Annotated in this window: 53 protein-coding genes, 2 tRNA genes and 1 other RNA gene (1 of these 56 running past the window's edge); 33 read left to right on the top strand and 23 right to left on the bottom strand. The window is 53.4% G+C overall.

What is annotated here, in order from left to right; translation table 11 throughout:
- Window positions 1-384 precede the first annotated feature (384 nt).
- Genes carB through DPRO_RS06115 form a run of 7 tightly spaced genes read left to right on the top strand, consistent with a single transcriptional unit; the run spans window position 385 to window position 10171 of the window.
- The gene (gene carB, locus DPRO_RS06145; RefSeq protein WP_097011259.1) at window positions 385-3621 is read left to right on the top strand and encodes a carbamoyl-phosphate synthase large subunit; all 3237 of its coding nucleotides are present in this window, start codon (window positions 385-387) and stop codon (window positions 3619-3621) included.
- A gap of 26 nt (window positions 3622-3647) precedes the next feature.
- Window positions 3648-5063 carry an amidophosphoribosyltransferase gene (gene purF / locus DPRO_RS06140; RefSeq protein WP_097011258.1) on the top strand — a complete coding sequence of 472 codons (1416 nt, stop codon included), beginning with the start codon at window positions 3648-3650 and terminating at the stop codon, window positions 5061-5063.
- 14 nt (window positions 5064-5077) lie between these two features.
- Window positions 5078-6085, top strand: a complete 1008-nt coding sequence (locus DPRO_RS06135) for a KpsF/GutQ family sugar-phosphate isomerase (RefSeq protein WP_097011257.1) — start codon at window positions 5078-5080, stop codon at window positions 6083-6085.
- A 23-nt stretch (window positions 6086-6108) separates the two neighbouring features.
- Window positions 6109-6672, top strand: coding sequence for a YkgJ family cysteine cluster protein (locus tag DPRO_RS06130; RefSeq protein WP_097011256.1), 564 nt, complete (start codon window positions 6109-6111; stop codon window positions 6670-6672).
- 5 nt (window positions 6673-6677) lie between these two features.
- Window positions 6678-9023 (top strand): penicillin-binding protein 1A, encoded by a 2346-nt coding sequence (locus DPRO_RS06125; RefSeq protein WP_173806746.1) that lies wholly within the window; start codon window positions 6678-6680, stop codon window positions 9021-9023.
- A gap of 14 nt (window positions 9024-9037) precedes the next feature.
- Window positions 9038-9820, top strand: coding sequence for a PhzF family phenazine biosynthesis protein (locus tag DPRO_RS06120; RefSeq protein WP_097011255.1), 783 nt, complete (start codon window positions 9038-9040; stop codon window positions 9818-9820).
- Between the two features lie 9 nt (window positions 9821-9829).
- Complete coding sequence (locus DPRO_RS06115) at window positions 9830-10171, top strand: phenylpyruvate tautomerase MIF-related protein (protein ID WP_097011254.1); 342 nt, start codon at window positions 9830-9832, stop codon at window positions 10169-10171.
- A gap of 59 nt (window positions 10172-10230) precedes the next feature.
- Here the strand turns inward: DPRO_RS06115 and DPRO_RS06110 are convergent.
- Both DPRO_RS06110 and DPRO_RS06105 read right to left on the bottom strand, forming a co-directional pair.
- Window positions 10231-11462 (bottom strand): IS3 family transposase gene (locus DPRO_RS06110; RefSeq protein WP_097010824.1). Its coding sequence is split into 2 segments (ribosomal slippage): window positions 10231-11108 and window positions 11108-11462, totalling 1233 coding nucleotides; the frame shifts between segments, so codons are not numbered across the junction.
- A gap of 105 nt (window positions 11463-11567) precedes the next feature.
- A complete protein-coding gene (locus tag DPRO_RS06105; protein ID WP_097011253.1) occupies window positions 11568-13550 on the bottom strand; it encodes a peptidase U32 family protein in 1983 nt (660 codons plus the stop codon).
- Window positions 13551-13562: 12 nt separating this feature from the next.
- Between DPRO_RS06105 and DPRO_RS06100 the strand changes: the two genes are divergently transcribed.
- The 6 genes from DPRO_RS06100 to DPRO_RS06080 all read left to right on the top strand — a co-directional run bounded on the left by DPRO_RS06100 (window position 13563) and on the right by DPRO_RS06080 (window position 18421).
- On the top strand, window positions 13563-14348 hold the full coding sequence (locus DPRO_RS06100) for an iron-sulfur cluster-binding protein (RefSeq protein ID WP_097011252.1): 786 nt from the start codon (window positions 13563-13565) through the stop codon (window positions 14346-14348).
- A 12-nt stretch (window positions 14349-14360) separates the two neighbouring features.
- Window positions 14361-15278 (top strand): dihydroorotate dehydrogenase, encoded by a 918-nt coding sequence (locus tag DPRO_RS06095; protein WP_097011251.1) that lies wholly within the window; start codon window positions 14361-14363, stop codon window positions 15276-15278.
- 73 nt (window positions 15279-15351) lie between these two features.
- Window positions 15352-15443: transfer RNA gene (locus DPRO_RS06090), tRNA-Ser, on the top strand.
- A 210-nt stretch (window positions 15444-15653) separates the two neighbouring features.
- On the top strand, window positions 15654-16061 hold the full coding sequence (locus DPRO_RS06085) for a hypothetical protein (RefSeq protein ID WP_097011250.1): 408 nt from the start codon (window positions 15654-15656) through the stop codon (window positions 16059-16061).
- 80 nt (window positions 16062-16141) lie between these two features.
- On the top strand, window positions 16142-16312 hold the full coding sequence (locus DPRO_RS19955; protein ID WP_157917378.1) for a hypothetical protein: 171 nt from the start codon (window positions 16142-16144) through the stop codon (window positions 16310-16312).
- A 144-nt stretch (window positions 16313-16456) separates the two neighbouring features.
- Entirely contained in the window at window positions 16457-18421 is a 1965-nt protein-coding gene (locus tag DPRO_RS06080) for a cation:proton antiporter domain-containing protein (RefSeq protein WP_097011249.1), read from the top strand.
- 70 nt (window positions 18422-18491) lie between these two features.
- On the opposite strand, the gene ffs is transcribed toward DPRO_RS06080, so the two are convergent.
- An RNA gene (gene ffs, locus DPRO_RS06075) (signal recognition particle sRNA small type) lies at window positions 18492-18585 on the bottom strand.
- A gap of 115 nt (window positions 18586-18700) precedes the next feature.
- On the opposite strand from ffs, the gene DPRO_RS06070 reads away from it, so the two are divergent.
- Window positions 18701-19627 (top strand): bile acid:sodium symporter family protein, encoded by a 927-nt coding sequence (locus tag DPRO_RS06070; protein WP_097011248.1) that lies wholly within the window; start codon window positions 18701-18703, stop codon window positions 19625-19627.
- Between the two features lie 126 nt (window positions 19628-19753).
- The gene (locus DPRO_RS06065; RefSeq protein WP_097011247.1) at window positions 19754-20503 is read left to right on the top strand and encodes a DUF4198 domain-containing protein; all 750 of its coding nucleotides are present in this window, start codon (window positions 19754-19756) and stop codon (window positions 20501-20503) included.
- Window positions 20504-20536: 33 nt separating this feature from the next.
- On the opposite strand, the gene DPRO_RS06060 is transcribed toward DPRO_RS06065, so the two are convergent.
- Complete coding sequence (locus DPRO_RS06060; protein ID WP_097011246.1) at window positions 20537-20980, bottom strand: hypothetical protein; 444 nt, start codon at window positions 20978-20980, stop codon at window positions 20537-20539.
- A 294-nt stretch (window positions 20981-21274) separates the two neighbouring features.
- Here DPRO_RS06060 and DPRO_RS06055 point away from each other — a divergent pair, with 294 nt between their 5' ends.
- From DPRO_RS06055 to DPRO_RS06040, 4 genes are all read left to right on the top strand, one after another.
- Window positions 21275-22507 (top strand): OmpP1/FadL family transporter, encoded by a 1233-nt coding sequence (locus DPRO_RS06055; protein WP_097011245.1) that lies wholly within the window; start codon window positions 21275-21277, stop codon window positions 22505-22507.
- A 153-nt stretch (window positions 22508-22660) separates the two neighbouring features.
- On the top strand, window positions 22661-23398 hold the full coding sequence (locus DPRO_RS06050) for an energy-coupling factor ABC transporter ATP-binding protein (protein WP_097011244.1): 738 nt from the start codon (window positions 22661-22663) through the stop codon (window positions 23396-23398).
- Entirely contained in the window at window positions 23398-24108 is a 711-nt protein-coding gene (locus DPRO_RS06045; RefSeq protein WP_097011243.1) for a CbiQ family ECF transporter T component, read from the top strand. Before DPRO_RS06050 ends, DPRO_RS06045 begins: the two co-directional genes overlap by 1 nt.
- 52 nt (window positions 24109-24160) lie before the next feature.
- Window positions 24161-25021 (top strand): rhodanese-like domain-containing protein, encoded by an 861-nt coding sequence (locus DPRO_RS06040; protein WP_232005719.1) that lies wholly within the window; start codon window positions 24161-24163, stop codon window positions 25019-25021.
- On the opposite strand, the gene DPRO_RS06035 is transcribed toward DPRO_RS06040, so the two are convergent.
- Genes DPRO_RS06035 through thrC form a run of 3 tightly spaced genes read right to left on the bottom strand, consistent with a single transcriptional unit; the run spans window position 25018 to window position 28119 of the window.
- A complete protein-coding gene (locus DPRO_RS06035) occupies window positions 25018-25905 on the bottom strand; it encodes a DMT family transporter (protein ID WP_097011241.1) in 888 nt (295 codons plus the stop codon). The genes DPRO_RS06040 and DPRO_RS06035 overlap by 4 nt on opposite strands.
- Window positions 25906-25908: 3 nt before the next feature.
- Window positions 25909-26658 carry a TlyA family RNA methyltransferase gene (locus tag DPRO_RS06030; protein WP_097011240.1) on the bottom strand — a complete coding sequence of 250 codons (750 nt, stop codon included), beginning with the start codon at window positions 26656-26658 and terminating at the stop codon, window positions 25909-25911.
- 12 nt (window positions 26659-26670) lie between these two features.
- Window positions 26671-28119 carry a threonine synthase gene (thrC, locus tag DPRO_RS06025; protein ID WP_097011239.1) on the bottom strand — a complete coding sequence of 483 codons (1449 nt, stop codon included), beginning with the start codon at window positions 28117-28119 and terminating at the stop codon, window positions 26671-26673.
- 165 nt (window positions 28120-28284) lie between these two features.
- On the opposite strand from thrC, the gene DPRO_RS06020 reads away from it, so the two are divergent.
- Entirely contained in the window at window positions 28285-29178 is an 894-nt protein-coding gene (locus DPRO_RS06020; RefSeq protein WP_097011238.1) for a patatin-like phospholipase family protein, read from the top strand.
- Here the strand turns inward: DPRO_RS06020 and DPRO_RS06015 are convergent.
- Window positions 29175-30026, bottom strand: a complete 852-nt coding sequence (locus tag DPRO_RS06015) for a LysR family transcriptional regulator (RefSeq protein WP_232005718.1) — start codon at window positions 30024-30026, stop codon at window positions 29175-29177. The two genes, DPRO_RS06020 and DPRO_RS06015, sit on opposite strands and share 4 nt — an antisense overlap.
- Before the next feature lie 106 nt (window positions 30027-30132).
- Between DPRO_RS06015 and DPRO_RS06010 the strand changes: the two genes are divergently transcribed.
- Window positions 30133-30474, top strand: a complete 342-nt coding sequence (locus tag DPRO_RS06010) for a carboxymuconolactone decarboxylase family protein (protein WP_097011236.1) — start codon at window positions 30133-30135, stop codon at window positions 30472-30474.
- A gap of 60 nt (window positions 30475-30534) precedes the next feature.
- Here the strand turns inward: DPRO_RS06010 and DPRO_RS06005 are convergent, their stop codons facing one another.
- From DPRO_RS06005 to DPRO_RS05965, 9 genes are all read right to left on the bottom strand, one after another.
- The gene (locus DPRO_RS06005) at window positions 30535-31041 is read right to left on the bottom strand and encodes a DUF456 domain-containing protein (RefSeq protein ID WP_232005717.1); all 507 of its coding nucleotides are present in this window, start codon (window positions 31039-31041) and stop codon (window positions 30535-30537) included.
- Window positions 31042-31043: 2 nt separating this feature from the next.
- Window positions 31044-32330 carry a phenylacetate--CoA ligase family protein gene (locus DPRO_RS06000; protein ID WP_097011235.1) on the bottom strand — a complete coding sequence of 429 codons (1287 nt, stop codon included), beginning with the start codon at window positions 32328-32330 and terminating at the stop codon, window positions 31044-31046.
- A gap of 129 nt (window positions 32331-32459) precedes the next feature.
- Window positions 32460-33890, bottom strand: a complete 1431-nt coding sequence (gene dnaB, locus DPRO_RS05995) for a replicative DNA helicase (RefSeq protein WP_173806841.1) — start codon at window positions 33888-33890, stop codon at window positions 32460-32462.
- The gene (gene rplI / locus DPRO_RS05990; RefSeq protein WP_097011233.1) at window positions 33868-34413 is read right to left on the bottom strand and encodes a 50S ribosomal protein L9; all 546 of its coding nucleotides are present in this window, start codon (window positions 34411-34413) and stop codon (window positions 33868-33870) included. The genes dnaB and rplI overlap by 23 nt, the downstream gene beginning before the upstream one ends.
- Before the next feature lie 13 nt (window positions 34414-34426).
- On the bottom strand, window positions 34427-34690 hold the full coding sequence (gene rpsR, locus DPRO_RS05985) for a 30S ribosomal protein S18 (RefSeq protein WP_097011232.1): 264 nt from the start codon (window positions 34688-34690) through the stop codon (window positions 34427-34429).
- A gap of 11 nt (window positions 34691-34701) precedes the next feature.
- The gene (gene rpsF, locus DPRO_RS05980) at window positions 34702-34992 is read right to left on the bottom strand and encodes a 30S ribosomal protein S6 (protein WP_097011231.1); all 291 of its coding nucleotides are present in this window, start codon (window positions 34990-34992) and stop codon (window positions 34702-34704) included.
- 276 nt (window positions 34993-35268) lie between these two features.
- On the bottom strand, window positions 35269-36165 hold the full coding sequence (locus DPRO_RS05975) for a phosphoribosylaminoimidazolesuccinocarboxamide synthase (protein ID WP_097011230.1): 897 nt from the start codon (window positions 36163-36165) through the stop codon (window positions 35269-35271).
- Window positions 36166-36227: 62 nt separating this feature from the next.
- Window positions 36228-37532: a histidinol dehydrogenase gene (gene hisD / locus DPRO_RS05970; protein ID WP_097011229.1), complete on the bottom strand. Its 1305-nt coding sequence runs from the start codon at window positions 37530-37532 to the stop codon at window positions 36228-36230.
- A 192-nt stretch (window positions 37533-37724) separates the two neighbouring features.
- Window positions 37725-39011 carry an outer membrane homotrimeric porin gene (locus tag DPRO_RS05965; protein WP_097011228.1) on the bottom strand — a complete coding sequence of 429 codons (1287 nt, stop codon included), beginning with the start codon at window positions 39009-39011 and terminating at the stop codon, window positions 37725-37727.
- Between the two features lie 278 nt (window positions 39012-39289).
- Here DPRO_RS05965 and uvrC point away from each other — a divergent pair, with 278 nt between their 5' ends.
- On the top strand, window positions 39290-41092 hold the full coding sequence (uvrC, locus tag DPRO_RS05960) for an excinuclease ABC subunit UvrC (protein WP_097013657.1): 1803 nt from the start codon (window positions 39290-39292) through the stop codon (window positions 41090-41092).
- A gap of 5 nt (window positions 41093-41097) precedes the next feature.
- Here the strand turns inward: uvrC and DPRO_RS05955 are convergent, their stop codons facing one another.
- Both DPRO_RS05955 and DPRO_RS05950 read right to left on the bottom strand, forming a co-directional pair.
- Window positions 41098-41775: a metal-dependent hydrolase gene (locus DPRO_RS05955; protein WP_097011227.1), complete on the bottom strand. Its 678-nt coding sequence runs from the start codon at window positions 41773-41775 to the stop codon at window positions 41098-41100.
- Window positions 41776-41777: 2 nt separating this feature from the next.
- Window positions 41778-42353 (bottom strand): UbiX family flavin prenyltransferase, encoded by a 576-nt coding sequence (locus DPRO_RS05950; protein WP_097011226.1) that lies wholly within the window; start codon window positions 42351-42353, stop codon window positions 41778-41780.
- A gap of 203 nt (window positions 42354-42556) precedes the next feature.
- Here DPRO_RS05950 and DPRO_RS05945 point away from each other — a divergent pair.
- Window positions 42557-42633: transfer RNA gene (locus DPRO_RS05945), tRNA-Arg, on the top strand.
- Window positions 42634-42736: 103 nt separating this feature from the next.
- Here DPRO_RS05945 and DPRO_RS05940 read toward each other — a convergent pair.
- Entirely contained in the window at window positions 42737-43129 is a 393-nt protein-coding gene (locus DPRO_RS05940; RefSeq protein ID WP_097011225.1) for a bacteriohemerythrin, read from the bottom strand.
- 610 nt (window positions 43130-43739) lie between these two features.
- On the opposite strand from DPRO_RS05940, the gene DPRO_RS05930 reads away from it, so the two are divergent.
- Together DPRO_RS05930 and DPRO_RS05925 are read left to right on the top strand one after the other, a co-directional pair.
- On the top strand, window positions 43740-45584 hold the full coding sequence (locus tag DPRO_RS05930; RefSeq protein ID WP_097011223.1) for a UbiD family decarboxylase: 1845 nt from the start codon (window positions 43740-43742) through the stop codon (window positions 45582-45584).
- A 99-nt stretch (window positions 45585-45683) separates the two neighbouring features.
- Window positions 45684-46193 (top strand): hypothetical protein, encoded by a 510-nt coding sequence (locus tag DPRO_RS05925; protein WP_097011222.1) that lies wholly within the window; start codon window positions 45684-45686, stop codon window positions 46191-46193.
- A 67-nt stretch (window positions 46194-46260) separates the two neighbouring features.
- On the opposite strand, the gene DPRO_RS05920 is transcribed toward DPRO_RS05925, so the two are convergent.
- From DPRO_RS05920 to DPRO_RS05910, 3 genes are all read right to left on the bottom strand, one after another.
- Window positions 46261-47492 (bottom strand): IS3 family transposase gene (locus DPRO_RS05920; protein ID WP_097010824.1). Its coding sequence is split into 2 segments (ribosomal slippage): window positions 46261-47138 and window positions 47138-47492, totalling 1233 coding nucleotides; the frame shifts between segments, so codons are not numbered across the junction.
- Between the two features lie 95 nt (window positions 47493-47587).
- Window positions 47588-47989, bottom strand: coding sequence for an Hpt domain-containing protein (locus DPRO_RS05915; protein WP_097011221.1), 402 nt, complete (start codon window positions 47987-47989; stop codon window positions 47588-47590).
- Window positions 47986-48927 carry a chemotaxis protein gene (locus tag DPRO_RS05910; protein WP_097011220.1) on the bottom strand — a complete coding sequence of 314 codons (942 nt, stop codon included), beginning with the start codon at window positions 48925-48927 and terminating at the stop codon, window positions 47986-47988. The genes DPRO_RS05915 and DPRO_RS05910 overlap by 4 nt, the downstream gene beginning before the upstream one ends.
- 214 nt (window positions 48928-49141) lie before the next feature.
- On the opposite strand from DPRO_RS05910, the gene DPRO_RS05905 reads away from it, so the two are divergent.
- The 8 genes from DPRO_RS05905 to ybeY form a co-directional block, all read left to right on the top strand.
- Window positions 49142-52096: an NAD-glutamate dehydrogenase domain-containing protein gene (locus tag DPRO_RS05905; RefSeq protein WP_097011219.1), complete on the top strand. Its 2955-nt coding sequence runs from the start codon at window positions 49142-49144 to the stop codon at window positions 52094-52096.
- Between the two features lie 248 nt (window positions 52097-52344).
- Window positions 52345-52860, top strand: a complete 516-nt coding sequence (gene tpx / locus DPRO_RS05900; RefSeq protein WP_097011218.1) for a thiol peroxidase — start codon at window positions 52345-52347, stop codon at window positions 52858-52860.
- Window positions 52861-52990: 130 nt separating this feature from the next.
- A complete protein-coding gene (locus tag DPRO_RS05895; RefSeq protein ID WP_097011217.1) occupies window positions 52991-53347 on the top strand; it encodes an ArsR/SmtB family transcription factor in 357 nt (118 codons plus the stop codon).
- Between the two features lie 441 nt (window positions 53348-53788).
- Window positions 53789-54715 (top strand): ABC transporter substrate-binding protein, encoded by a 927-nt coding sequence (locus DPRO_RS05890; RefSeq protein ID WP_097013656.1) that lies wholly within the window; start codon window positions 53789-53791, stop codon window positions 54713-54715.
- 3 nt (window positions 54716-54718) lie between these two features.
- Window positions 54719-55453 (top strand): ABC transporter ATP-binding protein, encoded by a 735-nt coding sequence (locus tag DPRO_RS05885; protein WP_097011216.1) that lies wholly within the window; start codon window positions 54719-54721, stop codon window positions 55451-55453.
- Complete coding sequence (locus tag DPRO_RS05880; RefSeq protein WP_097011215.1) at window positions 55447-56211, top strand: ABC transporter permease; 765 nt, start codon at window positions 55447-55449, stop codon at window positions 56209-56211. The genes DPRO_RS05885 and DPRO_RS05880 overlap by 7 nt, the downstream gene beginning before the upstream one ends.
- A gap of 6 nt (window positions 56212-56217) precedes the next feature.
- Window positions 56218-57189 carry a PhoH family protein gene (locus DPRO_RS05875; protein WP_097011214.1) on the top strand — a complete coding sequence of 324 codons (972 nt, stop codon included), beginning with the start codon at window positions 56218-56220 and terminating at the stop codon, window positions 57187-57189.
- 5 nt (window positions 57190-57194) lie between these two features.
- Window positions 57195-57671, top strand: the 5' portion of a protein-coding gene (gene ybeY / locus DPRO_RS05870) for an rRNA maturation RNase YbeY (RefSeq protein ID WP_097011213.1). It continues 27 nt past the right edge of the window; the window shows 477 of its 504 coding nt (coding positions 1-477); its start codon is at window positions 57195-57197; its stop codon lies off the right edge, out of view.

Genomic DNA, 57671 nt, shown 5'->3' with positions numbered 1-57671 from the left:
TTGAGGTTGAGAATAAGTTTCAAGATCGACACTGTCAACGGAAAAGAGGAGATTCGCTAAGTGGGTGTTCGGGAGGGGAGGAGGAGAGGCTAACATGGCTGATTGAATGGCAGAACTGCGGTAAGTCATGGACGCTATCCTCGGTATAATACCGGCATTGTCATGAGGGGCTAACACGTTTTGGCAACTGGTAAAACAAAGTAGGGATGTCGAGGATTCGTCTTGGTTCCGTATGGGAATCGTCATGTTTTTGCATTGCGTTTCGGCGCATAACACTATATGTAATCTGCTTGTCCGGCGGGTGGCGGCGTTGCCTGGCTGGACGGACGAGCTAACTGTTTTTCCCGACCTGAAAAATGCCGTAACTTCAACTTTTCATAAAGAATGCCGAAACGCACAGACATCAAAAAGATCATGTTGATCGGGTCCGGCCCTATTGTTATCGGGCAGGCCTGCGAGTTCGACTATTCGGGCACCCAAGCACTCAAAGCCCTGAAAGAAGAAGGGTACGAGGTTGTTTTGGTCAACTCGAATCCTGCGTCAATCATGACCGACCCCGAGTTGGCGGATGCCACCTACATAGAGCCTATTGAGCCGGAAACCGTAGCCCGAATCATTGAGAAAGAGCGTCCCGACGCTCTTTTGCCGACTTTGGGGGGACAGACCGGACTGAATACGGCATTGGCCGTTGCCGACATGGGCATCCTTGAAAAGTTCAATGTGGAACTGATCGGTGCCAACATCGAGGCCATCAACAAAGCCGAATCGCGTGAAGAATTTCGACAGGCCATGGAGAACATCGGCCTGGGCATGCCGGAATCCGGCATTTGCCGAAACATGGACGACGTGCGTGAGTGGGGGCAGAAGATTCCGTTCCCGATCATTGTTCGACCCGCCTATACGCTGGGCGGTTCCGGTGGTGGCGTTGCTTACAACATGGAGGAGCTGGAAGAAATCTGCTCCAACGGCCTTGCTCTTTCCATGAAAAGCGAAATCATGCTCGAACGTTCCATCCTCGGCTGGAAGGAATACGAGCTTGAGGTCATGCGGGACAAGAAGGACAACTGTGTCATCATTTGTTCCATCGAAAACCTCGACCCCATGGGTGTGCACACCGGTGACTCGATCACGGTCGCTCCGGCACAGACCCTGAGCGACGACGAGTATCAGCGCCTGCGTGACGCATCGCTGGCCGTCATGCGTGAGATCGGCGTTGAGACCGGCGGTTCCAACGTGCAGTTCGCCGTCAACCCGGAAGATGGTGAGATCATCATCATCGAAATGAATCCGCGTGTGTCCCGTTCGTCGGCTCTGGCTTCCAAGGCCACCGGGTTTCCCATCGCCAAGATCGCAGCCAAACTCGCTGTCGGTTACACCCTGGACGAAATACCCAACGACATCACTCGCGAGACCATGGCTTCCTTTGAACCGGCCATTGACTACTGTGTCATCAAGATCCCCCGGTTCACCTTTGAGAAGTTCCCCGGCACCGAGGACTATCTCACCACAGCCATGAAATCCGTTGGTGAGACCATGGCCATCGGCCGAACCTTCAAGGAAGCGCTCCAGAAAGGGCTACGCTCCCTGGAGACCGGTCACATCGGTCTGGGCAAGCGCTTTGATACCTGTGATATCGACAAGTCTGAAGTGCTCAAGCTTCTGCGCCGTCCCAACTCCGAGCGCATTTTTGCCCTGCGCAATGCGCTCCGGTGCGGCATGACCGTCGAAGAGGTGCATGAGGCCTGCAAGGTCGATCCGTGGTTCCTGCATCAGTTCGTCGAAATATTTGAGATGGAACAGCGCCTGATCGCATTCGGCAAGTCCGAAGGCGTCGGTGCAGATGTCGAGGGCATGGAAGACATGCTCCGCGAGGCCAAGGAATACGGCTATTCCGATGCGCAGCTTGCTGCCATGTGGCGGACCAGTGAAGACGCTATCCGAACCATGCGCAAAGAGCTTGGTGTCGAGCCGACCTACTATCTCGTCGATACCTGTGCTGCCGAGTTTGAGGCGTATACCCCGTATTACTACTCGACCTATGAAACCGGTCAGGAGAACAAGCGTGACGACATCAAGAAGATCGTCATTCTTGGTGGTGGTCCCAACCGGATCGGGCAGGGAATCGAATTCGACTACTGCTGCTGTCACTCCTCCTTCACGTTGAAGGAACTGGGAGTTCAGTCGATCATGGTCAATTCGAACCCTGAGACCGTTTCCACCGACTACGATACCTCGGACAAGCTCTACTTCGAGCCGTTGACTTTCGAGGATGTCATGAACATCATCGACTTTGAAAAGCCCGATGGAGTCATCGTCCAGTTTGGTGGCCAGACTCCGCTCAACCTTGCCATCCGGCTGATGAACGCAGGCGTGCCTTTGATCGGTACCAGCCCTGACGCCATTGACCGTGCCGAGGATCGCGAGCGCTTCAAGCAGTTCCTGAACAAGCTCAATCTCAAGCAGCCGCCCAACGGAACGGCCATGTCCATGAGCGGAGCCCGCGAGATCGCCGAAAACCTCGGCTTCCCGCTGGTGCTTCGTCCTTCCTACGTCCTCGGTGGACGTGGAATGGACATCGTCTACTCCATGGACGAATTCGAGCACTACTTCCGTCACTCCGCACGGGTCTCGCCCGAGCATCCCACGCTTATCGATAAATTCCTCGAATACGCGATCGAAGTGGATGTTGATGCGTTGGCTGACGGTGACGATGTGTACATCGGCGGCGTCATGGAGCACATCGAAGAAGCGGGCATTCACTCCGGTGATTCCGCATCGGTTCTTCCTCCGTACTCCCTCAGCCCGGAACTCATCCGCGAGATCGAGCGGCAGACCATTGCCATGGCCAAAGAGCTTGGCGTTGTCGGCCTGATGAACGTGCAGTTCGCCATCAAGGACGGCGAAGTGTACATCATCGAGGTCAACCCGCGCGCTTCCCGTACGGTGCCGTTCGTGTCGAAAGCCACCGGCGTTCCGCTGGCAAAGCTCGCCACACGCGTCATGCTGGGCGAGAAGCTCAAGGATCTCGATCCCAAGAGCATGCGCAAGCGCGGACACGTTTCCGTCAAGGAGTCCGTGTTCCCGTTCAGCCGCTTCCCCAATGTCGACATCCTTCTCGGGCCTGAAATGCGCTCCACCGGTGAAGTCATGGGTATCGATCCGAGCTTCGGCCTTGCCTACATGAAATCGCAGCTGGCTGCAGGACAAAAGCTGCCCACAGGCGGAACCGTCTTCATGTCGGTCAACGATTGGGACAAGTCCAAAATTGTACTGGTGGCAAAAGACTTCCTGGCCATGGGCTTCGAGGTTGTTGCGACCGGAGGCACCGCCGACTTCCTCATCGAAAAGGGTGTGGATGTCCGCAAGGTCTACAAAGTACACGAAGGACAGCGGCCGCATGTGGTTGATCACATCAAAAATGGCGACTTCGATCTGGTCATCAACACGCCTTCCGGAAAGAAGACTGTTGGTGATGCCAAGATGATCCGCCAGAACACCTTGCTGTATGACATTCCCTACACCACCACGGTGGCGGGTGCCCGGGCCATTGCTCAGGCAATTCACGAACTCAAGGAGACAGGCCTCAAGGTCGAGTCCCTCCAAAAATACTACGGCCAATAAGCGCCTTCATTGACGAGAGAGACGGCATGAAAAAAGAGTATTGCGGATTATTCGGTATCTACGGCAGCAAAGAAGCTGCCAGAATGACCTACTTCGGACTGTATGCCCAGCAGCATCGTGGGCAGGAGTCCGCGGGTATTGTTACCTGGGATGGCGAAAAGATTCGTGAGCAGAAGGGAATGGGCCTGGTGGCGGACGTGTTCAGCGAACGCCACCTGAGCAAGGAACTCAAGGGCAATATCGCCATGGGACACATCCGGTATTCCACAACCGGTGCTTCCCTGATCAGAAATGCGCAGCCCTTTATCGTTCGCCACGGCAACCTGCGATTGGCGTTGGCGCATAACGGCAACCTCGTGAACACCTATGAGTTGCGTCGTGAACTGGAGCAGAACGGCTCCATCTTCCAGACCACCATGGATACGGAAGTTATCGCCCACCTCATCATCAAGTTCCTGCATGAAACGGATTCCATTGAAAAGGCCATAGCTGAAGCGTGCAAGCGCATCCGCGGCGCTTTTTCCATGTTGATCCTGGCCAATGACAAGCTCATCGCCATCAAGGACCCCAATAGCGTCCGTCCTCTGGCTTTGGGGCGCGTAGGTGATTCCTACGTCTTTGCTTCGGAGACCTGTGCGTTCGATCTGGTGGAGGCCGAGTACCTCCGTCCGCTCAATCCCGGGGAGATGATTGTCGTCCAGGACGGGAAGATGTCGAGCACGCACTACTGCGATTCCCAGCCGAAACGCCAGTGTATCTTCGAACTCATCTACTTTGCTCGTCCCGACTCCACTGTTTTCGGTGATGTCGTCTATGAACGCCGCAAGGCCATGGGTGCCATGCTCGCCAAGGAAGCCCCGGTCGATGCCGACTTTGTCATGCCGTTCCCTGATTCAGGGAACTACGCTGCTGTTGGGTATTCCCAGGAATCCGGTCTGCCGCTGGAGCTGGCGATGATCCGCAACCACTACGTGGGCAGAACATTCATTCAGCCTTCGCAGGACATGCGCGATTTCTCTGTTCGAGTGAAGCTCAATCCGGTCAAATCCATGGTCCAGGGCAAACGTATCGTCATTGTCGAGGACTCCATCGTTCGCGGCACGACCATCCGTGCCCGTGTGAAAAAGCTTCGCGAACTCGGCGCTCGGGAAATTCACCTGCGTGTCAGTTGCCCGCCCATCAAGCATCCATGTTATTACGGCATCGACTTCTCCTCAAAGGGTGAACTGATTGCCGCAAATCACAGCCCCGAAGATATCGCGCGCTTCCTCGGCATTGAGTCGCTGCACTATCTGACCATCCCCGGTCTGGTGGATTCCGTGACCGCAGACGATGCCTGGTGTCTCGCCTGTTTCGACGGTAATTATCCCATTCCTCTGGCAGACAAGATGGGCAAGGATTGTCTCGAAGCCACTCCCGGGATCATCAAGGAATACTGTTAACGGAGCATCACCTGATGGAATGCACCTCTGCCAATAATGACTGGCTGAAACTGGCTCGTGACGTACTGCAAACTGAAATCGAAGGATTGCAGTCGGTCAGTCAGCAGCTGGGACCTTCGTTTGAAAAGGCCGTGACGGCCATGGCCCAATGTACCGGGCGCGTGGTCGTTACCGGCGTTGGCAAATCCGGCCTTGTCGGTCGAAAGATTGCGGCTACATTGTCGAGCACCGGAACGCCTTCCTTTTTCCTCCATCCGGTGGAAGGGGCGCATGGCGATATGGGCATGCTCAGGGATGAGGACGTCATCCTCGCCCTGTCCAATTCCGGCGGCACGGATGAGGTTAATGCGATCATCCCGACGCTTAAGGCCATCGGGGCGACCGTTATCTGCATGACCGGTAATACGGCCTCGGCCATGGCTGAGCTGTCGGACATCACCATTCAGGTCAGCGTTCCCAAGGAAGCCTGCCTTATCGGGCTGGCTCCCACGGCGTCCACCACTGCACAGTTGGCAGTGGGGGATGCGCTTGCGGTCTGCCTGATGGAGTGGAAGTCCTTTGGCCGTGATGATTTCAAGAAGTTTCATCCGGGTGGTTCACTCGGTCAGCGATTGGCATCCTGCGTGGATCAACTCATGCACCGCGACAACTTGCCGACGGTCAGCGTGGATGCTTCGTTGAAAGATGCGTTGGAAATTTTGAATGCCGGAGGCCTTGGTCTCGTGGGCATTATTGATGAAAACGGTCTGCTTGAGGGCGTGTTTACGGATGGCGATGTGCGCCGCGAGGTGTGCTGTGGTCCCTTTGACCTGAACCGTCCGGTGGCGGAAGTCATGACCCGAGGCCCGAAGCGGGCTACGGTGGGTGAATCCTCGGCTCATGTCCTTGATGTGATGGAGCAGAATGAGATAACAGTTCTGCCAGTGGTCAATGATGATGGCGCACTGGTGGGGATGGTCCACCTGCATGACCTGCTGGGCAAGGGCGCTCTGCGTTTTTCCGGTTCCGGCCCGGCCAAATAAGCCGCCTTGTGGCGGGAGAATTCATGACTCTGACCCAAGTGGGCGATAGCGATGTTTGCAGACGGTGTTCCTTGCAGGGCCCCACGTGCTGCCGCATTGCCACCGGTCAGGAGGAATTCTGCTTCCCGCTCTCACAGATAGAGAAAGAGCGGATTCAGGAGCACGTGCCGCATACCGGCGGTTTTGTCCTGTCACCCAATTCCAAGGCATTTGTGGACTACGTATGCCGGTTGTTCCCCGGTGAGGAAGAATTGGTTCGCGAGCTGTTTCCTGAAGGAAAAGAGCATTTTCGTCTTGCCGTGGACACCATGGGCGCCTGTCGTTTTCTCGGTCCGGAAGGGTGCGAGATTCCCAAGGAAGCCCGCCCGTATTACTGCCGCCTGTTTCCTTTTTGGATGGTCGGTTGTGATGTCATATTTTTTGATTCTCCCATCTGTCTGGCCAGACGGGAGGAACGGACGCTCATTCGGATGCTGCGTTCGTTGGACATGAATAAAGCCGATGTGAAAGACCTGTACGGACGATTGCGTCTGGTATGGGGGCTGCCGCCGACCAAAGGGGCGTGCAAGGTTAACAAAGGTTTCTGATATCTATGAAAATATTGAAAATTCTGCTTGTGGTGTTTCTTGTCTGTGTGGTGCTCGGTGTTGGCGGTGCCATAGGCCTGTATCAATGGGCTTCCAAGGATTTACCCGGATTCAAGAACATTACCGACTATAATCCGTCGCTGGTTACTACTGTTTATGCCAAGGACAATCAGGTCCTCGGGTACTTCTATAAGGAAAAGCGTTTTCTGGTCACCCTCGATCAGATGTCCGAGTGGGCGCCAAAAGCATTTCTCGCAGCGGAAGATGCAAGCTTTTACGAGCACGACGGTGTTGATATCACCGCTATTGCCCGCGCTTTTGTTGCCAACGTCAAGGCTGGACGCACCAAGCAGGGCGGCTCCACCATCACGCAGCAGATCATCAAGCGCCTGCTCCTGACTTCTGAGCGGAGCTACCGACGCAAGCTCAAAGAGGCCATCCTTGCCTTCCGGTTGGAGAATTATCTGACCAAGGATGAAATCCTCACCATCTATCTCAATCAGATTTATCTGGGCGCCCGTTCCTATGGAATTGAGGCTGCTGCCCGTTCCTATTTTGCCAAGCATGCCAAGGACCTGACCATTGCTGAATCCGCCATGCTGGCCGGTTTGCCTCAGGCTCCCAGCCGTTACAATCCCTACCGTAACTGGGAGCAGGCCAAGCTTCGTCAGCGCTACGTATTACAGCAGTTGCGTAATCTGCAATGGATCACCCCGGAGCAGTATGAGGAAGCCATGGCTGAGGAGATTGAGCTCAAGGCCATGCCTGATCCGTCCTGGGGTGTTGGGGCGTACTATCTCGAAGAAGTACGTCGCTGGCTCATCGAAGAGTTTGGCGAAGAGGCCGTGTATCACGCCGGTCTGACTGTCACGACTCCCTGTGATCTCAAGCATCAGGAAGCAGCCGAGAAGTCTGTGCGACGTGGCTTGCTCAATTCCGCCAAGCGCCGTGGTTGGATCGGACCAGAGGCCAATGTCAGTCCGGCCGATGCTGCCATCATATTGGATGAAGGGCCGCAGGATACGGAAAATTTACTGGAAAAGTCCGATCCGTTTAAAGCGTATGTGGACAAGGTCCAGAAAGATACTGTTTATGTCCGGTTTGGTAAATTCAAGGGAATTATTCCCATCAAGAATCTCTGGTGGGTTCGCGAGCCGGATATCAAGAAAAGCCATGAAGATGTGCCCAACCCGACTGATGCCCGCAAGATTCTCAAAAAGGGTGATGTTGTATGGGCCACGGTGGACAAGTCTCCCGAGAAACCCGAAGGCACGTGGGTTCTCGACCTTGAGCGGATGCCCGAAGTCGAAGGAGCGCTGGTTTCTGTAGAGCCGAAAAACGGTGAAGTGGTAGCCCTAGTCGGTGGCTATTCGTTCCATAAAAGTCAGTTCAACCGCGCCACTCAGGCCAAGCGCCAGCCCGGTTCCGCTTTCAAGCCTGTGGTATATTCTACAGCCATAGACAGCGGCTTGACTCCTGCAAGCATGTTGCTCGATGCGCCGATTGTTTACGCCGATGATGAAAAGGGCAAACTGTGGCGTCCCGAGAACTTTGAAGGCACCTATGAAGGGCCGACATTGCTCCGCACGGCCCTTGTCAAATCCAAGAACCTCGTCACCATTCGTGTGGCGCAGAAGATCGGCATCAGGCGGATCATTGACCGAGCCAAGGCGTTGGGTCTGGAAGCTGATTTCCCGGAAGATTTGTCCGTGGCGCTCGGTTCAGGTGTTGTGACACTCTACAATCTCTGTGAAGCCTACACGGCCTTTGCTCGCGACGGTTCCTACATCAAGCCGCGCACCGTGCTGTCCGTCAAGTCAGCGTGGGGCGAAGAAATGTATAAGTCCGAGCCCGAGACTGTCGATGCCATCAGCCCGCAGACCGCATACATCATGGCGACGCTCATGAAACACGTTGTCCAGAATGGCACCGGCTGGCGAGCCAAGGTCCTCGGAAGACCTGTGGCGGGTAAGACCGGCACGTCCAACATGGAACAGGATGCCTGGTATATGGGCTATTCTCCCTACCTCCTCACCGGTGTTTTCGTTGGCTTTGATCAGCTCACACCCATGGGTAAATGGGAGACCGGCTCCCGTGCGGCCAGTCCCATCTGGGTCATGTACCGCAAAGAGGTGGAAGAGGATTATCCGTACGAGGACTTCCCCCAGCCTCCGGGAATTGTTATGGTCCGTGTAGATGGGGACTCCGGCAAGCTGGCATCGCCAAGCTCCAAGCGTGACTACTTCCTTCCCTTCAAGGCAGGAACAGAGCCCACGGAAATGGCGCCGGATACTTCCAGCGGTCAGGATGTTCCCGCATCGGCTGACGACTTGTTCAAGCAGACATTTTAACACAAGGGGGAACCATGGAACTGGAAATCTATCAGGTGGACGCATTCGCCGAAGAGGTTTTCAGCGGTAATCCTGCAGCGGTTATCCCTTTGTATGAGTGGCTGTCCGACGAGTTGATGCAGCATATCGCTGAAGAGAACAATCTGTCCGAGACCGCTTTCTTCGTCCGCAAAGGCGAGTACTTCGAATTGCGCTGGTTCACGCCGGAAACCGAAGTTGACCTGTGTGGTCATGCCACGTTGGCAAGCGCCCATGTCATCTACGAGTTTCTCGATTACACCGATCAGGCCGTTGTCTTTGAGACCAAAAGCGGCCGTCTTTTTGTGGACCGTGACAACGGACGATACTCCATGGATTTCCCGGCATGGGGCGTGCGAGAAATACAGGTGACCGAGCGGGTGTCCGATGCCCTCGGTGTTCGTCCTGATTTACTGTTCATGGGCAAACGCGACATGATGGCCGTGTTTGAGGATGAACAGACTGTTCGGGATCTCAAACCTGATTTTGCCAAGGTTGTTCAGCTCGATGGCGTATGCATGATCTGCACGGCTCCGGGCCTAGATTACGACTTTGTTTCCCGCACCTTTGTGCCTGAAGAGGGCATTCTGGAAGATCCGGTTACCGGTTCTGCCCACTGCACGCTCGTTCCCTACTGGGCTGCCCGCTTGGGTAAAGATTCCCTGATTGCGTATCAGGCATCCCGACGCGGTGGGGTTCTGGAATGTGCCAATCTGGGCGACAGGGTGAAGATCGCCGGACAGGCCGTGACGTACATGAAAGGAACCATCACGCTATAGGGAGGCTGCATGCCGCTGATCAAAGTGGAGACCAACGTTTCGCTGGATGAGCCTGTAAAAACAGCTCAGCATTTTTCTTCTGTTGTGGCGGATATGCTGGGCAAGCCCGAGTCCTATGTCCTGACCATCGTTGAGCATGACAAAACCATGCTGTTCGGCGGTGAGGACAGCCCGGCCGCCTTTGTTACACTTGACTCCATCGGCCTGCCGGAAGATCGTACCGAAGAGTTCTCTGCAGCTTTGGCTGTGGTGATACAGCAGGCTCTCGGTGTAGCGTCCGAACGCGCGTACATCTCTTTCGGTTCCATTGAACGGCACCTGTTTGGGTGGAGTGGCAAGACGTTCAAATAATCGACTGAATTTTAGTGTGAGCCGTCCTGAAATAGGTTGACGGTTTTTGAAGGTTTCAATCAGGCTGTGGGGCTAGCCCCACAGCCTGATTCGTGTACATCGTTTGGCGTTCTCATTCCTAGGCTGAGATGTGGCCGTTGTGAATTGTATATCTCAACGGATTCCCTCACCAGGGTATTGAGCTCTGCAAAGTCGTTGCATTTGGTGACCATGAACTCTTGCTTCAGAATTCCATTCATCCGTTCCGCCAAGGCATTTTGATAGCAGTCATAGCCATCTGTCATGGAAGGAACCATGCCGGATTCCTGGAGTTTTCTCTGGTAGACCGAAGAAGCGTATTGGAGTCCTCGATCTGAATGGTGAATTGTATTCACCCTCCTTCGCTTGTTTTCAACTGCCGCGTCCAGCGCTTTGGTTGTGCTTTCCGCACTGAGATCCCGGCTCACGTTGTATCCCATTATCTTCCGGCTGAATGCATCTGTCACCAGCGACAGATAGCATGTTTGCTCACGTGTATTCACGTAGGTAATGTCGCTTACGAACACCTGCTCAGGACATCTCGGTTGAACATCTTTCAACAAGTTGGGATGCTTTTTTAGCCAATGCTTCGAGTTGGTTGTCTTTGTATAGTTTTTCCGTCGCTTGATGAGCATATGCTCTCGCCGCAGCAGGGAAAACAACCCATCACGTCCGAGCCTGATTCCCTTTGCGGAAAATGCGTCCTTCAACAGGTGGTACAGCTTTCGAGTCCCAAGGCGGGGCATCCTGGTCCGCACGTTCAGGACCATGGCCTTTGCCTCCTGATACATGGCTTCCCGTGCATCATGGCGCTTTTCAGCCTGATACACGGACTGCCGACTGACCCCGAGCTGCCTGCAACAAGCAGACAAGCTTATTTGTCTTTCTCTCTGAAGACTTCGTGCAGCTCGGGGGTAAGCTTTTTTCTTATAGAAGTCCCAAACTCGCGGTCGGAAATCTCAATCATTTTATTGAGAAGCGCGGTCTTGATCTTTTCTTCCTCAAGCTCTTTCTCCAGCCGTTTGATCTTCTGGACCGGTGTTTCTCTGGCTTTTGGGTCTTTTCGGGAATGTACCATGGACTTGCTCCAATCAAGGGTGCCGTGCTTCCTGAGCCACTTCAGCACAGTGCTTCGCCCTTGAATACCATAAAGAGCCTGAGCCTGCTTGTACGTCATCTCGCCCTTTTCCACCTGTGCCACAACCGACAATTTAAAGGCCATCGTGTAATCGCGTTGGGTGCGTCTAACTCGCTGTTTGGATTTGTCTTCCATAAATAGGTCCTCTGGGTGTCAACCTATTTCAGGACGGGACAGTGAATGAAAAAGGGCCACCTGTCAGCAGGTTGCCCTTTTGTTGTTTTGTCGTTAGCTCTCGTTTTACAGGAGCTTCAGCTTCCAGTTGAATGTACTGGTGCGTTTCGGGCGTGGCACGTTTCGCGGCCACTCTTCCTTCATGGTGATGAAGCTTCTGAATCCTACCCGCTCCAGCGTGCGGCGCTCGCCCACAAGATCCAGCTCCCAGCCGGGGTAGAGCCAGTTGTTCTGACCGTGTTTTCGGACAAACAACACTTCGTTCATCGGGGACTTGATGGATTCTTCCATCTTGACGGAATCCGAAAGGAATCGCGCTATGCCGAAGGGCCACAATCCCTTGGTAACAATGCCCAGCGGGATCGGCGGATTCTGGGCCAAGGCCAGGATATCCTCTTCCGGAAGTTCCGGTGCGATGATCGCAGACGAGCATCCCAGGTCCTTGAGGACATTGAGAGCGAGGCGGTTGGACGCGTTGCAGAACGGTCCGGCCACCAGCTTCACGTTTTTTCGATCCTCAAAATACGCAGCCTGCCACGGGGCGTTGATGACAAACTCGCGAGCACCTTTTTTGACGGCCTCACGGATCAGTGAACGATAGCGTTTGTCTTCATCGGGCCAGATAACGGGCGGAAGCCACCACTGGGAGCGTCCCACCTGTGCCTGCGGGGTCTTGCCGATGGTTGGGCGTTCAAGCCAGAAGGCGACCTTGCCGTATGTGCGTCCGCGAGGCGGCGTACGGTACAACGTGACCATTTCGGGTTTGATCTTGGAGCGGGCCGCGGTTTTCGGCCACTTGGGAGTAAATGTCGACTCCTTGCTCTTGGGAGCAGGGAAGAATTCCAACTCACCTTGCAGTTCCTTGATCTGCTTCATCAATTCCGGCTCGCGTCGATCCACAAGAAAGACCTTGGTGCCGGAGGGGATGTGGTTGTTCCCGGGCTTTTTGGAGAACGGGATATCCATGCGTCCGCGCTTTGGTACTCGGCGGCGAATGAAAAGGGTCCGGTGTCCCGGCAGATCTTCATAGCCGATACGTATGGCATCACCCGGATGGAGCGGTTCTCTCGGCTGAAAATACAGCTTTTTCTGATCCCGCTTTATTTCGCCGATCAGGCGTCCCGACCCGGTTTCCTCGCCCGGTGTGATGGGCTGGAAAGGGCGTTGGGGTAGAAATGTCGAGTGGCTTGTCGGACGGCCAAGGGCCTGCTCCAGCAGCTCTACAGCAGTCTTCTTGGCCTGGGCGTCCTTGGGATTGTCCCGAAGCATCTGGTAGGCACGCACCGTGTAGTACACATAGTGGGGGCCCTTTTTTCGTCCTTCGATTTTCCACGCCGCAACCTTGGGGATATCAAGAAGGGGCTTGGTCAGAACATCGAGGGAGAGGTCGGAGCAGGAGAACAGCCGTTGCGCGTGGTTCTTGTCCTGCTTGTACAGACGGCGACAGGGTTGTACACATCGTCCGCGCAGACCGGATTTGCCGCCAAGATAGCTGGACCAGTAGCAGCGGCCGGAAACGCAGTGGCACAACGCACCATGCACGAAAATCTCCAGATCGAGATCCTTGGGGCAGGCGTCGGCCATCATCTTGACTTCATCCAGATTCAGCTCGCGGGGAACAACCACGCAGTTTACGCCCAGCTTGCGGATGGTTTCAAGGCCGCTTGGATGGCTGAGGATGGCAAGGGTGGAAAGATGGACTTCTCCCTTGAAACCGACCTGCCGTGCCAGCTCGACCATGGCCAAATCCTGTACGATGATCGCAAAGGGTTTGACGGTCTGGCCCAGTCGATCGATCAGTCTGCCTGCGGATTCCACATCATTGGGCTTGACCAATGTGTTCATGGCAACATAGGTCTTGGTGCCGCGGTCGCGACCGAGGCTTGCCAGTTGCGCCAGCTCGCTGATAGAGAAGTTGGTGGCCTGCATGCGGGCAGAAAAATGCTTGAGGCCGACATAAACGGCATCCGCGCCCGCAGCCACCGCCGCTAAATAGGATTGCGTGTCCCCCGCAGGGGCCATGATTTCAGGTATGTGTTTTTTGCTCATAAGGGTTTATTTATGTCCTTGAGGAATTGCCGGACTGTAAAAGTATTGGAAGTGTCCCCGGTTGGTCAATTAAAAAGACCAGATGAATTTTTTGAGATTCGGTTGGAGTATCCCGACTGGAGCGGCTGGAAGCCAGGCCAGTTCGTCATGATCCGTCCGACGGGTTGGGAACTTGATATGCTCTGGGCTCGTCCGTTCTCCATCTCGTCCGCCGATGGGGATACCTTGACCCTCTTCATGCAGAAGGTAGGGCGGGGTACATCCCGTCTGGCGACCATGAAGCCCGGTGATAGTGTTACCATTTGGGACCCGCTTGGCAACTCTTTTGCCGTGGAGCCGGATACGCCGACTCTCCTTTTGGCCGGCGGTATCGGAATCGCACCTTTTCGCGGTTATGTCGAGTCCCATCCGAACCCGGAAAACCTGAATCTTTTTCTCGCCCATCGGTTGCCGCTGGAATGTTATCCGTTCGGTCAGCTTTCTGAGCAGGTAAGCGGGCAGTGTATGATTGAGGAAAAGCCCGAAGATCTGGACGGGATTATCGAGACCATGCGCTCCCTGATCAAGGAATACGCTGAAAAAGACGGTTTGATCCTCTCCTGCGGCCCGACCCCCTTTATGCGGACGGTTAAACGTTTCGCCCAGGATTTCGGCGCTCGGGCGCAGGTGTCGCTGGAGAATCGGATGGCCTGTGGTGTCGGTGCCTGTCTTGGCTGCGTAAGCAAGGACGGCAAGGGGCACCATGTGCAGGTGTGTACCAAAGGGCCTGTTTTCTGGACCAGCAACATCGAGCTGTAGGAGCTTTTCCCAATGGATATGAACGTTTCTTTCGGCGGTCTGGATATCAAGAACCCCATCATGACCGCATCCGGTACCTTTGGGTTTGGATTGGAGTTTGCCGCCTACGGCGATCTGAGCAAGCTCGGGGCCATTGTCGCAAAAGGTTTGTCTCTCAAGCCCCGCGAAGGCAACCCCATGCCGCGCATTGCCGAAACGCCCTGCGGCATGCTGAACGCCATTGGCATCCAGAATCCGGGCGTGGAAAATTTCATCACACAGGCGTTGCCCGCTCTCAAGCGAATGGATGTGGCTGTCATCGCCAATCTGTACGCGTGCGATGCGGAGGAGTTCGGTGAGCTGGCAGCAGTGCTTGCCGCTGAAGACGGTGTGGCCGCTCTGGAGGTCAATGTCTCCTGTCCCAACGTCAAGGAAGGGGGCATCGCGTTCGGGCAAGACCCGGCCCAGATCGGCAAGGTCACCGAGGCCGTCAAGAAGCGCGCCGGAGACAAGCATGTCATGGTCAAGCTGTCTCCCAACGTCACGGATATCGTTACCTGCGCCAAAGCTGCCGTGGATGGCGGAGCAGACTCCCTGTCGCTCATCAATACGCTTTCGGGCATGGCAGTGGATATTTACAATCGCAAGCCCCGTATCGCCAATGTCATTGCCGGTCTTTCCGGCCCGGCCATCAAACCGGTGGCTCTTCGCTGTGTGCATCAGGTGGTGCAGGCCGTGGATGTCCCGGTCGTCGGAATTGGGGGCATTGCCTCTGCCGAAGATGCGCTGGAATTCCTGCTGGTCGGCGCGCAGGCTGTGCAGGTCGGTACGGCCAATTTCCTCCGCCCGGACTTCGCGTTCACTCTGGTGGATGAGGTCGAAGCCCTTCTGAAAGAGGTGGGAGCCGGCAGTCTGGATGAGTTCCGGGGTAGTCTGCAACTCCCTCTGTAACAATTAGATAATTTTTCTGTAATTTTTTACTTGCCAAGCTCCGGCAATTTAGTTAGTTACTGCCTCTCAACGCGGAGAGGTGTCCGAGTCCGGCTTAAGGAGCACGCCTGGAAAGCGTGTATCGGGGTAACTCGATCGGAGGTTCAAATCCTCTCCTCTCCGCCACGATAATACAAAGGCTTGCAGCAGATGCTGCAAGCCTTTTTTATTGTGCTGATAGTGGGGCCAGGACTGAGATGGTGAGGGCAAGAGGCATTTCTGCGCGGGCTCGAATATTAGTGTCGTTCTTCCTTGTTGACAAAGCGTGCGGAGTGCGTATCCATTCTTTGATCTGACTGAGCCTGTGCGTTGTACTTCCTTTATTTGGGAAGATGAGTGGCGGTTTCGGTTCTTAACTCGATTTTCAATGAATGGTCGACTCCGGTGAACAAGCATAATTCTACCATATCGCAGCTTTTCGTGCTTCTTTTGTTGGCGGTGTATTTACCGGCAACAATGGTTGGCTGCGGCTATGCGAAGAAGGTGTCTCTGAATGGGGCCGCTTTCTCGGATATTCTTGTTGCCGAATTCGCGGAGTTCACCGAGAGCATTGCCGAGCCGCCGTCGAGAAGCAGTGGCAAACCCGGATTGAGAGATACGGGGGCAGCGCTCAGTCTGGCCGATATTCAGATCAAGGTCATCCGCACGGTTTCTTCCGGTTTCAGTGGTTTTTCCCAGCGTCCTGATATACAATATGAGCCGGGAGCCAAACCCGCTCGTGCTCCTCCTTTGTACACGATATAATAGGAAATTCCTTACTAATGTCACCCGGGCAGTAAGCTGCCGGTGGTGTGCGTAATTCCTTTCGTACAACGGAGGTCAGTATGACCAATCACGATTCTACGGCGGTAAAAGCCGATAATGTGGCTGTGGCTGAAGCGGAAATCGATTACACTCCCAAGAAAATGTCGTTAAAGGACCAATTGCTCTATGGGTCGAAGATGGTAGCTGTCATGGCTGTCTTCTTTGCCATCCTCTGGTTCAACGAACGATAAGACAACTCACCCTCAGTGAGTATATAGGCACGAAAGGCCTTGGTAGAGAGATACTGCCAAGGCCTTTATCAAGTGCTTTGTAGGGAACGCATTTAACGGCAGGGGGCGGGAATGACCCCAGACCTCTGAAACCAAGGGACCATCATGGGTATTGCAACCGATATCATCCTCATAGTCGTCTTCGCTTTTTTTGCCGGCCTGCTTGTGCAGCGGTTGGGACAGCCGCTCATCCTCGGGTATATTCTGGCCGGTGTTCTGCTTGGACCGCATACCGGCGGATATACGGTAGCAGGAGTTCATGAAATTGAACTGTTGGCCGAGATCGGTATCGCCTTGCTGCTCTTTGCCCTGGGCTTGGAGTTTTCGCTCAAGGACTTGAAACCGGTCAAAAAGATTGCGCTGATAGGTACCCCGTTACAGATGTTGCTGACCATACTACTAGGGTATGGGGCCGGACAACTCATGGGGCTGGATTGGAAATCGTCCATCTGGCTCGGGGCGCTCCTCTCCTTTTCAAGCACCATGGTCATCCTCAAAACCCTGATGAATCAGGGGTGGATGGGCACGCTTTCGAGCAAGGTCATGATCGGCATGCTCATCGTTCAGGACCTGGCCGTGGTTCCGCTGATGATTGCGCTGCCGGAATTGAACGACCCGGTTGTCGGACTGCCCAAGCTGGGCTTTGCCGCACTCAAGGCAGTGGGCTTCCTGACTGCCATGATCGTCCTTGGGACGCGACTTCTGCCGTGGATCATGACGCGCATTGCGCGGTTCGGGTCCCGTGAGCTCTTCCTGCTCGCCATTGTCGCCATTGGATTGGGTGTGGGCTATCTGACCTACCTTGTCGGCCTCTCTTTCGCATTTGGTGCGTTTGTGGCCGGTATGGTGCTCAGTGAGTCCGACTACGGCCATCAGGCGCTCAATGATATCATCCCCTTGCGCGATATCTTCGGCCTGCTGTTCTTCTCCTCGGTCGGCATGTTGTTTGATCCGCGATTCCTCGTGGACAACTTCTCCAACGTTCTGTGGCTGCTGCTGATCGTCTGCGTGGGCAAGGGAGTCATCTTTGCCGTGGTCTCCGCTTTCTTCAAGTACCGGAACGTCGTCCCGCTGGCCGTTGGTCTGGGCTTGTTTCAGGTGGGTGAATTCGCCTTTGTTCTGGCCCGAATGGGTGTCTCTACCGGCTCGATTTCCAATGATCTGTATTCGCTGGTCCTGACGGTTGCCATTCTCTCCATGGCATTGACGCCGATCATTTCCGGGCAGACAGCACGACTGTATCGACTCAGACGGCGTCTGTTCGTGCACGAAAAGCTTGAATCGACCAACATCCCCGATGAAGGACTGGGCGAGCATGTCGTCATCCTTGGAGGCGGACAGATAGGGGTACAGGTAGGGCAGATCATGAAGCGACTTGGAAAACCGCATGTGATTGTCGAATATGATCAGCGACGTTTCGAGCAGGCCAAGTCTTCCGGGTTGACTGTTATATATGGTGACGCCGGTCAGGAGATCGTGCTGGAGGCAGCCGGGATTCACTCGGCAGCGCTCGTCGTAGTGGCGATACCCGATTATGTCACGACACGATCCATAATCAAGCTGGTCAGGAAAATGAATGAGAGTCTGAAAATCGTGGCCCGGTCATCGTGTTATGAAGAGTTCAAGACCATGAAGGAACTGGGTGTTTCCGATGCCGTGCTGCCCGAGCTGGAGGGAAGCCTCGAAATAGCGCGCCAGTCACTTATCAACCTGGATATGTCGGCCATGGAAGTGCAGCGTCATATCGAGAATGTGCGCCAGGAGTTGTACTCAGTTCTGTGCGACGAGAATAACGAATGTCGGGAGCTTTCACAGCTTCGTAGTGCCGAGCGTCAGTTCGACTTGCAGTGGGTGACGCTGGCTGCAGATAGCCCGCTGGTTAATCGTTCGATAGGAGAAAGCAATGTCCGTATGATTACGGGTGCTTCCATCGTGGGTGTTGTCCGAAACGGCGAGCTGCGGACCAATCCCGATGCCAATTACAATTTGATGGCAGGGGATTATATCGCGATTATTGGCGGGGATGACGAGCGTGTGTCGTTTTGCCGAATGGCTGAACAGGCAGCGTGAGTGACTGCGAGGCCTTGCTGAGTGTTTGTCTCGAAAGCAATAAAAAAGGCGCGTTCCGTAGAACGCGCCTTTGAGTGGAAACCGGACACCCGATAGCAACCGATACCGCTGCTTCCTCTCGGACCTGACGGGGTTTTCGACGCTACCGCCGCCCGGCTTCCCTCCAAATGAGAAGATTGTTCCTACAGCTTTCGTTCGACTTCGTCAACCTTCCGGTGCAGATAGTTTCAGCCGAGATCATCATTGACATGCACACGGTTTTAATACACCCAATGCGGCATGCAAATTGACGCGATCCCCCGGTTCATCGAAAAACAGTTTCTTTTGATCACGATACTCCTTTGCTCTGTGGCATTGGCGTATCCGCCATCCTTTACATGGATCAAGCCCCACATCCCGCTTGGACTGGGCGTGATCATGTTCGGCATGGGATTGACACTTGAGTTCGGTGATTTCAGGGAGATACTGCGCAAATGGCCCGTCGTGCTGCTCGGTATGGCCGTGCAATACATAGTGATGCCGTTGGCGGCCGTGGCCATATCATTTGTCTTTGGGCTGCCGCCGGCCGTGCTGATCGGCATGGTTGTGGTGGGGGCTTGCCCCGGAGGGACTGCGTCCAATGTTATCGCTTATCTTGCCAAGGCCAATGTTCCGCTTTCGGTCACGCTGACGCTTGCTTCAACCTGTGTCGCCCCGGTCTTGACTCCCGCCATCATATATATGGTGCTCGAAAAACAGATTCACATCGACTTTTGGGGCATGGTTGAGTCCGTATTCTGGATCGTCGTGTTTCCATTGGTGGACGGGCTTATACTTCGTCGTCTGCTGCGGCGTAAACTCGATCCGTTAATCCGCTTCTTCCCCTCGGTATCCATTATTGTGATTGCGCTGCTCATAGCCTGCATCATCGGGTTGAATCAGCAAACCCTGCTGGCTTTCCCGCTGCTCGTGCTGCTTGCCGTCGCTGTACACAATGCTATCGGCCTCGCGTCGGGGTACGGGCTCGCTCGTCTGGCTCGTTGTTCCAAGCAGGATGCACGCACCATTGCCATTGAAGTGGGAATGCAGAACTCCGGTCTTGGTGTGGCCCTTGCCGTCAAGTACTTCGGCGCTGCCTCAGCCCTTCCCGGCGCCTTGTTTTCGCTCTGGCACAATATATCCGGTGTCTCTCTCGCCAGGCGATGGTCCAAGCCGGACAATCAGTAAATCCTATTGCATAGGTGTGCTATAAAATCGTATTCTCTGCTTGACATGTGTTACGATTTTCTTTCTAGTATGCATCAATCGTGTTAGAAAATGAAATTTGTGACTGTTCAAGTGAGTGAGGTACGTATGACTGGCAAGCGGATTCTGATGGCTTTGATCATGGTTCTGACACTGGGTGCAGGTACAGCCTGGGCGCATTTTGGCATGTTGATTCCCGACACGGATGGCATGGATCAGGACAAGCGTTCTGTTAACATGACTCTTTCTTTTTCTCATCCTTTCGAGATGGTCGGAATGGAGTTGGAGAAGCCGGCCGAATTTTTTGTGGTCGCCAACAATGAAGATAAAACCGACCTTCTGGGCACGCTCAAGCAGACCAAAGTCATGGGACACACCGCATGGGAAACCTCTTTCACACCTCGCAGTCCCGGCCTTTACACATTCGTGTTTGATCCGGTTCCGTACAAGGAAGATGCCGAAAATAATTACATTCGTCACATCACCAAAGTCGTGATCGATGGTTTCGGTGAAGGCGAAAACTGGAATCAGCCCCTTGGCCTCAAGACGGAAATCGTCCCTCTGACGCGTCCTTTTGGCAACTATGCGGGCAACGTCTTTCAGGGGATCGTCATGCTGGATGGCAAGCCTGCCCCGTATACTCGTGTGGAAGTCGAATACTATAATGAGAAAGGTGATAAGCAGGCCCCGGCCGATCGCATGATCACACAGGAAGTGATTGCTGACGGTAACGGCGTATTCACTTTTGTCTGTCCCTGGAAAGGGTGGTGGGGATTTGCCGGTCTTAATGCCGACAGTGAGCCTTATAATGGCCGTGAACTGGAACTCGGCGCGGTTATTTGGGTGAAAATGCAGTAACCATTTAGGTAGAATGACTTATGAAGCCCCATGTTAGCGCGGGGCTTTTTTTGTGGGCTTTTTTCGATTGGCCTGCATCATTTCGAGTATGGGGGTGATGAATTCATCGGGGAATGCGCCGGCCATGGCGCCGATGAATGCGCCCGTCATGGACCCGATGACAAGGTTGGCCCCGTCCGCGCTGTTTGCTGTCTGGATGATTGTCCCCAGAAGCGTGCCGAGGAAAGCGCCCATCATCCATCCATCATTGTTAATGCCCCGGTAGGGTGGCTTGCCGGACCATGTGCGAAATAAATCCTTTAAAAAGAATCCGGTAAAAGCACCCAAAAAGGCACTGACAAGTGTGAGCATCATGCCCGGAAACGCGGTGTGCAGGGTGAACCCGTAGCGGATGCTTCCCTCAATGATACCGGCAATTCCCCCTACAGCGAGTATTCCGTGGAAATTCTTTTCTTTTATGTCGAGTCGCGGCAGCATTTGTCCCCCTTGGATACAAGGAAAAATATTCCCATGGCGTAATGATTTGCCAGAAGTGTGCCGTTCAAACGCCGGATTCAAACAAGTGGTTTAAACCGCTGTTTTAACATTCTTTTTGTATGTTACCATATTTACACAATGTCATCTTTTGGTTATAGGTTCGGCGTTTGTGCAATTTTAACGTTAAACCTCGGTGCCGCCAGGACGGATGCATGTCTGTCGACTATCTGGGAGTGTCGGCGTCACTGAACAGACCATTGTCGCATTACGAGCGGCAATCGCCAAGGGGGAAGGATGAAACGTGCATCCGTTCTAGTTTACTGTAGTCTTTTTATTTGCCTGCTGGCTTCTACGGCCCATGCAGGCGGCTTCGCTCTCTATGAGTGGGGTTCTCGCGCCATTGGTATGGGTACAGCGAATATCGCCACCGGTACCGATGCTTCGGTTGTTGCATACAACCCGGCCCTTATGACCCAGTTCGATAGCGCACAGGTCATGACTGGTGTGGCGGCTATTACTCCGCAGATCGATGTCAACATCACCGATAATGGTGGTGGTCTTGGCGCTGTAGGTAACAATACCACAGAAAGCCAGACATTCATGGTTCCTCATGCCTACTATGTGCAGCCCCTCACCGATCGTGTCACCGCCGGTGTCGGCGTGTTCACCCGTTATGGTCTGGGCATGCGTTACGATGATGATTGGGGCGGACGTTATCTTTTGCAGGAAGTGCTTCTTGAGTCCTACTCCATGAACCCGAGCCTCGCGTTCAAAGTAAATGACAACTTTTCTTTCGCTTTCGGCGTTGAAGTCATGCAGGGCTCCATGAAATTGGACCGTGCTATTCCAGTACCTTTTCCCGCATACTCGACAGCTTCTATTGAAGTTGAAGGTACTTCTGTCGGTGGTAACATCGCCCTTGATTACAAGTTCAATGATCAGTGGAATGTCGGTTTCCAGTATCGCACTCCCACCGACTTTGCCGGGTATGGCGATGTGAACAATGACTATATTGGAAGTGACCACGTAAAAGTTTCCGCTACCTTCCCGTCCAGCTACAATCTTGGTCTTGGCTACCGTCCGACCGAAGATCTGACTTTTGAGTTTTCTGTGATCCACACCCGTTGGGAATACTTCGACAAAATGAAGTATAACTATGGTGGTGACAATCCGAATTACGAAGATAGCGAGACCGATTTCTACTACAAGAATACCTGGCGTTTTCAGCTTGGTGCCGAGTACTGGCTGACCGACATGTTTGCTCTTCGCGGTGGTTACGTCTACGACCAGACCCCGACCCGTCACGAGCATGCTTCCGTCATGCTGCCAGCCAACGACAGAAATCTGTTCTCCCTTGGCCTTGGCTTCAAGGGTGATCACTGGTTTGTTGATGCGGCCGGTATGTACATCGTCACTAAAGAGCGTCACGGAATTACCTACGAAGCTTCTGACACAGCCACATACAGCTATGATTTCAAGAACGGCTCCACCACCATCTTCAGTCTTTCCGGCGGATACCAGTTCTAGTTTGTTGCACATATGATGACAAAGCCCCTGCTTCGGCAGGGGCTTTTTTTATGGCGAACTCTTTGTGGGAGACTATCATTGCCTGGTCTGGTGTGTTGACAGTTAGTCGGCCTGTGATGGAAAGTGGTGGAGTTGCCAACATAAGGAATACTCATGATAAGGCTTACAAACGTCGATTACACATACCCCAGCGGTGGAACGGTTCTGTCCGACATTTCGATGCACGTGGAACGTGGCAAACTTATCGGGCTGGTCGGAGCTAACGGTAGCGGCAAATCTACGCTGCTCTCGCTCGTGTCTGGATTGTTCTCTCCGGAGAGCGGGACGATTCAAGTTGGTGGCGTAATGAGCCCGGGATACGAGAAGCGTATTCGCTCGATCTGTCGCATGGTCATGCAGGATGCCGACTTGCAGATACTTGGAGCAACTGTCGAAGAGGATCTGCTGCTTGGTCGGACACGGAATGCGGATGCAGAGAGTCTGGCCCGCTCGATGGCTACACGATTTGACTTGATCGAGGCATGGGAACGCCCTGTCCAGACTTTGTCATGGGGAATGAAGCGAAAAGTTTGCCTTGCCGCGGCATTGCTTGACGATCCCGAAGTCCTTTTGCTTGATGAACCGTTCAGCGGGCTGGATTATTCGGGCATGCGGGAAATGCGGGCCATGATAGTCGAAAACAAAAAGGCTGGCCTGACGCAAATGATTTCATCGCACGATTTGGAATGTCTGGTCGATCTCGTCGATGAACTCGCTGTACTGGATCACGGACGCCTAGTCGCTTCCGGGCCACCTGAGCAGGTCCTTGATCGTGTCCGTGAGCATGGTGTGCGCCCGCCCAGCTCTTGGAGCGCCGGGCTGGGGATCGTACCATGGGATGGCGGTAAGTGATGCTACAGCGTGTGGCAGCTTCAGCACGAGCGCTTGATCCCCGTTTGAAAATGGGAGCGGCTTTGGTGCTTGGTCCACTCCTGTGGGCAATGCACCCGCTGGCTGTGGGCAGTTGGGGAGCTGTCTTGCTGCCGGTGGTGTGGGCGCTTTCTCTGGCTCAGCCTCTTGGCAGGAAAATGATATTTAGTTTGTTCGGTTTTGTTGTTTTCTGGTGCGGCATGAAGTTCCTGCTCGATGCCATGACCGGATTACCAATTGGAACTGTGGTCGCTGACTCTCTATTGCTTGGTGTACGCCTTTCGGCGCTGTTGTTATTGGGACTCTCACTCGCCTTATCCACATCGGCTCGTTCATTGGGGCTTGCTGTCTCATGGGCTCTTCGCCCCTTTCTGGGCAGGGAGCGGGCATGGAAAGTTGCCCTTTCTCTTGCTCTCATGGTTCATTTCCTTCCGCTTTGTCTTTCCACTATGAATCAGGTCAAACAGACGCTGTCGGTTCGTTGTCCTGATTGTGGGTTTTTCCGGAAAATGGTGCTGATCCCCCAGGCGGTGCTCCGTGCACTGGGGCAGAAAACATGGAATCAGACCCTTGCAGTCGCTTGTCGTGGTTTGGAAAATGGTGATGCTTGGCAGCCTGATTTCGCATGGAATAGGCAGGACACTGTCGCGGTAGTAGTCGTTTCTTTCGCTTTGGTTTTGTCTTCGCTCTAATAATACTCCAAGATATTGACGCAGAATTGTCTCCTGTCGTAGGATACATCTTTTGAAACCAGTAATTCTTGAGGTGTGCATGTCCAGTTCGGTGCAGATGATGAACAGTGACGAGGCTCGTCAGTTTGTAAATGACAACAAGCCCGATTCATTCACTTTGCTTGATGTCCGGCAGGACTGGGAATATGAGGAGTTCCATCTCCCCGGTGCGCGGCACATACCTCTGCCTGAATTGCCGGATCGGATGAATGAGATTGAATCGGACAAGCCTGTCCTTGTTTACTGTGCGGTTGGCGGACGATCCATGGCTGCGGCGTCGCTTCTGGAAGGACAGGACTACCCGAAGGTCATCAATCTGGTCGATGGTGCCATGGGATGGAATGGTGATGTTGCATTCGGACCTATGGAACTGGGCATGATCGAGTTTGACGGCAAGGAAACGCCGGTCGAGATGGTCCTGAAATCCTATGCCATGGAACACGCTCTACAACAGTTCTATCTGGACGAGAAGTCAAAGGCTCAGTCGAAGGATCGTATTGAGCTGTTCGACGAACTGGCCGGTTTCGAGGATAAACACAAAGACACCCTGTATACGCTCTACAAACGACTTGTTGAGGGCGGCGCACCACGCGAGCCGTTTGAAGAACAGGCGCTCAAGACCATTGGCGAAGCGGCCGAGGGTGGGGTTGTCATTCAGGAATTCATCGACGAGTACGCCGGAGCATTTGATACAGAGGAAGGGGTGCTTCAGGTCGCTGCCATGATTGAGGCCCAGGCGCTTGATTATTATCTGCGGTGCGCAGCCCGTGCGCAGGACAGCAAGACCAAAGACATATTGCAGTTGCTCGCGAGAGAGGAACGCGCTCACCTCAAGTTGCTGGGGCGCTTCATGGACAAGCGTTCTAAAGATTAAGCTGCGGCTTTGAGTCTTCTGCTGACGATAAGGGCGCGAATGTTGGGGATGACGATGCCAACAACGATCAGCAGACATCCGCCTACTTGCAGTAGTACGACGTTTTCCTCCAGAAAAAAGGCGGCGCCCAGCAGGGTGACGATTGGTTCAATGGAGGAAAATATGCAAGCGTACGCGCTACCGACTTTTTCAATGGCCATATAAAGAAACGTCACTGCTATGGCGCCCGGGATAACCCCCAGCGACAGGGCGATGGTCATGGTATGCCAATTGTGGTCAAACCACGCAGAAGGGTTGCCGGAAATCGAAAATGAGATGGAAGCGAACAGCATTACGTAAAAAGTTGCTGTGAGTGGACGTATCCCTTTGAGAAGTACCTGCACCAGTATGAGGTAGCAGGAGAAAAACGCCATGGCTCCAATGGCATAGAGCATACCGGTGCCATCCACAGCCTTGAGAAATGCGTCGTAAAAGACGAGACAGCAGCCGATCATCACCAGTCCCAGCGATGAGCCGAGCACACGGTCTATGGTCATTTTCAGCAGGATGGCCGAGAGGATTGCCACGGTGACCGGGTGCACATACAGCACCAGTGCCGCAGTGGAAGCGGGGATGGTCGCCAGGGCATTGACGAAACAACTGGTTTGCAGCCAGTAGACCACCATCCCGATGAAAGCACACCCGAAAAGTCCTCGCCCGGGGATTCTCAACAGGGAACGATCCTTGATCAGCAACACGGCCAAAAGGATCATGCTACCAATGCCGAACCGGTACTGCATCATTTCGCTGCCGGTCAGGCCTGCCTGATAGCCGACTTTGACCAATATCGCCAACACGCCAAAGGCTGTGGCCGAAATGACAGCATAGATGAGTCCCTGCAGCATGGTTTACAGCAGGCGTTTCATGTAGGCCAGATATTCCTGGTTGCCCTTGGGCCCCAATATCTTCGAAGGGACGACCCCCTCGATGATAAGGTCCAACTCTTCTCGGCAGAAGTTGGTAACGATATCGATGGCCTGTTGGCGCAGGGCGTCATCGCGAACAACGCCCTTGTCTGTCAGTCCGGGACCAAGTTCAAATTGCGGCTTGATCAGGACAACCAATTCGCCCCCAGGCCTCAGAAACTGCATGCATGCCGGGAGAATCTTGGTCAGGGAGATGAACGATACGTCAGCCACAACCACATCCACGGTTTCGGGGATCAGGTCCGGTTCGGCGTGACGAACATTGGTTCGTTCCAGGTTGATGACCCGCTCGTCCTGACGGAGCTTCTCATGAAGCTGCCCATACCCGACATCAGCGGCATAGACGCGCAGGGCGCCGTGCTGCAACATGCAGTCGGTAAAGCCGCCGGTGGATGCCCCGGCATCAAGTGCGACCTTGCCCTCAAAGTCCACGCCGAACGTTTCGATGGCGGTCAGGATTTTGTAAGCACCACGGGAAACGAAACGATCATCCCCAGGGACCACAAACTCCGTATCGCCAGGAAACTGCTGGCCCGGTTTGGAGACAGGCGTCTTCTGGCCCTTGTCCATATAGTGGACTTTTCCAGCCATGATCAGTCGCTTGGCTTTCTCCCGGCTTTCAACCAGACCAGCCGCTGCCAGTAATTGATCGGCACGCTGCTTTTTCGACACCGACACTCCCACCTACTTCTTTTCAAGGCCCAGCTTGGCCACGACGTTTTCAGCGGTGGTGCGGGTGTATTCATCGGCGGATAAAGACTGTTTCTCTTCCGGCGTAATAACCAATTCCGGCTTGTTGGCAAGCGCCATGTCCGGGGTCACTTCAAATTCAGCCGGGAAGGAATTGTCAAAGTACATGGTCTGGAAATCCACGAACTTGAGCTGGTGGGCCGTGGAGTCGAGTACACACATTTCATTGTCGGAAACAAGACCCAGTTCCTTGGCGCGCTTGGCTCCGGCAAAGGTCTCGCCGCCCTGAGTACAGGCGATATGGCCGTTCATGTTGGCCTGAATCATGGAGTCCATGATCTGCTGCTCGGTGACCTGCAGAACCTGGAATGCTCCCTTGCCGCCGATGGCTTCGAACTTCTCGGCAAAGTGACGTACGCGTGGGAATGAGACCGGATTACCGATCATGGCGGCCTGAGCAACCGAGGCAGTGACTTCTACCGGCTCGTATTGACGCTCCTTGGGATCGTCGACGGCGTAGTAGCGGTAGACCGGATCGGCATGATGGGACTGAACGCCGAAAATACGGGGCAGCTCATGGATGATTCCCAACTCGTGGAGCTTCAGGAAACCGGCCATGATGGCGGTGATGTTACCGGCATTGCCGATTGGAACGAAAATACATTTGTCCTTGAGGTCCCAGTCAAACCACTGGGCGCACTCAAATGCGTAGGATTCCTGGCCGAGGATGCGCCATGCATTCTTGGAGTTGAGCAGGGCCACGCGGTAGTTGTCTGCGAGGTGTTCAACAACCTTCATGCAGTCATCAAATACACCTGGAACTTCCAGCACGATCGCGCCGGAGCCAAGGGGCTGGGCGAGCTGGGCCGGGGTGACCTTGCCATGGGGCAGAATAACAACGGACTTGATGGCACCGCCCACATAGGAGGCATACAGGGCAGCAGCGGCAGAAGTGTCGCCGGTGGATGCACAGACCGTCAGAATCTGATCCCAGCCGTGTTTGCGGATAAGAGCATTGAGATAGGAGAAGCCGCACGCCATGCCGCGATCCTTGAAGGATGCAGACGGATTCTGTCCGTCGTTTTTATAGGCGGTGCAGAGGCCAGTGGCTGCATTGAGGCTGGGGCTGGATTCAACGATGGGCGTATTGCCTTCACCAAGGTACACGATATCCTCTTCATCTAACACAGGAGCCATCAGCTCGTAGAAGCGGAAGATACCGCGCAGGGCGGTTTTCTTCGAGGCGGCGCGGGCATCGAAAATGCTTCGCCACTCCTGGCCGGTGGTTTGCTTCAACTCATCGAAGGCGAGGTTTTCGAGCAAAAATACTCCACCGCATTCAGGGCAGGTGTAGTACAGTTCGTCGGTTGGGTAGCGCTTGCCACAGCCAAGGCAGAAATATTCCATGCGACCGCGATAGGTCGGAAAAAAGTCGGCAGTCATTGTTGCTTCCAGGTCTTATGGTTCGTTATCGAAAAGTCTTGCAAACAGGGGTCTCAGGTTCGCCCAAATTTTTACGGGGTGCAAGTCAAAATGTCACCTTGATTCCCATTGACCTTCCGTAGATGCAGCGTGCTATAGTGAGAAAAAGTTCATAAGGAATAAGGGATGGATACAAAAAAAACGGTTTCACTGGTTTTAGGTAGCGGCGGTGCTCGCGGTCTGGCTCATATAGGTATTATTCGCTGGCTTGAAGATAACGGGTACGACATTGTCTCCATCTCCGGGTGTTCCATGGGTGCTTTGGTGGGCGGCATACACGCCAGCGGCAAGCTGGACGAGTATGAAAAGTGGGCCTGCAGCATATCCAAAAGCGACATGATTGCGTTGATGGATCTTTCCATCGGCACGGACGGGTTGATCAAAGGGGATCGGATCATCAATACGCTCAAGAATCTCGTGGGAGAGAGTCAGATTGAGGATCTGCCCATAGAATTTACCGCTGTGGCTGCGAATATCACCCGGCGCAAGGAGGTTTGGTTTAACAAAGGGTCGCTTTTCGACGCGATCAAAGCCTCTATCTCACTGCCGCTTTTCTTCAAACCATTCCCGCATAACGGCGATGACCTGATTGATGGCGGCATCTTGAATCCGGTCCCCATTGCACCGACATTCAGCGATCAGACCGACTACACCGTGGCCGTCAACCTCTGCGCACCGCACAAAAAAGGTGCAGCCATTGGTAATGGAAAAAAAGTCGTAAAAACTGAGAACGGGTCCATTATTTCCAAAACCATCGGTGATTTCATTGGGAACATGACCGATAAATTGACCCAAAACCGCATGGATATCCGAGCCTATGAGATTTTGTACAAGTCGTTCGATGCCATGCAGGGAACCATTGCCCGACAGAAAATTGCTGCCTATCCACCGGACTGTGTTGTGGAAATACCGGCAAACCTGTGCTCGATGATGGACTTTGACAAAGCTTCGTTGCTGATCGAGTACGGGTACCGAAAGGCGTCCGACGTTCTCCCCGGGGCGCTGGAAAAGAAAGACTAGGTTCGTAAATTAAGTTCGTTACCGATGAACGAGTGGAAGGATTGCGCAGTCTCGTTAGTGCGGTCTGCTGCCAGATGCAGGCCGATAGCCACCGGGGCGATGGGGGGAAGTCCTTCTGCTCCGGTGGTATGACGGCAGCCGGCCACTCGACTTGAACGCTTCACCGGAGCGATTGCCAATCCTGCTCGTACTGCAGCCAATACTCCTGCCATACTGGGGCTACTGTATGCGATTCGATATGGAATCCCGGCGTTTTCCAGTGCGGTGAGGCAGTTGTGACGATACAGGCAGCCTTCATGGAACAGTGCCAGTGGCAACGGTGATTCATCAAGAGGCCCGCCGTGATCTGCTACAAGCCACGCCAGATCAAGCTGGTGCAGGTACGAGCCTTCACCGTTCTCTTCGGTGGTCAGCATGACATCCAGCTTGCCACAATCAAACCGCTTCCTGAGCCTCGGGCTTGTGTCACAATATACTTCCACGGTGACCATGGGATGGACCGCTGCAAAGCGTTTCAGCGCCTGTGGCAAGTATTGAGCTGCGTAATCTTCGGGTGCCCCGAAACGGACGACCCCGTCCAGTCGTGGACCGGAAACAGCGGCCAGCGCTTCATCGTGTAACGACAATAGACGCTTGGCGTACCGGTAGAGTGTCTCGCCTTCTCCGGTCAGTGCCACGCCACGCCCTTCCCGGGTGAAGAGAGTACGTTCCAGTTCTCCTTCCAATCGTTTCATCTGCATACTGACGGCTGATTGCGTTCTGTGAACGAGTGAAGCTGCCTGAGTGAAACTGCCGCTATCTGCGGCTGCCACGAATGTCCGAAGTTGATCCGGTGTTAATTGCATCATGTCGTAGGCATGAGTCATGCTTATATGTTATATCAAAATCATTTGATTGTCGAATGTCTCGCCCTGGACCATGATGTTGAAAACACGAACAAAGGAGATTCATGTCATGGAAAAACAGTTGGAAATCAAATCGATGATCAGTGGTAACTGGGCGGAGTATCGACGTTTAATGCCCGAAGTCGGAGCGTTGCACGAACCGTTGACTGAAGAGGTGTACAAGGACGGTGTTATCAGCGGTAAGAACAAGCGACTCATGGCACTGGTAGGTGGTCTGGTGCACGGCTGCCGTGGGTGCATTCTTTCCCAGACTGAGTATGCATTGCAACTCGGGGCAACGTCCGAGGAATTGCTCGAAGCATGCGCGGTTGCAGTCTCACTTGGCGGTACAATGGCCGCTGCAGAAAGTACGAGAGTCGTGGCATATCTTACGGAAAAGGAACTGCTGTAATGAAGAACGCCCCGAAACAATTGTCTCGGGGCGTTTTATTTAAAGTGTATGAGTGTGGGCTTACGGCCATATTCTTGGCATCGACATGACCACGATCACTGCACCTATGGCTATCTTCATGGTAAAGCCCAGAGCTTTACCGACGAATGCGCCTTTGGCAGCACGCATGGCTTCCGGGCGTGTGCGGCCGGGCATTTCTGCCAGCAGGCAACCAGCGTAGGCACCGCCGAGTGCTCCCAGAAGAGCGCCAAGGCCAAAGAAGAACGGAGCGCCGAAAATTGCACCGGCAATGGCACCGATGATGCCTCCTACGTTCCCGCGATTGGATGCACCGTATCGTCCGGCATAGCGTGCCTGTAGAAAGAATTCCATGACTTCGGCCAGCGTTGCCATGATTGTAAGGACCAGGATGAACGTCCAGGTCATGGAGAGCGGGTAGGCTATCTTCCATAGGACGACCAGCCCAAGCGCAACCCAGTTGGCAGGCATGGAAAAGAGTTGCAGTACTTGCGACAGACAAAGCCCCAGAATGAGGAGCACTGCCCACAAATAGACAAGATACTCCACGCTTATTTCTCCCGCTTGTCGACAACGCGCACGGCCTTGCCTTCTCCCTTGGGGATGGAGTCGTGCTGACACAGCTCTACGCGAGGAGTGATCAGAATCTCGTTGCAGAGATTCTTGGCGATCTTTTTCTGCAATCCCTGGAGTGCGCGCATGTCTTCGACAAAGAACTGATCCTTGACTTCAACCTTGACCTTCAGCTGATCGGTAATGCCTTCGGTCACCAGCTCGATCAAATAGTTCTGGCCGACTTCAGGCATGGCCATGAGGCATTGCTCAATCTGCATCGGGTAAATGTTCACACCCTTGAGAATCATCATGTCATCGGCGCGACCTGCAATGCGGTCGATGCGACGATGGGTGCGTCCACATTCACACTGACCGGGGATGAACCGAGTCAGATCGCGGGTACGGTATCGGATTATGGGCATGCCTTCGCGGGTCAGCGTCGTCATGACCAGTTCGCCGATTTCCCCTTCCTTGACGTGTTCGCCGGTGGTTGGGTCGATGATCTCGGCGATGTAGGCGTCTTCCCAGACGTGCATGCCGTTTTGGTGCACACATTCAAAGGCAACGCCGGGGCCGTTCATCTCTGAAAGACCGTAGGAGTTGTATGCCTTGATGTGCATCATTTCTTCAATTTTGCGGCGGGCTTCCTCGGTGTGAGGCTCCGCACCGATCAGTGCGATTTTCCACGGCATATCAGCGGTATCGAACCCGGCTTCTTCAACCTTTTGCGCGAAATAGAGAGCAAAAGACGGAATGATATGCAGAACGCTGACATTGAAGTCGCGAATCAGCTTGATCTGGCGCTTGGTATTACCGGCACCGGCTGGGACCGTGAGCATTCCCAGTCGCTCAGAGCCGTAATGGATACCCAGGCCACCGGTGAAAAGACCGTAGCCGGACATATTTTGCAGAACATCCGACTTGCGGCAGCCACATGCGTACATGCAGCGAGCCATCAGATCAGCCCAGGTGTCGAGATCCTTTTGCGTATAGAAAACTGCTGTCGGGGTACCGGTGGTACCGGACGACGCGTGCAGCCGAACAAATTCATCCTTTGAGCGGGTGAGCATGCCATACGGATACTGGCTGCGCAGATCGTCCTTGGTCGTAAACGGCAGTTTGGTGATATCTGCCGCCGACTGGAGGTCCTCCGGATTGATTCCGGCCAACTGTTCCTTGTAAAACGGCGCATTCTTGGCGTTTTCAAGGGTCGATTTCAGGCGCTCAAGCTGAAGTGATTCCAGGCTGGCGCGATCCATGTTTTCTGCTTTATCGTAGTACATGACAGCTCGGTGCTAAAGGTTAGAAGCGGTGGAACACACCATTTACTTCTTCCGACTGAAAAATTCAAACCTTTGTATGGAATAGTACTGATCGAAAGGAAAGGGTGATGTCGTGCGGGCGTCTGGAAGTTACATGCCCTCGGGCAATTCGGACGGATACGGCGTGACATCCATGTTTTCGAAAAGGGTGAATTCCTTCTTGAAAAAGAGCTCGCACTTGCCGACCGGGCCGTTACGCTGTTTGGCGATGATGATTTCCGCATGGTTCTTGAGCGGATTGTCTTCGGCTTTGTTGTAGGCGGCATCACGATACAGGAATATGATGATATCAGCATCCTGCTCGATGGCGCCTGACTCACGAAGGTCAGACATCATCGGGCGCTTGTCGGTACGTTCTTCAACCTTACGGTTGAGCTGCGAAAGGGCGATGACCGGTACGTTCAGTTCCTTGGCAAGGGCCTTGAGCGATCGGGAAATTTCGGAAATTTCCTGTTCGCGTGAATCGACACGACCGGAAGCACGCATGAGCTGCAAATAGTCAATGATGATCAGACCGAGATTGTGTTCGGCTTTGAGGCGTCGACAGCGTGCCTGGAGTTCCAAGGTGGAAAGTGCAGGTGTATCATCAATGAAAATAGGTGCTTGCGAAAGGACGTCGCCTGCCTGATACAGCTTTTGCCAGTCAGAGTCTTCGAGATACCCGGTACGGAGGTTCTGCAGGCCGACATGTGCCTGTACCGCCAGCAGACGAGTCATGAGCTGTTCCATGCTCATCTCAAGAGAGAATACAACGGTTGGTGCTTCAGAGCGGACTGCTGCACGAAGAGCGACGTTCAGTGCGAACGCGGTCTTACCCATGGAAGGACGACCGGCCATGATGATGAGGTCGGAGTTCTGCAAACCGGCAGTCATGTTGTCGAAGTCGTGGTAGTGCGTGGCAATACCGGTGATGGATGACTTCTGCTCGTACTTTTTCGTCAGGTCTTCAAAGACGCGGTCCAGTAGGCGCTTGGAGTCCAACTGGTTGGCTGCGGTCTTGGCCTGCGCAATATTGAAAATTTCTTTTTCCGACTCACCAAGTAGTTGGTCCACATCGGCAGCTTCATAGCAGTTCGTGATGATGCTTGAAGACGCATCGATCAGCTTGCGCAGGATGGACTTATCGCGAACGATCTTGGCATGGTGGAGGCTGTTGGCAGAGCTGACAACGGAATCGGCCAATTCGAAGAGATAAACAGGGCCGCCAATAGTTTCAAGGGTACCGTTGGTCTCAAGCAGGTCTTTGACCGTAACGAGATCGATGGGCTTTTGACTGTTGTACAGATCAATGAACGCCTGAAAAATGGAGCGATGGGCCGGCGAATAGAAGTCGTCAGGATTCACCAGATCCACGAGTTCGTGGAACATGGTGTTCGATTGGAATACGGAGCCGATAACGGCTTGTTCCGCTTCCAGATTCTGGGGGGGGACTTTACGTAAGAGAGCGGAAGAGGCCCTTTCAAGGGCCTCTTCCGGATTAGAGGCGTATGGGCCTGATTTAGGCCTCTGCTGCTTCGGCATCTGCGGCATCTACGGATTCCGTGACGGCTTCAGCTTCAACAGTCTCTTCTTCAACGACAACCTCTTCTTCGACAGGACCGCCGTGGCGGACAACATTCAGCTTCAGCTCGGCACGTACGTCCGGGTGCAGCTTGATTTCGATGTCGAATTCGCCCAGGGAGCGAATGGGGTCGCCGAGAATGATCTTGCGACGATCAATGTTAACACCAGCGGCTTCCATTGCATCACCAATGTTGGCGGTGGTAACGGAACCGTAGAGTTTGTCGCCTTCACCGACGCGAACTTCGATCTCAACCGGAGTGGCTGCGATCTTTTCAGCCAGACCTTCGGCCTGGGCGCGCAGGGAATCAGCCTGCTCCTGAAGTTTGCGGCGTTCGAGTTCGAAGGCCTTAAGGTTAGCTTTGGTGGCGGGTTTGGCCATTCCCTGAGGAATCAGGAAGTTGCGACCATAGCCGGGCTTGACGGTAACGATGTCTCCGAGTCGACCCAAAGAGTCAACATCAGCGCGAAGGATAAGTTTCATTTGGTCTCCTCCCTTACATGGAGCTACGCTTTTTCACATCAGTGCTGTGAACGGTGGTGTAGAAAAGGAGGGCCATCTGACGAGCGCGTTTGATTTCGTTGGTCAGGCTACGCTGGTGCTTAGCACAGGTGCCGGTGATACGACGGGCAATGATCTTGCCGCGTTCGGTAACGAAGTCGCGCAGGATGTCCGGGCGCTTGTAATCCATGGGGAGTTCTTTGTCCGCACAGAAGCGGCAGAACTTCTTCCGAGGGGTGAATTTTTTGCGAAATGCCATGGTAGGACCTCCTAGGCAGCCAGTTTGACGGTCATGAACTTGAAGATGCCGTCGGTGAAGCGGATGTTGCGTTCCAGCTCAGCCACCAGCGCACCGGGGGCATCGTAGACCAGACGGACGTAGTAACCGCGGGTCTGTTTCTGGACCGGGTAGGCCAGCAGGCGCATGCCCCAATCATCGGTCTCAACCATTTTGCCGCCTTCACGTTCCACGATGCTGGTGAGGTTATCCAGGATTTCCTTCCTGTTTTCCTCAGCCAACTCTGGAGACAGAAGAACGAGCGTCTCGTAATTGTTAACCATTTTTAAATCTCCTTTTGGTCATTGGCCCTTCCCCCGCATAGGGGAGAGCAAGGCAAGAGAGCTTTATTAGATGGAATAGATGCACCTGTCAAGTCGGGCATCCGCTCTCTTGGTCAACTATTTATCTTGATCACTTTTTTCTTTCGACGTCCAGTCGCATCTGCTGGAGGGGCCTCAACCGCCTCCGTTGCCGAATTTGCGACGGATCATATTCCCGACGACAACGCCGAGAATAATCAGTCCGATGAGTTGTAACCACTCCAGCATGGTGCCTCCTTAAACTTCCAGTTCGCTACCGGTCAGCAACTTGTATGCTTCCAGGTACTTGGCGCGAGTCTGTTCAGCGATGTTTTCCGGTACGTTCGGTGCCGGCGGCTGTTTGTTGAAGCCGATTTCGACGAGCCAGTCGCGGAAGTACTGCTTGTCGAAGCTGGGCTGAGACTGGCCTGGGGCGTATCCTTCCATGGGCCAGAAGCGGGAAGAATCAGGTGTCAGGACTTCGTCGATGAGGATCAACTCGTCACCGAGCATACCGAATTCGAACTTGGTATCCGCGATGAGGATGCCTCGTTCCTTGGCGTAGTCGCGAGCACGGATGTAAATATCAAGAGCCAGCTTCTCTACCTTGCGCATCATCTCTTCACCGATGAGATCGGCGGCTGCATCAAGAGTGATGTTCTCGTCGTGATCGCCGATATCGGCTTTGGTGGACGGTGTGAAAAGCGGCTTTTCCAGCATTTCGGATTCCTGCAGGTTGGCCGGGAGCTTGTGTCCGCACACTTCACCTGTCTTCTGGTAATCCTTCCAGCCGGAACCGGTGATGAATCCGCGCACGATGCATTCGATGGGCAGGGGCTTTGCCTTTTTGACGAGGACAGAGCGATCCTGCAACTGCTCTTTGTATTTGTGCAGCGGCTCTGGGTAGTCATCCACATTGGTGGCAAGGATGTGGTTGGGGGTCAGGTCCTTGATCATATCCATCCAGAACAGGGTGATCTGGTTGAGGACTTTGCCCTTGTCCTTGATCGGGTCAGGCATGACCACATCAAAAGCGGAAATGCGATCAGTCGTGACCAGAAGCAACGTCGTGTCATCAATTTCGTAGATGTCGCGAACTTTGCCCTTTGAGACCAGAGGGTACTCGGTGATGTTTGTTTCAAGTACGGCTGTCATGTTTCTCTCTCCATTATGATAGGTGCTTATATAATGATATATCCCGGCTCGGCCGGTGAAAACTATTTGTTACGGCACTCCACGCTGCGAGCGTGGGCCTCCAATCCTTCCAGTCTGGCCAGTCTGGCTATCTTGTCCCCGTGCTTTGCCACATAGCCTGGCGTTGTTGCGATCACGCTCGACTTCTTGCAGAAGTTCTGGACGGACAAGGCGGATGAGAAACGGACAGTGCGCAGGGTCGGCAGAACGTGGTTGGGACCGGCGAAGTAGTCGCCCACCGGTTCGGGGGAAGTGTGGCCCATGAAGATCGCGCCGGCATGTCGGATGCCGCCGAGGATGGCCCACGGATCGTCCACTGCCAACTCAAGGTGCTCTGCTGCCAGGTTGTTGATTATTTCAACACCCATCTCTGTGCTTGGTACCGTGATGATGGCTCCCCACTCCTCAAGAGATTTAGCGGCAATTTCACCACGCGGAAGAGCTGCACACTGAGACTTCAGTTCCTTGGCGACTTCGGTGGCGAGATTTGTATCAGGTGTCACGAGAAGGGAAGCGGCAAGGGGATCGTGCTCTGCCTGTGAAAGCATGTCGGCAGCAATCCACTTTGGATTGGCGCTTTCATCGGCAAGGATGGCTATTTCGCTCGGACCAGCAACCATGTCGATACCAATCTGTCCGATCAGTTGTGCCTTGGCAGTTGCAACAAAAATATTACCTGGCCCGGCCAGTACGTCACAGGGCTGAATGGTTTCGGTGCCGTAGGCAAGAGCGGCGATGGCCCATGCTGAACCGGCGAGGTAGAGTTCGTCCAGTCCCAAGAGAGCTGCTGTGGCAAGTATGTAAGGATTCAGCGTGCCATCGGCTCGCGGCGGGGACGTCACAGCAATGGACTCAACCCCGGCGACCTGTGCCGGAATGGCGTTCATGATCAGGCTTGAGATGAGCGGTGTTTCGCCACCCTGACCACCAGGAACATAGAGTCCAACACGATCAACCGGGCGAACCATCTGGCCGAGAATGGTGCCGTCATCACTGGTGGTCCACCAGGATTTCTCTTTCTGGTTGGCATGGAATGTACGAATGCGATCAATTGCCTCTTCGAGGATGGCAACATCGGACTGAGGAATCGCTTCAAGGGCAGCGGAGATGGCCTCGGTAGGGACTTTCAAGCGATCAGCCGTGAAAGATTCACAGTCAAATTTGCAGGTGTATTCGGCGATGGCACTATCGCCGTTCAGTCGGACATTTTCCAGTATGTCGCGGACGATGCCGTCGACCTTGGTGTCCGGATCTTTTCGTTTTTCCAGCCAATCGGCTATGGGAGCCCAGTCAGCCGATGTGTCGTATGTCAGTTTTCTGCAGGGCATGATGACCTCGATTCAGCCTTTTCGGATAGGTGGTATTACGGGGGCAGCCGCCTGATCCCCGAGGGGGATGTGTATATATGAGAGTGGTTCAAAAGTCGAGAAAATGAGGAGGCAAAGAAAAAGGGCCGGGGTTTGCACTCCCCGGCCCTTGGCGTCACTTAGGTGAAAGGTAAGTTCGTTTTCTAAGCTAGCTTAGAAAGCGTAAGCGATACCGGTGCTGACCTTGTAAGCGGAACCACCATCTTCGCCCCAAACGTCTTTATCAGCGTCGAGGTTCAGGTAGCCGAGTTCCAGACCAACAGTCAGTTCGTCCATCAGCTTGTAGTAGGTGTTGAAGTCGAGCTCGATCAGGGAGTCTTCTTCGGACAGGGTGCGGCCATCGAAATCCTGGGTCTTAGCCCAGTCTTCGTCGTTGGTACCCTGAGCGTAGATGACGATAGCCTGGTGAGTCAGACCTTCAGCAAAGGAAGCGATGTCGTTCAACTGAGCACCGAGGGCCCAGAAACCGAGGACTTCTTCATCAATGGAACCCTGCAGGAAGTAGTCACCGCCGAAGAAGAAGGTACCGATAGCCCAGTCGGGATCGATCTGGGGCAGACGCTCGGAACCGTCGGTGGTGTCATCGTCTTCACCGGAGGTGTAAACGAAGTAAGCTTCGGGGGTCATCATGTCCATGCCGGTGTAGGCAACGTCCAGGGTGAAAGCCCAACCGGAAGCGTCGTTAGCTTCGCCGTCAGCGTCGAGGTTACCGTAGTTGATGTCACCTTTTACGACGATGGGGTCGAAAGCGTTGACAGCGTAGGTGGTACCGAGCCAGTAAGCGGAAGCATCTTCGAGGCCAGCAGTCTCGTCGTCACCATCAGGATCGGTGATGCTGTTGTTGTCGCCGATGTTGCCGTAAGCAACGAACGGGGTCATGCCGAAACCATCGAAGGTAACGGGCAGAGCAGCAGCGTAAACGTCGAACTGAGCATTGGAGGTAAGGTTAGTATCGCCAGCTTCAGAGTCAACACGAATGTAAGCGCCCATGTAGTCAACGTTCTCGGTGAAAGCACCGGAAGCAACTACAGCAGTAACTTCTTCGTCCAGGATCAGGGAGCCACCAACTTCGTTAGGAAGGGTGACAGGCAGGAAACCGGTCTTGAAGTTAACGCCAGCGTAGTTGAAGTCGAGGTATACACGGCGGACGCCAATAGCAGCATCAGTTGCACCAGCTGCGAACTCGTCCTGGCCCCAGAGAGCGTCGGTACGAGTGTAGAAAACTGCTTTCAGGTCTTCAGAAGCGACGACCTGGAAGACGAGATCCATACGAGTCTTCAGGTCAAAAGCAGAAGAGTCTGCTTCGTCATCGAAGTCCCAGCCGCCCATCCAGGCAGCGTCAGTCACGAAAGCACCGGAGACCTTGAGGTCTGCGGCAGAAGCAGCGGAAGCGCCGAGAACGAAGGCGCAAAGCACTGCGAGCATGATCAAACGTTTCATAATAAATCTTCCTTTTTTTGCGGTTTTCACCGAGTGAACGCCTTAAACTGATACTTCGTTTACCTGTTCCTTTTTGCTTTTGCAAGGGGAATCGGCAAAAAAGATGGGGTGGGTAAAAATTTTTATACCGTACAAAAAATTTGACCACACTTCTTTCTCTGTGTTTTCATTTATCTGATTTTATTGTGTTTATTTAGATTGAGAGTTGGGTGATTTTGTAGCCCAAATGCTGTAGAGTCTTTTTGAAACAAATTTTGTCGAAAAAAAAACACACTGCCATGAGTACACAGTTCAAATTTTTTGCCGCTGATTATCCGGACACACCCGGCGTCTATTTAATGAAGAATGACCGGGGAACGATCATCTATGTGGGAAAGGCCAAACGTCTTCGGCGCAGGCTTGCCTCCTACTTTCAGAAGAGCACTGGACATACACCCAAAACAAAAGCTTTGGTCGCCAAGGTTCGCAAAGTGGATGTGCTTCTGACTGCGACTGAGAAGGAAGCTCTGCTTTTGGAGTCGGGCCTGATCAAGAAGCATCGACCTCGATATAACGTCGTATTGAAGGACGATAAACAGTACGTTCTTTTCAAGCTCGACAAGCAGTCTCGGTTCCCTCGGTTGACCGTGACACGCAAGGTGCTTCGCGACGGCGCGGTCTATTTCGGTCCCTTTACCTCCGGCGCTGCAGCCCGGTCCACGCGCAAGCTTCTTGGCAAGGTGTTTCCCTTGCGCAAGTGTTCGGACCACGCTTTCAACAACCGGGTCCGCCCATGTCTATATTATGATATTCACCAGTGCCTGGGACCCTGTGTGCTCGATGTGGATCGTGACCTATATAATGATTATGTCCGGCGGGTGGAGATGCTGCTGTCTGGTAAATCCAGTGAACTGGTCAGTACGCTGGAGAAGCGTATGGAAGCGGCGTCAAAAGATTTGGCATTCGAAAAGGCGGCGGAGCTTCGGGATCAGATACGGGCCATCAAGAAGACGGTTGAAGGGCAGGTGGCGGTCATTCATGATAACCGCGACCGGGATATCGTTGGGCTGGCCCAGACGGATGATGGCCTCGGTTTGGGATTGCTCTTTGTTCGGCAGGGCCGCCTGCTCGACCAGAAACAGTTTTTCTGGCCGGGGCTGACACTGGAAGAAGGGCCGGAGGTGGTCCAGAGTTTCCTGTTGCAGTTTTATGGCAAGGGGCGGTTTATCCCGTCAGTGATTGTTGCACCACACGATGTTGAAGAAACACTGCTTTCCGAAGTGTTGGCAGAGCGCAGAAACGCGCCGGTGCGTATCGCTCCACCGCGTTCTTCTCAAGAGAAGAAGTTGTTGGAGTTGGCACGGGCCGTAGCGTTTCAGGCAAAGGAAAAGAAAGATACCATCAGTGTCCGCCTAATGAAGAAGCTTAAGCTTGGCGTGGAGCCGTTTCGTATTGAATGCGTTGATGCTTCTCATCTTGGCGGAAAAGATATGCGTGTCGGGCAGGTGGTGTTTGAAGATGGGCGGCGCAACAAGGAGGCTTCCCGTATCTACTCCTTCCCTGAACTGGAGGGGAGCAGCGATGACTATGCAGCGCTTGGAGCCTGGGCAAAGCGGCGTGTGGAATCCGGGCCGCCGTGGCCTGACCTCGTGCTTATTGATGGAGGGCGCGGACAACTTTCTGCCGTGGAAGCCGCCCTTACCGAGTGCGTTGATGATATGTGCTGGGAATTGGCGGCAATTGCCAAAGGTCCGTCCCGTCGCGCCGGTGAGTTGGATGATCTGATCTTTCGCCCGGGGCGTAAGAATCCCATGCCGTTGAAGGGCGGGAGTCCCGAGTTGCTCTTTTTGCAGATGGTGCGAGATACTGCCCATCGATTCGTACTGGGCAAGCAGCGCCGTTCGCGCAAGAAGACTGTGTTGAACAGCCAACTGACATCATTGTCCGGTGTCGGACCCAAAACCGCTCGACTCCTTTGGGATCGTTTCGGCTCCCTCGCCTCAATGACCGGGGCTTCTTTGGCTGAGATCCGCGAGCTACCAGGCGTGGGCAAGAAAAAGGCCGAGCAGATTCACTCGGCCTTGCAAAGTCTACGGCATTGATCAAACTACAGGGTGACAGGTTCCCCGATGGGGACTTCCTTCATCCTGGTGTCCGGCGCATAGAGTGCCAGTTGTTCCCGCATGGCTTTGGTGTTCTTGTCTAAAATGGGCCATGTTCCCCAGTGCATGGGGATGAGCGTGTCGCATTTGAGCAGTGAACAGGCGTAGGCCGCTTCCTGCGCATCCATGGTGAATCGACCACCTATGGGCAGCATGGCGATATCGATATCGTGGAACTTCGCGAACAGTTCCATATCGCCAAACAGTCCTGTGTCGCCCGAATTGTAAATGCATGTCCCGTCGGGCAGGGTGAGGATGAATCCCACCGGTACGCCGTTGACGGAGGAATGCAGCGCCTGCACCATCTTTATTGAAATACCGCATCGCTCAACCGTGCCGCCGATATTCATGCCGACACCCAGATGCTCAGGCAGTCCCATGGGAAGCAGCGATTGAATGATATCAAAGATCGCCACGACCTCGGCGTCGTGTTTGACGGCAAGCTCAAGGGTTTGACCGATATGATCGGCATGGTCATGGGTCACGAGAATGAGATCGCACTCTTCAATCTCTTTGTACGTGGTCGGCGATGAAGGATTGCCGACGAAAAACGGGTCGATAAGGATGGTCGCGTCGCCGGCTTTGAGTCGAAAATTCGAGTGACCGAACCAAGTCAGTTCCATTGCTAATCCTCCTGTTCGCCCCAGCGCTTGTACAGCGTGTGGGGAATGTCCAATTGGTCGAGTATCTTGCCGGCCAGTTGATCGGCAAGGTCTTCAATGGTTTTCGGACCGTGGTAAAACCCCGGACTCGCAGGGACAATCGTGGCCCCGGCCTGACGGGCTGTGAGCATATTATTGAGATGGATGGTACTCAACGGAGTCTCTCTTGGCACCAGCACCAGCGGTTTACCTTCCTTGAGTGCCACATCGGCGGCCCTGTGGATGAGATTGTGGCCGAAGCCGGTTGCAACCGCTGACAGGCTTGCCATGGAGCACGGGCAGATAATCATGCCATCATGTTGCCATGATCCGCTGGCCGGTGGCGCGGCAATGTTTGCGGCATGGTGAACGGCGTGGGCGTTCCCGGTGATTGCTTCTATGGACTCGTCTGTTTCCAGCGTCAGTACCTGAACGGCTGCATCGGATACAATGACGTGAAGCTCAACGTTATCCATGTTGCCAAGCGCCTTGGCAAGTCGGATGGCATAAATGCTTCCACTGGCGCCTGTTACGGCCAATATGATTCGTTTTTTGTTCATTTATTCCTCGTATTGCTCGGGAAGGAGGCTGCAAGTGCTTCTTGCCCGGCATCAGAACTCTTATAGACTTTTTTTAGATTTATCCGCAAGAACCTTTTGTTTACGCGGTATCCCGGCCACCAGTAAGATGGTGAACTCAGTAAAATCATCCTTCAAGTATCCTTGACAAAGGTGTATGGTGAGGATAGCTACATCGTTCGCGCGGGCTATTAGCTCAGTTGGATAGAGTGCTTGCCTCCGGAGCAAGAGGTCACAAGTTCGAATCTTGTATAGCCCGCCAAAAATTTCAAGGACTTATCGATTTATTCGATAAGTCCTTTTTCGTTTTTATAGCGGTTTTCTATCTTAGGTCTCAAATGGCGAAACCCAGTGAAGGCCGGAGCCTAGGCTTTTGAGCGCATGTAAACGGTATAGCGTTTGTCTTCGTCCATGATGTGCCGCGTCAGCCACCTGCTCAGATAGACGAAGAGTTTGGACAAGTTGGTCTTTTCGTATTTCTTTTGCTGGAATTCTTCCACGTCCTTCTTGAATCGGACGTGTTTGAGCTTGTGTGCTTCCAGCCCCGGATAGTTGTTGCGCTTCATGTAGGATTCTTCTGTTTCAAAATGAACGGCCGCATATTCCTTCATTTTTTCGAGCAGCGCAGGAATCTTATCTTCATCATGGCGTTGGAGCGCCTCATAGGACTCATTGACCAGCAAAATGAGTTGGCGGTGTTGGATGTCGATTTCTTCAACACCGACTGACATGGTTTCATCCCAATCTATCAAGCCCATCAGTATCTCCAGTTATGTGGTTTCATCTTAAGTCAGCCTAGCCTAATTTCGAGCTTCGGAAAAGTGGAAGAGTGCGTCTTTTGCAGGATGTTATTGTATTCGTGGTAGTTGCATTTTTCTACGCTCATTTACTTTTGGCAGCTCCTGGGCAGAGGGCAAATTATAATACTCACCCGGAGAATTCTGTGCTTGTCATATAAGGTGAGATTGTCCCGTTTTTGGAGGTTTATGATGCGTAAAATGTTAATTATGTCAAATGATTGCCTCGAGTGCGTTTTCCATAGAAAACGTTGTATGCTCGGGAAAAGACGACCCTGGAATGCATCAAGGTGTGATGATTACAGGCCTTATTGTCTGATCTGCAATTACCCCCGTCTGTTTTGCAATACATGCCGAAACAACGGCTTTCGATACCTGAAGCCGCTCAGGGAAAAAGTCCTGACCAGACAGCGCCAATGGCATCATGGTGATTATGATTGCGTGTGGCAACCGTCAACGCAATCGCAATAGCTGCCACGTCGATACAGCCGGTTCCCCAGCAGCATAATCCGCTTAACTTTTCCTGCCTTTCCGTCTAGATTGGGTCGCCATAAACGCAAAGGGAACCAAAATGGGATACAGAAATACACGTGAATGCCTCGAAGCACTTGAGGCTAAAGGTGACCTGATTCAAATCGATCAGGCTGTCGACGCCAACATAGAAATTGGTGCTATTCAGCGAAGGGTCTTTCATGCCGGTGGTCCGGCCTTGCTGTTCAACAACGTGAAGGGATGCCGCTTTCCCATGGCTGCCAACATTTACGGCACCAGAGAGCGCATGCAGTATATTTTTCGCGATACAGTGGAAACGGTCCAGCGCCTGATGAAGCTCAAGCTCAGCCCCATGGATGCGCTCAAGCGTCCATGGCAGTACCTTGGTGCGCCAAGAACTGCCTGGCATACACTGCCCAAACGGGTTTCGTCCGGTCCGGTGATGCAGGGGCAAACAACCATCTCGGGGCTGCCCAGCCTTGTGTCGTGGCCCATGGATGGCGGTGGCTACGTGACATTGCCACAGGTGTATTCCGAAAGCCCGGGATCGCCCGGAATAGCCGGGTCCAACCTGGGAATGTACCGTGTCCAGTTGAATGGAAACGACTTTGTGCAGGACAAGGAAATCGGGCTGCATTACCAGATTCATCGCGGCATCGGGCACCACCATGCCCAGGCTATTGAAAAAGGCGAACCGCTGAAAGTGAATATTTTTGTGGGGGGTGCACCGTCCATGGCCGTTGCTGCCATGATGCCGCTGCCGGAAGGCTTGGCTGAATTATTCTTCGCCGGTGCGCTGGGCGGTCATCGGATCCCCATGGTTACCCGCGAAGGCGAACTGCCAATCCCGGCTGAAGCGGATTTCTGCATTTGTGGCGAGATCGTTCCCGGTCTTGAGAAGCCGGAAGGGCCGTTTGGCGATCACCTTGGCTATTACAGCCTTGCCCATGACTTCCCCGTGATGAAGGTCAATGCGGTTTACCATCGTCCTGATGCGATATGGCCGTTCACCACCGTGGGCAGGCCGCCTCAGGAAGACACCATGTTCGGTGAATTCGTCCATGAGTTGACGGCCGAGTTGGTTCCGTCTGTCTTCTCGGGCGTCCACGAGGTGCATGCTGTTGATGCCGCCGGCGTCCATCCGTTGCTGTTGGCTGTCGGTAGCGAACGGTACGTTCCTTACGCCGAAGAGCGTCAACCCCAGGAATTGTTGACCAATGCCATGGCTCTGCTTGGCAATACCCAGACTTCGCTTTCAAAGTATGTCCTTATTGCCGCCAAGGAAGACCTTGGTCCTGACGGATCCTGTCATGATATCCCGGTTTTCTTCCGCCATATGCTGGAACGCGCGGACCTGACTCGCGACCTGCATTTCATTACACGCACGACAATTGATACCCTGGACTACTCGGGCATCACGCTCAATCAAGGTTCGAAATTGGTCTTTGCCGCAGCCGGATCGAGAAAACGAGAGCTTTCCACTGAGCTTTCTTCCGATATCAATCTGCCCCATGGTTTCCGTGATCCCAAGGTCATGGCTCCGGGCATTCTGGTCATCAAAGGTCCCAAACACCGTCGCAAACGTGACCAGCAGGATCCGGCGTTGAGTCGAGTGGCCGAAGGGTTGAGCAAGGTCAAAGGCATTGAAGGCTTCCCGATGATAGTGGTTGCCGATGATGCCGACTTCACCGTTCAGAATTGGGACAATTTCCTTTGGGTCACCTTTACCCGTTCCGATCCGGCTACGGACATGTACGGTGTGGGTGAGTTTACCCATGCCAAGCACTGGGGCGCGGAAAAGGCAGTCGTCATCGACGCACGCCTCAAGACGTATCATGCTCCGGCTCTGGAGCCTGATCCGGAAGTGGAGAAGCGTGTGGACGAGCTGGGCGCAAAGGGTGGCCCCCTGCACGGCATTATTTAAGCGATAGGCTGTTTTGGAGTATGAGCGGGTAAATCCGTCAAATCCATTGTTTCCTCCATTGAAATGAGGTACTCATCAGCGTCAATGGAGATAGATAATATGGATGAAAAAGTACTCGCCGATCTGAAAATGGCTTTTGCCTGTGACTTGTATGAAACGGTCAAGGCCGCACGAAAGAACCGTGATGAGGCGGTGTTCCGTCACACCATGGCTAATGAAACTGAACAGATGGTCTTTGCTGCCGTGTTTCCGAAACAGGATATCCTTGATTTTCCTGATCTGACGGAAGAGTTCGTAGCAAAGCTCAAGACATTTAATCTGCTGGGTGTGGTGACTGATGGGAAAAGTGGCCTTGATATGTTTTATCTGGGCGGCATCAACAAACCATTCACATCGCTGACCGAAGCCAAAGACATCGCGAAACTGCTGTCTGATGAAGCGACGATTGCGTTTTTGCAGTTGTACTTCAAGGCCAAGGGAATCATGATTGATTTTACGCGCATGAACCATGACGAGTTCGTGAAGGCCGTAGAAAGTGAGGTGTTCAAGAATACCTCGTTTGCGCAGATGCATGAAGCGGGAGAACTGCTCAAGAATCTCGAAAACTGATCGCGAGATTGGTGATCGATTAGCCTGAGCCGTCCTGAAATAGGTTGACGGTTTTTGAAGGTTTCAATCAGGCTGTGGGGCTAGCCCCACAGCCTGATTCGTGTACATCGTTTGGCGTTCTCATTCCTAGGCTGAGATGTGGCCGTTGTGAATTGTATATCTCAACGGATTCCCTCACCAGGGTATTGAGCTCTGCAAAGTCGTTGCATTTGGTGACCATGAACTCTTGCTTCAGAATTCCATTCATCCGTTCCGCCAAGGCATTTTGATAGCAGTCATAGCCATCTGTCATGGAAGGAACCATGCCGGATTCCTGGAGTTTTCTCTGGTAGACCGAAGAAGCGTATTGGAGTCCTCGATCTGAATGGTGAATTGTATTCACCCTCCTTCGCTTGTTTTCAACTGCCGCGTCCAGCGCTTTGGTTGTGCTTTCCGCACTGAGATCCCGGCTCACGTTGTATCCCATTATCTTCCGGCTGAATGCATCTGTCACCAGCGACAGATAGCATGTTTGCTCACGTGTATTCACGTAGGTAATGTCGCTTACGAACACCTGCTCAGGACATCTCGGTTGAACATCTTTCAACAAGTTGGGATGCTTTTTTAGCCAATGCTTCGAGTTGGTTGTCTTTGTATAGTTTTTCCGTCGCTTGATGAGCATATGCTCTCGCCGCAGCAGGGAAAACAACCCATCACGTCCGAGCCTGATTCCCTTTGCGGAAAATGCGTCCTTCAACAGGTGGTACAGCTTTCGAGTCCCAAGGCGGGGCATCCTGGTCCGCACGTTCAGGACCATGGCCTTTGCCTCCTGATACATGGCTTCCCGTGCATCATGGCGCTTTTCAGCCTGATACACGGACTGCCGACTGACCCCGAGCTGCCTGCAACAAGCAGACAAGCTTATTTGTCTTTCTCTCTGAAGACTTCGTGCAGCTCGGGGGTAAGCTTTTTTCTTATAGAAGTCCCAAACTCGCGGTCGGAAATCTCAATCATTTTATTGAGAAGCGCGGTCTTGATCTTTTCTTCCTCAAGCTCTTTCTCCAGCCGTTTGATCTTCTGGACCGGTGTTTCTCTGGCTTTTGGGTCTTTTCGGGAATGTACCATGGACTTGCTCCAATCAAGGGTGCCGTGCTTCCTGAGCCACTTCAGCACAGTGCTTCGCCCTTGAATACCATAAAGAGCCTGAGCCTGCTTGTACGTCATCTCGCCCTTTTCCACCTGTGCCACAACCGACAATTTAAAGGCCATCGTGTAATCGCGTTGGGTGCGTCTAACTCGCTGTTTGGATTTGTCTTCCATAAATAGGTCCTCTGGGTGTCAACCTATTTCAGGACGGGACAGCCAGAAAAAAAGGGCCGCCTCCATGCAGAGGCGGCCCTTTTTCGTTGGTTTCGCTAGGAACCTTGTTCTTCGAGGGTTCGCTTTACAGCCATTTCCAGCATGGCCGTATGGAGTCGGATGGAAATCTGTTCGCTTTTTTCCACATTCTCGATCATCTCACGGAGCTTGTCCACGGATTCGAGAGAGGCCGTTACCACGATCTCACTGGTTTTCAGCTCGCACTGTCGAATTTTCTCCAGAACGTTTTCCAGTTTGTGGGCCAGCATTTCGATGTTCACCAGTTTGAGCAGATTGGCGCCTGCCTTGACCGAGTGAGCATCTCGAAAAATGGAATTCACCAGCTTGGGATCGCAGGTGTTGTTGCCTTCCAATGCCAATAGACCGGCTTCGATTGAATCGAGCCGTTCCATTGTTTCTTCGATGAATACTTCGAGAACATGATCGCGTGGGATCAAGCCTGCCTTCCTTTGATGAGCTTAAAGGCTTCTTCGGGAATTGTGTGCAGGTCCGGCTTGGTGATTTGCAGGTCTGCGCCCACCGAGTCGCCCTTGTGTTTCAATTCCTTCGTGATGATGGATGAGTACAGTATGACAGGCAGCTTTTGCAAGACCGGATCTTCCTTGATGTTCTTCGTCAGACTGAAGCCGTCCATGAGTGGCATCTCGATGTCTGATACGACAAGGTCCACGTATTCCGTGATATCCTTGCCTTCGGATTCGGCCTTCTCTTTCAGCTTCATGATCTTTCGCAGGGCTTCATCGCCATTATTAGTGATAATGGGCTCTATGTTGGCATCCTTGAGGCTCTTTTCGATCATCATGCGAATGGTAGCGGAGTCATCGGCGACGAGCGCTGTAATTCCAGCTTCGGCAACGAAGGAAGATTGGGCTCCCTTGGGCTGCAGTTGTGTCAGGATGGTTTCCAGGTCGAGAAGCTGAACAAAGTAGTCGCCTTTGTCCACCAGGCCGACGATGGCGTCGGTTGTCTGGGAAATGACACTGGTGGGCGGAATGACTTCACCCCAACCCACGCGATGGATTTCCGTTACGCCCGAAACCAGAAATCCGGTCACGGACTTGGAAAATTCGGTGACGATAACGATATCCCGTTCGGTCTTGGGCATATTCAATTGCAGCCATACTGACAGGTCAAGGACCGGCAATATGAGGTCGCGCAACGGAATCGTTCCCATGAACGACGGATGCGGCGCGGATTCCGGAGGTTCCAGGTTGGGCGTTTCTATAACCTGCATGACCTTGGCGACGTTAATGCCGAAGTAGTTTTTTACCTCTTTGCCGTCTTCCAGGGTCTCGACTATATAAAACTCAAGAATCTCAAGTTCATTTGTCCCGGTTTCCAGGAGTATGCCGGTGTCGATGGCGGTTTTGCTCATGGTCTGCCTCGTGTTAGGTTCTCGACTATCCAATCTCTGTTGAACACAAGTTATATCCCGCAGGTTTTTTTATGTCCACGGTATTGATGCAGTTTTAGGTAATTTATAACGCTTCAAAAAGTAGCCGTAAAAGTACTGACTCCTTGACTATGGTGGTACACCCATGCACAAAGGTAATAGGGAAATAGTTTGTTAACGTCCAATGGAGAGAATAATGAACGATAATGCCAAAGCAGACCCGTCGGAAGTTCGGCTCAAGGTGGAAAATAAACTACATGAGTCGTTAGCAGAGATTGTTCCATGGTTTCTGAAAAATATGCCCGAGTATTATTTCAGGACCCACAGCGAGGAGGAGCAGACCAAGCACATCATGGCGCTTGCCACGGGAATGGTGCGAAGGGAAAAACAGTCGATGGTCATGCACAGTCCGTGCGGTACCATGGTCACCCACATCACACCGGGCGGAGATATGCGCGCCCTGGCCGGTGTTCTCAGGGAATATCTGGATAAGGATATTCAGATTGCCCGTATTTACTCCAGTCGCGACGACTCCATTCGTCTGGACACACTGGTGTTTGGGCCGCAGGCAAAATGCTCTGGTGGAGATAAGCTCGAAGAAGCTCTGGCCATGGCCCGCGAAGGTATCGTTTCCTTTTCATCCGACGAAATGCAGGGGTTTGAGCATTTCCTTGCCGAAGCCAGTGAAGATTATATCGAGAAATTCGAACCGGGCAGGGCCGTTCGTCATTTCAAGACCTGTGAGTGCGTGGAAAACCATGAATCCGTCCAGGTTGAGCTGGAAAAAGACGTGCACCCCGGGTTCGACAGAATCTCCATTGCCATGGAACATCCGCCCCGAAGGGGGCTACTGCTGCGGGTTGTCAATGTATTTGCCCGCGAGAATATCCCGGTAGATAGGGCGTACTCAGACGAATTCGAACGTGGAGCCAAATCGCCCATCGTTACCATGAGCTTCTATCTTGATCGCGATCGCATCGATCTGAATGAAGAGTCGGAGCAGTGGCTTCGGTTGAAGCGCCAGTTGGAGATAACCAAGTGGTTTGCCTTCCATGGCCTGGAAGCGTTGGCGGATGAAGACGGCTGGGAACTGGGCAAGGTCATGCTCATGCAGGCAGCCTGTGAATTTGCCCATCAGTTCCTGATTCGGGAAGATATCCACGCCTACACATCCAGCCGAATCACCTACGCTGTCCTCAAGAACAGAAGTATCGTCAATCTGCTCATGGAGTATTTTGATGCGCGTTTCAATCCCGATTTTGAAGGAGACCGGGAAGCCGTCAGAAACGAATGTCGGATCATCATACGGCAGGCTCTTCGACAGGTGGATAACGATGTTCACCGGAAAATTCTCACCTATATCTACAAATTCTTCCACTACACACTGCGTACCAACTATTATCTGCCCAAAAAGCTGGGCCTGAGTTTCCGAATCGATCCGGTTATTCTGGCACCTCTCCCGCTGAAGGAGAGGCCATTCGGAATCTACTGCTTTCATGGACCGTACAGTTTCGGATTTCAGGTGCGGTATCGCGATACCGCCCGCGGCGGCGTCAGAGTGGTTCGCACTTGGTCACAGGAGCAGTTCGAGCTGGAATCCAACCGGCTCTATGATGAGGTTACCAAACTGGCAAGCGCACAGCAGTTCAAGAACAAGGATATACCCGAGGGTGGATCAAAGGCGGTTATTCTGCTCGGACCCGATGCAGATATCGATCTCGCGGTGAAGTCCATGGTCGATTCATTTCTGGATCTGCTCATTGTCCCGGAAGGAACCGAAGGGTTCGTACAGCCCGGAATCGTTGATTATCTCAACCGCGAAGAAATCATATTCCTTGGACCTGATGAAAATATCACGCCTTCCCATATTGAATGGATCACCCGGCGGGCTGCCCTGCGGGGATACAAACGGCCGAACGCGCTCATGAGTTCCAAGCCTGGTGCCGGTATCGCTCACAAGCAATACGGCGTCACCAGTGAGGGGGTCATTGTTTTTGCGGACGAATTGCTCAGAACGATGGGCATAAATCCTCACAAGGAACCGTTTACCGTCAAGATCACGGGTGGACCGGCTGGTGATGTGGCCTCCAACGTCATCAAGATTCTTGTGCGCGAATATGGGGATAATGCTCGGATCGTTGCCATGACCGATGGACATGGTGCAGCCTTTGACCCTGAAGGCATGGACCATGCTGAACTCCTTCGGCTGATTGAAGGAGGATTCAAGGCTTCCCATTTTGACAAGACCAAGTTGAAGGGGGATGGGGCGCTGGTGGTCTCTACTGAAGAGCCGGAAGGCGTACGCATCAGAAATGAACTCCACAATACCGTTGTGGCGGACATTTTTATACCGTCAGGCGGCAGGCCGGATACCATCAACATGTCTAACTGGCGCAAATTCCTTCTTGATGATGGAACCCCCTCGGCCAAGGGATTGGTTGAAGGTGCCAACATCTTCATTTCTGCGGATGCCAGAGCTGAGATGGAGAAAGCGGGTGTCCTCGCTGTCCCGGGGCCTTCCGCCAACAAGACCGGCGTCATCTGCTCGTCCTACGAGATTTTGGCCGGTCTCATCCTGAGCGAGGAAGAGTTCCTCGAAATCAAGGATGTCTATGTCGAACAGTTGCTGGATATCCTGCGGCTGCGTGCTCGAAGCGAAGCGCGAGTTCTCATGCGCGAGTTCAAGCAGAAAGGCGGGGAGCGCTCCATCACACAGCTTTCCTATGAACTCTCGGAATCCATCAATGCCCTGGCTGATCGCATTGCGGAGGTTCTGGAAGGAAATGTTGTCAAACTCAGTGATGACGAGAAACTGTGTGAAGTCATTCACTCCTATTGTCCGGCCATACTGGTCGAGAAATACGGCGACCGGATCATAAACGACCTGCCTCGACGGCACCAACTGGCGCTTATCGCATCCTTTGTGGCTGCCAAGATGCTGTATCAGGAAGGGCTTGGCTGGACAGACCGACTGGTATCCATTCGCGATGTTCCGGCTGTTGTCTTCGGCTACCTTGAGGAAGAGAAGCGGCTTGCCGCACTTATCGCCGAAGTCCGGGCCTGCGGTCTGGAAAATGAGGATGTTGTCATTGATATCCTTGATTTCGCCGGTCGCAAACACCTGACATTAAATAAGCTCGGCCTGGGTTAATCGTACATGACACCATGCTCCGTCGAACGAGTTTCGACGGAGCATTTCTTTTGGTTCTCCAAGCATTGTTGCCATCATGTAGAGTGTGCGATTAATTGGTCAAATGATGATCGCTTTTTGGTATGTGCTCGTTATTTATTGTTTTTTAAGCAGGAGAGTGTAAGAAAAAAGAAAAGACTTGGAATAAATCCCCACGGCGTGATACCGTGGTTCAACTCAAGTAATCACTAGCATTCAAGGAGATATTAATGACTGAAAGAAATGGAGCGATAACGTTTAAGGGCAACCCGCTCACCCTTATTGGTGAAGAAGTCAAGGTCGGCGATACCGCACCGGATTTTTCCCTCATTACCAATGATCTTGGTCCTGCGACCCTGGCAGACTATGAAGGCAAGGTACTGGTCATCGCCAGTGTGCCGTCCCTCGATACACCGGTTTGCGATATGGAAACCAGACGCTTCAACAGCGAAGCGGCCGCTCTGGGCGACGACGTCAAGATCCTTGCGGTCTCCATGGACCTGCCCTTTGCCCAGGCCCGTTGGTGCGGCGCTGCAGGAGCAGACGCTGTGCAGACGCTATCTGACCACAAGGATGCTTCCTTTGGTGAAGGGTGGGGCGCACTTATCAAGGAACTTCGCCTCCTGACCCGTGCCGTGTTTGTTGTTGGCAAGGATGGCAAGGTCACCTATGTCGAGTATCTCAAGGAAATCACGGAAGAACCGAATTACGATGCCGCTCTGGAAGCCGTGAAGAAGCTGATCTAAATCAATTGATCATACCTTTTTTAGCCGCCTCTTTTTCCATGGAAAAAGAGGCGGTTCCTTTTGCTCTTGACTCCTGGATTTTTCGTGGGTACATTTGTTACATCTGAGCGAACATTCATAAGAGGTGTACATGTCGAATTTTGCTTGCAGTGATACGGATCAACACGCGGTAAATGTGAACAAAGTCAAAAACGGAATGCTTTCCGAACGGGATTTTCTGTTCATGGCCGAACTTTTCAAGGCTCTGGGAGATTATACCCGGGTCCGTATTTTGTATGCGTTGTCGATAAACGAACTGTGTGTTTGCGCACTTGCCGAAGTGTTGGAGATGTCTCAGTCGGCCATTTCGCATCAACTGCGTCTGCTTCGGGCTGCAAAGCTCGTGCGTTATCGCAAGGAAGGAAAGAATGTTTTTTATGCCTTGGATGACGATCATGTTCGAAATCTCGTCACTCAGGGACTGGATCATATCAGAGAAGAGGGCTAAGGCCCTTTTCTCTTTTTTTTGTCACCATGTATGAATGCGTGCTCACTTATCGGTTTGACCGTAATTGTGCCGCAGCTTTCCGAAGTTTTTAGGAGTCTGAAATGCCTTGGGCAAAACAGGCCCTTTCGCACTTCGCGATTAATGTGTCCGGTCTTATCAGAGTGGGGGATGGATACATGTGGTGAGGATTCCCGTGGCAGGTCGTTCTTCCAGTGCAGGATCGAGAGCGGCTGGGGGTAGCTTCTCGAAGCGAAGTGCAAACATGACGATACTGATTCATGCGTTAAGAACATTCTTTTGTTGCAAGACGAAAGGATGTTTTGTTTCGTGAACCCTGCGGTTAACGGCCTTTTCAATTTACCGATTCCATCCGTTCGGGCTTCTTCCCTTTCATGGTTGGGCGTGATACAGAAAACCGACCAAATCAAGGGAGATATATACATGAAACGGTTTGCTTGGGCCATGTTGCTGGTGCTGGCGTTCGCAGTGAGCGGGCATGCCAAGGACACGAAGATTCGATTCGGCATCCTGCCGGTGCTCGATACGTTACCCCTCCAGGTTGCAGTGCATGACGGGCTATTCAAAGTCCAGGGTTTGGATGTGGAGCTGATCAAGTTCGCATCAGCCCTTGAGCGCGATACTGCCATGCAGGCCGGTCAACTGGACGGGTATTTTGGTGACCTCATCGCTACGTATATGCTGATAGACAAAGACGTCCCCATGTATGTGGCTCTGATTTCATGGCGCACCACGCCCGGGTATCCCATGTTTGGCATTGCCAATTCCCCTGCTAACAAGACGAAGAATATAGCTCAGATGCGTGGGAGCAAGCTGGGTCTGTCCAAATCCACGATCATGGAATTTCTCGCTGATAAGATCGCCTGGAAAAAAGGGTTGAGCGAAAATTACTTTGACAGGGTGGAGATTAAGAAGGTCCCCATTCGATTGCAGATGCTCATGACGGATCAGTTGGATGCCGCCCTGCTGCCCGAGCCGCTGTTGACGCTGGCCCGTCACAAGGGCGGTAGTGTTCTCACCACTGCCGAGGACCTGCGCATGCCCCTCACGGTCTTGTGTCTGAATCGCAATTATTTCAATGGTGGGGCAGATGTGTATGTTCGGTTCATTACCGCCTACAAGGAAGCGGTGGTAAGGCTGCATTCGCAACCGGAGCAGTACCGGAAGCTCATGGCAGAAACCTGTCGTATCCCCGGGCCGTTGGTCAGTCAGTTCCCCATTTACCCGTACCCCATGCCGACGTTGCCGGAACCGAAGGAGCTGGATGAAGTGCAGGATTGGATGATTTCCAAAGGTCTGCTGAGCGAACGAATCCCGCATAAACTGGTCTTATCGCCGCTGATTCCCTAGCGTATGCTGAAAGCCGAGTCTCTGAGTAAATCCTATCGCGGCGAAGCGGTCCTTGAAGACGTGTCGTTTTCGCTGGGGCAGGAGGATACGCTGGCCGTTGTCGGACCTTCCGGTTGCGGCAAAACCACGCTGCTTTATGTCCTGAGCGGGTTGGCTTCGCCCGACAGCGGCAGTGTCTCGCTGGATGGGTGTCCGATCACGGCTCCTTCTACGGATATCTCTATCATTTTGCAGGATTACGGGTTGCTCCCATGGCGTTCCGTGCTGGATAATGTCGCCCTTGGTCTCAAGGTACAATCCGTACCTAAAAAAGAACGGCTGGAACGGGCCAGACATCAACTTGCAGAGGTCGGTATTGTCGGTAGAGATGCGGAATACCCTGCCAATCTCAGTGGCGGCGAACAGCAGCGTGTGGCAATTGCCCGCGCCTTTGTCACCCAGCCCCGCCTCATGCTCCTTGATGAACCGTTTTCATCGCTCGACGCTTTGACCAGAGAGCGACTGCAACGCGCATTGCTTGATGTGTGGAGCGTGCGAAAAGTCCCTTATGTTTTGGTGACCCACTCCCTTGAAGAGGCTGTTGTTCTTGGTCGCAAGATCATGGTCATGTCCGGTCGACCGGCCCGTCCTGTGGCTGTTTTTGACAATTCCGGGTTCGGTGATGCCGCCATCCGCGATACGCACCAGTGTTTTGAGCTGCTGAAGACACTGCGCCACACCGTGGAGGACGTATGGTAAAGTGGGCCAGCGTGCTTGGAAGATATGCCAGTGTCATCGCTGTGATCGGCATCATATGGAAGCTGGCAGCGGTTGCTCTGGGCGGCGTGATTCTGCCCCATCCCGAAGAAGCGGTGCGGGTATTTCTGTTTGCCATGACAACGCAGTTGTTTTGGGAGCATTTTTTTGTAAGCGCCTACCGCGCCGTGGCTGCCATGGCTATCGCGTGGGGTGTCGCGTTTCCACTTGGGCTGATAATGGGCAGCGTCAAAAAGGTGGATGACCTGTTGGCGCCATTCGTGTTCCTGACCTATCCTGTGCCGAAGATCGTTTTGCTTCCCATTTTTCTCTTGTTGCTCGGCCTCGGTGATTCTGCCAAAATCGCCATGATAGCCGTGATCCTCGGGTACCAGATTCTGGTCACCACACGTGACGGGGTGAAGTCGGTACACCCCAAGTATTTCGACTCCATCCGCTCCCTTGGCGGATCACGCTGGGACCTGTTTCGCGAGGTGCTGCTTCCCGCAGCCTTGCCCCATGGATTCACGGCGTTGCGGCTGGGAACCGGTGTGTCGGTGGCCGTGCTGTTTTTCGTGGAATCCTTTGCCACGTCCCGGGGGCTGGGATATATGATCATGGACGCTTGGGGCGCCATGGATTACCTGACGATGTTTACAGGAATACTCGGAATGTCCATGATGGGCGCCGCGTTGTATGAAATAGCAAATCTTCTTGAGCGGCGCTTATGTCGCTGGATGTTTTTACGGAATAAAGGTTAGGAGGAAATAGCTCTGTCCACTACCAAACTTGAATTTGACGACTCTCAGCTTGCGAGCCTGTTGTTCGGCGCGCAGAATCAGCACCTCAAGTTGCTTGGGGAGCGCATTGGCGTGCGGCTGGAAAGTCGCGGTAATGCCATATCTATCATTGCGGCCGATGGTGAGGAAGACAAGATAAGCCTTGCCGGACAGGTGTTGACCCAACTGTATGCCATGCTCAAGGCTGGCAAGAATCTGTATCCGCAGGATGTGGATTTTGCCTGCCGCATCCTTGAGCGCAAACCGTCAGCCGATATTGGTGAAGTCTTCAAGGGCGATGTGTACGCCACCTCGGGTAAGCGAACCATTTCACCCAAATCGTTGAACCAACGTGAATATCTGGATGCCATTCGTAATTCCGATCTGACGTTTGGCGTAGGTCCGGCAGGTACAGGCAAGACCTATCTGGCCGTTGCCATGGCCGTGGGTGCCTTGTTGCGACGGGAAGTCAAGCGCATCGTGCTCACCCGGCCTGCCGTTGAAGCCGGGGAGAAGCTCGGTTTTCTGCCGGGCGACCTTGTTGAAAAGGTCAATCCGTACCTTCGGCCCCTGTATGATGCGCTCCATGACATGCTCGATTTCGCCAAAGTGCAGGAATATCAGGAGACGGGCGTTATTGAAGTCGCGCCATTGGCCTTCATGCGTGGCCGGACGCTCAATGATGCTTTCATCATCCTGGATGAGGCCCAGAACACGACTCCCGAGCAGATGAAAATGTTTCTGACCCGTCTGGGATTCGGTTCCCGGGCCGTGGTTACCGGTGATGTCACGCAGATTGATCTTCCCTCCAATGCGAAGTCCGGCCTGCTGCATGCCCGAGCCATCCTTGATAACGTCAAAGGCGTCAAGATCATTGACTTTGATCAGCATGACGTCATTCGTCATCCTTTGGTCGGACGGATCGTTCAGGCGTACGACAAGCACGAGCAGGGGAGATAGTCCGCATGGAAAGCCGTATCTCCGTATTGCGTGAAACACCGCTGAACCCGAACTTCCCGCTTTCCCGGCAGGAGTTCAGGGAAGTGCTGGAGGTCATACTTGAGGCCCTTGGGCTTGAAGATCATGAGCTTGAGATTCGGCTGGTTGACGATGCGGAGATTGCCCGATTGAACAAGGAGTTCATGGGGTGCACAGGCCCGACCAACGTGTTGAGCTTCCCTGCTGCGGACGATGATGACGAGATGGTGATTGTCTCCGATGATGAAGAATCCATGCAGCTGGGATCACTGGCTCTTTCCGTGGATGCTTTGGGTCGGGAAACAGACCTGTACGGCCAGGAGCCGGTCCTGCACCTTTCGCGGTTGCTGGCACACGGCATTCTCCATTTGGCAGGCCATGATCATGGTGACCTGATGTACGATTTGACTGACGCCGCCGTTGCGGCAGTGGAAGATGTCTATTGCCCGGCTTTAGCGGATGAC

Origin of the sequence: Pseudodesulfovibrio profundus (assembly GCF_900217235.1) — a bacterium.
Lineage (GTDB): Bacteria > Desulfobacterota > Desulfovibrionia > Desulfovibrionales > Desulfovibrionaceae > Pseudodesulfovibrio > Pseudodesulfovibrio profundus.
The sequence above is the reverse complement of the archived record's forward strand: the minus strand, read 5'-3'. Positions and strand labels throughout refer to the sequence as shown.

Coding starts and splice junctions, on each gene's coding strand:
- DPRO_RS06120 (WP_097011255.1), top strand. CDS start 9,038: ATGGAACTGGAAATCTATCAGGTGGACGCATTCGCCGAAGAGGTTTTC.
- tpx (WP_097011218.1), top strand. CDS start 52,345: ATGACTGAAAGAAATGGAGCGATAACGTTTAAGGGCAACCCGCTCACC.
- DPRO_RS05885 (WP_097011216.1), top strand. CDS start 54,719: ATGCTGAAAGCCGAGTCTCTGAGTAAATCCTATCGCGGCGAAGCGGTC.
- DPRO_RS06135 (WP_097011257.1), top strand. CDS start 5,078: ATGGAATGCACCTCTGCCAATAATGACTGGCTGAAACTGGCTCGTGAC.
- DPRO_RS06055 (WP_097011245.1), top strand. CDS start 21,275: ATGAAACGTGCATCCGTTCTAGTTTACTGTAGTCTTTTTATTTGCCTG.
- hisD (WP_097011229.1), bottom strand. CDS start 37,532: ATGCCCTGCAGAAAACTGACATACGACACATCGGCTGACTGGGCTCCC.
- DPRO_RS06020 (WP_097011238.1), top strand. CDS start 28,285: ATGGATACAAAAAAAACGGTTTCACTGGTTTTAGGTAGCGGCGGTGCT.
- DPRO_RS05895 (WP_097011217.1), top strand. CDS start 52,991: ATGTCGAATTTTGCTTGCAGTGATACGGATCAACACGCGGTAAATGTG.
- DPRO_RS05965 (WP_097011228.1), bottom strand. CDS start 39,011: ATGAAACGTTTGATCATGCTCGCAGTGCTTTGCGCCTTCGTTCTCGGC.
- DPRO_RS06105 (WP_097011253.1), bottom strand. CDS start 13,550: ATGAGCAAAAAACACATACCTGAAATCATGGCCCCTGCGGGGGACACG.
- DPRO_RS05975 (WP_097011230.1), bottom strand. CDS start 36,165: ATGACAGCCGTACTTGAAACAAACATCACCGAGTACCCTCTGGTCTCA.
- rpsR (WP_097011232.1), bottom strand. CDS start 34,690: ATGGCATTTCGCAAAAAATTCACCCCTCGGAAGAAGTTCTGCCGCTTC.
- rpsF (WP_097011231.1), bottom strand. CDS start 34,992: ATGGTTAACAATTACGAGACGCTCGTTCTTCTGTCTCCAGAGTTGGCT.
- DPRO_RS06045 (WP_097011243.1), top strand. CDS start 23,398: ATGCTACAGCGTGTGGCAGCTTCAGCACGAGCGCTTGATCCCCGTTTG.
- DPRO_RS06015 (WP_232005718.1), bottom strand. CDS start 30,026: ATGATGCAATTAACACCGGATCAACTTCGGACATTCGTGGCAGCCGCA.
- DPRO_RS19955 (WP_157917378.1), top strand. CDS start 16,142: ATGACCAATCACGATTCTACGGCGGTAAAAGCCGATAATGTGGCTGTG.
- DPRO_RS05925 (WP_097011222.1), top strand. CDS start 45,684: ATGGATGAAAAAGTACTCGCCGATCTGAAAATGGCTTTTGCCTGTGAC.
- DPRO_RS06070 (WP_097011248.1), top strand. CDS start 18,701: ATGCAAATTGACGCGATCCCCCGGTTCATCGAAAAACAGTTTCTTTTG.
- rplI (WP_097011233.1), bottom strand. CDS start 34,413: ATGAAACTTATCCTTCGCGCTGATGTTGACTCTTTGGGTCGACTCGGA.
- DPRO_RS05955 (WP_097011227.1), bottom strand. CDS start 41,775: ATGGAACTGACTTGGTTCGGTCACTCGAATTTTCGACTCAAAGCCGGC.
- DPRO_RS05880 (WP_097011215.1), top strand. CDS start 55,447: ATGGTAAAGTGGGCCAGCGTGCTTGGAAGATATGCCAGTGTCATCGCT.
- DPRO_RS06095 (WP_097011251.1), top strand. CDS start 14,361: ATGGATATGAACGTTTCTTTCGGCGGTCTGGATATCAAGAACCCCATC.
- DPRO_RS06050 (WP_097011244.1), top strand. CDS start 22,661: ATGATAAGGCTTACAAACGTCGATTACACATACCCCAGCGGTGGAACG.
- DPRO_RS06130 (WP_097011256.1), top strand. CDS start 6,109: ATGACTCTGACCCAAGTGGGCGATAGCGATGTTTGCAGACGGTGTTCC.
- DPRO_RS06100 (WP_097011252.1), top strand. CDS start 13,563: ATGTCCTTGAGGAATTGCCGGACTGTAAAAGTATTGGAAGTGTCCCCG.
- DPRO_RS05940 (WP_097011225.1), bottom strand. CDS start 43,129: ATGGGCTTGATAGATTGGGATGAAACCATGTCAGTCGGTGTTGAAGAA.
- DPRO_RS05910 (WP_097011220.1), bottom strand. CDS start 48,927: ATGAGCAAAACCGCCATCGACACCGGCATACTCCTGGAAACCGGGACA.
- thrC (WP_097011239.1), bottom strand. CDS start 28,119: ATGACTGCCGACTTTTTTCCGACCTATCGCGGTCGCATGGAATATTTC.
- DPRO_RS06035 (WP_097011241.1), bottom strand. CDS start 25,905: ATGCTGCAGGGACTCATCTATGCTGTCATTTCGGCCACAGCCTTTGGC.
- DPRO_RS05905 (WP_097011219.1), top strand. CDS start 49,142: ATGAACGATAATGCCAAAGCAGACCCGTCGGAAGTTCGGCTCAAGGTG.
- dnaB (WP_173806841.1), bottom strand. CDS start 33,890: ATGCCGAAGCAGCAGAGGCCTAAATCAGGCCCATACGCCTCTAATCCG.
- DPRO_RS06080 (WP_097011249.1), top strand. CDS start 16,457: ATGGGTATTGCAACCGATATCATCCTCATAGTCGTCTTCGCTTTTTTT.
- DPRO_RS06115 (WP_097011254.1), top strand. CDS start 9,830: ATGCCGCTGATCAAAGTGGAGACCAACGTTTCGCTGGATGAGCCTGTA.
- DPRO_RS06060 (WP_097011246.1), bottom strand. CDS start 20,980: ATGCTGCCGCGACTCGACATAAAAGAAAAGAATTTCCACGGAATACTC.
- DPRO_RS05950 (WP_097011226.1), bottom strand. CDS start 42,353: ATGAACAAAAAACGAATCATATTGGCCGTAACAGGCGCCAGTGGAAGC.
- DPRO_RS06010 (WP_097011236.1), top strand. CDS start 30,133: ATGGAAAAACAGTTGGAAATCAAATCGATGATCAGTGGTAACTGGGCG.
- DPRO_RS06000 (WP_097011235.1), bottom strand. CDS start 32,330: ATGTACTACGATAAAGCAGAAAACATGGATCGCGCCAGCCTGGAATCA.
- DPRO_RS06125 (WP_173806746.1), top strand. CDS start 6,678: ATGAAAATATTGAAAATTCTGCTTGTGGTGTTTCTTGTCTGTGTGGTG.
- DPRO_RS05930 (WP_097011223.1), top strand. CDS start 43,740: ATGGGATACAGAAATACACGTGAATGCCTCGAAGCACTTGAGGCTAAA.
- DPRO_RS05890 (WP_097013656.1), top strand. CDS start 53,789: ATGAAACGGTTTGCTTGGGCCATGTTGCTGGTGCTGGCGTTCGCAGTG.
- uvrC (WP_097013657.1), top strand. CDS start 39,290: ATGAGTACACAGTTCAAATTTTTTGCCGCTGATTATCCGGACACACCC.
- purF (WP_097011258.1), top strand. CDS start 3,648: ATGAAAAAAGAGTATTGCGGATTATTCGGTATCTACGGCAGCAAAGAA.
- DPRO_RS06065 (WP_097011247.1), top strand. CDS start 19,754: ATGACTGGCAAGCGGATTCTGATGGCTTTGATCATGGTTCTGACACTG.
- carB (WP_097011259.1), top strand. CDS start 385: ATGCCGAAACGCACAGACATCAAAAAGATCATGTTGATCGGGTCCGGC.